The organism is Krasilnikovia sp. MM14-A1259 (genome assembly GCF_047159535.1).
GTDB lineage: Bacteria > Actinomycetota > Actinomycetes > Mycobacteriales > Micromonosporaceae > Actinoplanes.
This window is the reverse complement of record NZ_BAAGAJ010000002.1, coordinates 2862777-2920447: the sequence shown is the minus strand read 5'-3', so window position 1 is coordinate 2920447 and position 57671 is coordinate 2862777. Positions and strand designations below refer to the sequence as shown.

The following is a 57671-nucleotide window of genomic DNA, read 5'->3' as shown; positions in this document are numbered from 1 at the left end:
CGCTTCCGCATCACCCACCCGTACGGGGTCGACGACGTCGTCGCCGACGCCAAGAAGGGCGTGAACATGACCGAGGACACCGGGGCCATCCCGGGTGCCTTCGGTGCCGCCCTCAACGGCCGGGTCGGGCCGTTCCTGAAGTGGGACGGAACGAGCCCCCAGGCCCCGGCCGGCTACATCGGCAACCCCGGCATCGATCACCCGATCACCGGCAGCCCGTACAACACGAACTTCGTGCAGATCGATCAGCTTGACCCCGACACGGGGGCGTTGATCAAGCAGGTCGGCAAGACCTCGCTGTTCAGCCTCCAGGGCCGGTACGCGACGAACTCGGGCCTCGACGTCGACCAGGCCACCTACAGCCGGGCCGCGAACGGCACCGGCGCCATCGACGTGTACGCCAGCAGCGAGCCGAACCAGGTTCTGCAGATCACCGGCAACACGACGATGGGCTTCCACGACACCAAGCTGCGGGGTTCCGCGGACGGCCACTACTACGGCCGGTTCCCGCTGACCGGGACTCTGCCGGCGAACCCGACGGTCGACGTCGCCAACATCACCGACCGCCCGGCGACGCACAAGACCCGGGCCCTGGTCGACCTGGTGTCGGGCGCCTCGGCCACGTACAACGCGGACACGCAGAAGCTGACCGTGGCGGCCACCTCCAGCGACAAGAAGCTCAACCCGGCCCTGACCGCGGTCGGGTTCGGCGCGGTCACCCCGGCCGGGTTCACCGGCGTCGTGGCCCCGCCCGCCGCGATCACGATCACGTCGGCCGCGGGTGGCTCCACGACCGTTCCGGTGGTCAGCAGCGGTGCGAACTTCGTGCCGACCGCCCCGGTGGCCGCGGCGACCGCCGACACCCCGGCGCTGGTCAACCAGACCGTGCGCCTGGACGCCAGCGGTTCGGTCGGTGAGATCACCAAGTACACCTGGACGCAGACCGGCGGTGCGGCGGTCACGCTGACGAACGCGGCGACCAAGCTCGCGACGTTCGCGCCGAAGGCAGCGGGCCTGTACACGTTCCGGCTCCAGGTCGACGGCCCGGGTGGCACCAGCCAGGCGACCGTGGCGGTCACCGTGACCAACGTGACCGCGCCGAAGGCCGACGCGGGCGTCGACCAGACCGTCGTACGGGGCAAGGCGGTCACGCTGGACGGCTCGAAGTCGACGGCGGCCGAGACGTACTCGTGGGCTCAGGTGTCCGGCCCGGCGGTGACGCTGACCGGCGCATCGAGCGCCAAGCCGTCGTTCACGTTCCCGACGCAGGCCCTGCCTGCCTCGCCGGGCCCGAACGCAGGCTTCGTCTACAACAACGACCCCGTCGTGCTGGAGCTGACCATCCGCAACGCGGCCGGCATCAGCACCGACCAGGTCGTGGTCACGCCGCAGGCGGAGACGCTGTCCGGGCTCACGGTGCGCTACCGCACCGGGAACAACGAATGGCGGATCTCCGGCACGAGCAGCCTGCTCCAGGGCCAGCGTGTCGCGGTCGTGCTGGGCAGCACGCTCACCGGCCGGGTCATCGGCACGGGCACCGTGGACGCGGCCGGCGCGTTCAGCATCCGGGTGACCGGCCCGGTGCCGGCGACCAACCCGGCGCCGACGGTCAGCTTCGTCACCACGACGGGCGCCAGCCAGCTCGGCTTCGCGGTCAGCGTGACCAACTGACGGGCTGACAGAAGCACCACCTCAGCGGCGGCGGTCTCCTTCTCAGGAGGCCGCCGCCAGCTTTTCCCGCAGGTGCGCACTCGATGCGCTGGACACCTGTTCCCGGATGGCGTCGCGCACCAGCGAGCTGCGGTGCTGCACCGTACCGTCGGGTCCATCGCTGAGCAGGTGCGCGTGCATCAGGTCGTCGACCGCAGACAGCACCTCCGGCACGGGCCGGCCGGTGAGCGGGGCCAGGTCGGCAGCGCTGAGCGGGCCGAGCACCGCACACAGGCGCAGCACGTCCCAGGCGGGTTCGCGCATCCACCGGGTCCGCTGCCGGGCGATCTGCATCGCCACCGCACACGCGATCTCATGCGGGCGGTGCGCGACCGCCACCAGGGCCGGGATTCCGCCGCTGCGCTCGGCGGCCGTCGGGTCGCCCAGTTCGGCGTCGGTCAGCGGACCGAGCCGCAGCACCACCGATGTGTTCAGCGCCGCGAGCGGACGGTCGATGACCTGCGACGGGTAGCGGTAGGTCAGCACGATGCGCAACTGCGGGCAGTGGCGGCTGAGCCAGGCCAGCTCGGCGACGCCCGCGCGGTCCAGGTCGGCGGCGTCGTCCACGGCCAGGAACACGCGGTCGGGGCGATCGAAGACCGTACCGATCAGTTCCAGGTTCTCCGGTCCCAACGGCTGGTCGGGGCGGGCACCGTCGACCGCCGCGAGCACGTCGGGTCCGGCGCCGAGCTCGACCAGGGCGGCCCGCAGCCAGGCGAGGCGGAACACGCCGGCGAGCGAGCCCGCGTGCCCGATGCCGACCCGGCCGGGCGCGCGCCGGGCCAGCTCGGCCACGAACGCGGACTTGCCCGACCCGACGGGGCCGACCACATGCACGATCAGCGGCGCGGCCGGATCGAACAGCACGTCCAGCTGGTGCCGTCGGCCCAGGAACGTCCCGGGCAGCGCGGTGGTGGTGACCTGCGGCGCGGTGCGGCCGGGCCGGGCCGGGCCGGGCGGTGCCGCGGCGGGCGCAACGGTCGCCACCGGGGCGGGCTGGGTCTCGACCGGCCCGGGGAGGCGGCGGGTCAGGGCGGCGCTCTGCATCCGGATCAGTTCGGCCGACGGCGGTACGCCCAGCTCGTCGTCGAGGACCCGGCAGCACCGGTCGAAGATGCGCAGCGCCTCGTCCGGACGGTCCATGGCCACCGCCGCGGACATGGCCGCCTGGTAACCCGACTCCAGGAACGGGCTGAGCCCGATCGCCTCCTGGGCCAGCCGCAACGACCGTGCCGGATCCTCCGCCAGCGCCGCCGCGGCCAGCGCCAGCAGCGCGTTCACCGCGGCGAACTGCACCTCCGTCCGGGCGGGCTCGGCCCAGTCGGCGTACGGGTCCTCGGGGTACGGCAGCTGCCGGGCCAGCGCGAGGATCGCCGAGTGGGCGGCGAGCCGCTGCGGGCCGTCCGGCGCGAGATCGTCCAGGCTGCGGATCCGGGTCCGCAGTTCGGCCAGGTCGAGCTCGGCCCGGCTGGTGTCGAACAGGTAGCCGCTGCCGCGGGTCACGATGAACCACGACGCCGCGTTGCCCGCGGGCTGCAGCCGCCGGCGGATCATCGACACGTAGTGTTCCAGCGTGGCGACATGATTGCCGGGCAGCTCGGCGCCCCACACCGCGTCGGCCAGGGCGTCCTTCGACTGGATGCGGTCGTGCCGGGCGGTCAGCACGGCGAGCACCTGCCGGGCGCGGCGCGGCAGCTCGCCGGCGGGCAGCACCACGCCCTCGCCGTCGGTGACCATCAGTGGTCCCAGCACCGTGACCCGCATTAGTCCTGACCTCCTATGCAGGATGCAGCGATCGACCCGGGGGGCCGGATTCTGAGCCTTTCGTCACGGCCCCGGGCTGATCCTGAGGCGACCCGCAGCCGTGGCTGAGGTTCCGCTGAATATCCGTTCGGCTGCTGCGGCCGCGACGACAGGATTTCGACCGGGCCACCTCAGCGTCCGCCGCTAGCTTCTGCGCCCACCTGGTACGCGAAAACGGAGAATGCGGATGTCTGACTCAAGGCTGACCCGACGTGGTCTGCTCAAGGGCGCGCTGGCGATCGGCGGTGGCGGCCTGATCGTGGCGGCGACCGGCGGCGAGGTCATCGCCGCGTCCAGCTCGCTGGCGGCGAAGAACATGCCCACGCCGTACACGAACATGTTCCGGCGTCCGCCGGTGCTGCTGCCGTACGAGCAGGGTGTCGACGCGAAGGGCCCGTTCGCCCGGTTCGCGCTGACCCAGAAGGTCGGCACGGCCAGCATCCTGCCCGGCCTGACCACCAAGATCGCCGCGTTCAACGGCATCTTCCCCGGCCCCACCATCAGGGTGCAGCAGGGAACCCGTGCCGAGGTGCGGATCGCCAACAAGCTGACCGTCAGCCCGCTGCACGGCGGTGAGTTCAGCACGTCGACCCACCTGCACGGCTCGGCCTCGCTGCCGCAGTACGACGGCTACGCCAACGACCAGACCCGCCCGGGGTACGTGAAGTACTACCAGTACCCGAACTGGCAGCAGGCGCGCACGCTCTGGTACCACGACCACAACCACCGCACGACGGCCCAGAACGTGTTCGGCGGTCTGGCCGCGCAGTACCACATGCACGACAAGTACGAGACGGCGCAGTTGCCGCAGGGCGAGTTCGACGTGCCGATGATCGTCAGCGACATGGCGTTCAACGCGGACGGCTCGGTCGCGTTCGACCACGGTGACAACGCCGGCTTCATGGGCGACGTGATCATGGTCAACGGCGTGCCGTGGCCCAAGATGAAGGTCAAGCCCCGCGTCTACCGGTTCCGGTTCCTGGTGGCCAGCATCTCCCGTTCGTACCGGTTCGCGCTGAGCACCGGCGACCCGTTCTACGTCGTCGGTACCGACGCCGGCATGACCCCCAAGGTCAACGCGGTGTCGTCGTGGCGGCACGGCGCCGCCGAGCGCTACGAGGTGCTGATCGACTTCCGGAAGTACAAGCCCGGCCAGAAGATCGAGCTGAAGAACCTCAGCAACAAGAACAACGTCGACTTCGCCAACACCGGCAAGGTCCTGCAGTTCGAGGTCGTCGCGGACTCCGGCCCGGCCGACACGTACAAGATCCCCACGACGCTGGACCTCGGCCCGCAGCCGTTCTCGAACCGCGGCGCGATCGAGGTCAACAAGCTGACGCCGGACATGGCCAAGGCGCGCCGCAGCCTGCGCCTGCAGCGCAAGAACGGCATCTGGACCGTCAACGGCGAGACCTGGGAAGACATCGAGAAGACCAACTTCCAGCGCGTCCTGGGCAACCCGCAGCCGTACGACGTCGAGATGTGGGACCTGATCAACGAGTCGGGCGGCTGGTTCCACCCGCTGCACATCCACCTCATCGACGCCAAGATCATCGCCCGGAACACCACCTCCAACGGGCTGTCGCACGCGTGGGAGTCCGGCGGCAAGGACGTCTTCTACCTCGGTGAGAACGAGCACGTGACCGCGCTCATGCAGTTCACCACGGGCGACGGCAACGCCGGTGGCCGGTACATGACGCACTGCCACAACCTCATTCACGAGGACAACGACATGATGATCCAGTTCGCGGTGGGTGACGTGAACGTCAACGACCCGGTCGCCTCGGACCGCCCGAAGCCCGACCCTGAGGCGGCGGAGCGGCCCGCGACGTACGCCCCCGGCTACCCGCTGGGGACCTGATGGACCGCCGGAAGCGGGACAACAGCCTGCGCTGGTGCCTGGTCGTCGCGCTGATCCTGTGCGGCCTCGCCGCGATGGGCCGTTGGGGTGGCTGGCTCGCCGCCGCCCCGACGCCCGCCGCGGCGGCCGGGCCGATCAACGACGACGCCGGTGACGAGCTGGCGACCACGACGTTCGACGGCCCGATGGTGCGTCAGCGGGCGGCCATCGGGATCCTCCCGATCAAGGGCGCCGACCGTACGCAGATCGCCGCCGGGCTGAAGGCGGCGGCGAAGAAGGGCGGGTACGGCGAGCTGAGCGATGCGACGTTCGCGGTGTTCGACGCGGGGCTGCTGGAGCACATGGTGCCCGAGTTGACGCTGGTGATGCCCGAGGGCGCCTCGGTGGTGGACGCGGACCGGTTCATGCGCGACTACCAGCCCGCCACCGTCGGCTTCTACGTGGTGCAGCCGGTGCTGGTGCACGACCTGACGTTCGCGGTCGTCCCGGCTTCCGGGGTCACCCCGGCCCAGGTCCAGGCGGTCGAGGACACCGAGGGTGTGCTGGACGACTCGCTGAACCACTACGTCACCACGCTGCAGCCCTCCGGGCTGACCATCCGGTACTTCGGCGCGGTCATCAGCGACGGCCAGATCGCGACCGTACGGGAGGCCATGGGCCGGGCCGCGCACGTGCCGGCCGAGCGGGTCGCCGTCGAGGCGAGCGAGGCGGGTCTCGGCGTGGACCTGTCGCACGGGGTGCCCGACCTGCACCAGCATGCAGGTGGCCACCACTGATCGCATAGCAGGGCCTGAAGGGCCGTCCCCGATGTCGGGGGCGGCCCTTCAGCATGTCCTCAGCCGGGCGGGAGTTGGACGGGAGCCGGACCACACCGGCCCTGCCCAAGATGTACGAATTCAACGCTTTTCCCCTGACTCCCCCGGAGATGCGTCAATGAGGCTCCCCCTCCGCACCGCCATCGGTGCCCTGATCACGACCCTGGTCGCCGGTACCGCGGTGGCCACCCCGGCCGCCGCGGCGCCGATCGGTCAGGGCTTCACCATCACCCCCGCCGACCTGGCGTACATCCTCAAGCAGATCAAGATCGCTGAGGCGCACGTCGCGCACACCACCAGCGCGACCGGCCCGTGCGGCGCCCTGCTGGGAGCCGGGCCGGACCAGCTGTCCAACCCGACGCTCTCGCTGGGTCTGCGCACGGTCGACGGGACCTGCAACAACCTCACCGGCGGGCAGGAGAAGTTCGGCGCCGCCGACCAGAAGTTCCCCCGGCTCGCGAACCCGACCTTCAAGGCCGCGGAAACCGCACCGGCGGACATGTTCGGCCCGGGCAGCCCGGCGATGTCCACCACGTACGCCGACAAGCGCGCCAACAACACCGTCGTCGACTCGCAGCCCCGGCTGATCAGCAACCTGATCGCCGACCAGACCGCGAACAACCCGGCCGCCGTCGCCGCGGCCGGAAAGCCGGTCCGTTCGCAGAGCGGCGCGCAGGCGCCCGCGACCGACGGCGGCACCCTGTTCATCCCGAACGTCACCACGGACATGGGCCTGTCCGCCCCGTACAACTCGTGGTTCACGCTGTTCGGGCAGTTCTTCGACCACGGCATCGACCAGACCGTGAAGGGCGGCGGCACGGTCATCGTGCCGCTCAAGGCCGACGACCCGCTGATCGCCGGCCCGGACCGCAAGCCCGGCACCGCCGACGACCCCAAACCCGGCGACGCCAAGTACGTCCCGCCGTCCATGCGCTTCATGGTGCTCACCCGGGCCGCCAATCAGCCCGGCCCCGACGGCAAGCTCGGCACCGCCGACGACGTGCAGGACGCGGTCAACACCGACACGCCATACGTCGACCTGTCCCAGGCGTACACCTCGCACGCCGCGCACCAGGTCTTCCTGCGCGAGTACGCCAACGACCCGCAGGGCCGCCCGGTGGCCACCGGCAACCTGCTGTCCGGCCCGCTCGGCGGCATGCCCACCTGGGCGGACACCAAGCGGCAGGCGGCCGAACTGCTCGGCCTGCAGCTCACCGACGCCGACGTCACCGACGTGCCGATGATCCTCACCGACCCGTACGGAAAGTTCGTGCCCGGCCCGGCGCGCGGCCTGCCGCAGTACGTCACCCGCTCCGGCCTGATCGAGGGCGACACCGCGAACCCGGTCCGGGTGCCCGCGGACACCCTGCACTTCGACACACCGTTCCTGACCGACATCGCGCACAACGCCGACCCGAGCCCGGTCGACACCGACCACAACCCGGCCACCGCGCCGGTCGCGCCCCGCGCGGACGACGACCACACCGCCAGCGCCGACTTCGCCAAGCAGCCCGCCGGCACGTACGACGACGAGATGCTCGACGCCCACTACATCGCCGGTGACGGCCGGGCCAACGAGAACATCGGCCTCACCGCGGTGCACGACATCTTCCACTCCGAGCACAACCGGCTGGTCCGCGACATCGAGCGGGTCCTCACCGACGACGGCACCGCGCTGGCCGAGTGGCAGATCGGCGACGCGTGGAACGGTGAGCGGATCTTCCAGGCCGCCCGGTTCGTCAACGAGATGGAGTACCAGCACCTCGTCTTCGAGGAGTTCGCCCGCAAGATCCAGCCCGCGATCAACCCGTTCGCGTCCACCCAGGCGGAACTGAACCCCGCCGTGTACGCCGAGTTCGCGCACGCGGTCTACCGCTTCGGCCACTCCATGCTGGACGAGAGCATCGCCCGCAAGCACGAGGACGGCTCCGACGACTCCATGTCGCTGCTGGACGGGTTCCTCAACCCGCCCGCGTACACCAACGGCGGAACGCTGACGCCCGAGCAGGCGGCCGGCGAGATCGTCACCGGCATGTCCGGCCAGGTCGGCAACGAGCTCGACGAGTTCATGACCGACACGCTGCGCAACAACCTGCTCGGCCTGCCGATGGACCTGGCCGCGATCAACATCGCCCGGGGCCGCTCCGAGGGTGTCCCGTCGCTGAACAACCTGCGGCGGACGCTGCGCGAGAAGACCAACGACGGCCAGCTCGCCCCGTACACGAGCTGGGTCGACTTCGGTGAGCACCTCAAGCACCCCGAGTCGCTGGTGAACTTCGTCGCCGCGTACGGCCGGCACCCGAGCATCGTCGCGGCCACCACCGCCGCCGCGAAGCGGGCCGCGGCGCGCGCCATCGTCGACCCGCAGACCGGCGACACGCCTCCGGCCGACGCTGCCGCGTTCATGAACGCCACCGGCGCATGGACCACGACGACGTCCGGGCTCGACGACGTCGACCTGTGGATCGGCGGGCTCGCCGAGGTCACCAACCCGTTCGGCGGCCTGCTCGGCAGCACGTTCAACTACGTCTTCGAGCAGCAGCTCACCCGCCTGCAGGACGGCGACCGGCTGTACTACCTGGCCCGTACGCCCGGCATGAACCTGCGCGCCCAGCTGGAGGGCAACTCGTTCGCCGAGCTGATCGGGCGCACGACCACCGCGCACAGCCTGCGGGCCGACGCGTTCGCCACCGCCGACTGCACGTTCGAGCTGTCCGGCCTGGCCGGCACCCCGGCCGGGTACGACAAGGACGGCAACCTGGTCGCCGACGACCCGGCAAGCGCCTGCGACGAGCGCGCGCTGCTGATGCGGATGCCCGACGGCACCCTCAAGTACCGGGCCCGCAACACCGTCGACAAGCCCGGCATCAACGCCCAGTCCGTCTTCGCCGGAACCGACGACCGGGACCGGGTCAGCGCCGGCAACGACAACGACACCGTGTGGGGTGGCGAAGGCGACGACGTCATCGAGGGCGGCGCGGGCAACGACATCGCGCTCGGCGGCGAAGGCGACGACGTCCTCACCGACCTCGGCGGCGACGACATCAGCAAGGGCGGCCCCGGCAACGACGCCATCGACGCGGGCCCCGGCCTGGACGTCGTGCTCGGCGGCGACGGCAACGACTTCACCAACGGCGGCGCCAACACCAACGAGACCTTCGGCGGCGAGGGCGACGACATCATCAACGCCGGCGAGGGTGACGACACCGTCTGGGGCGATTCCGGCGACGACTGGGAAGAGGGCGGCAACTCGCCCGACCTGCTGCAGGGCGACAGCGGCAACCCGTTCTTCCTGGACGACGCCAACAAGCCCGGCAGCGACGTACTGATCGGTCAGGGTGGCGACGACACCTACGACATGGAGGGTGGCGACGACATCGGCGTCCAGGGCCCCGGCGTCGAGAAGTACGCGGGCGGCTCCGGCTACGACTGGTCCATCGCCTCGCGGCCCGAGCAGGGCGGCGACGACCAGCCGATGGACGCCGACCTGGCCCTGCCGATGCTGCCCCGGGGCACCCCGGTCACCGGGATCCAGGACCGCTACAACGAGGTCGAGGCGCTGTCGGGCGGCGTGCACGACGACATCCTGCGCGGCGACGACGTGACCCCCTCCGTCGGCGACGGCACCGGGTTCCTCGGGTGCGACGCCCTCGACGCTGCGGGCATCGCCCGGATCAAGAATCTCGACCAGGTCGTCACGAGCCTGCCCCTCCCGGCCGCCGCGGTGAGCAACCAGACCGGGCGCCCCTGCGACCTGCACGGCAACGTGTGGGGTGAGGGCAACATCCTGCTCGGCGGGCCCGGCAACGACACCATCGAGGGCCGCGACGGCGACGACATCATCGACGGCGACCGGTACCTCACCGTCCGGCTCAGCGTCCGCGACGCCGACGGCACGGAGATCCGCACCGCGAACAGCATGACCGAACTGCAGGCCGACGTTTTCGCCGGCAAGATCAACCCCAAGGACATCGTCCCCGTACGGGAGATCCGCACCGCCACCGACGGTGGGGTGGACACCGCGGTCTTCTCCAGCAACCGCGACCAGTACGCCATCACCCCCGTCAGCGACGCCCTGATCGTCTCCGGCCCGGACGGCACCGACACCGTTCGCAACGTCGAGAAGCTGAAGTTCGCCGACCAGACCGTCCCGGTCACCGCCGCGACCGCGGTCACCGCGGTCACCGCGTTCGCGGGAGACGCCGAGGCCACCGTCCTGTGGACCGTGCCCGTGGACTCGAGCGGGGCGATCGTCACCGGCTACCAGATCGAGGTCAACGACGGCACAACGACCCGGCTGGTCGATGCGCCCGCCACTGCCACCAACACGGTCGTCACCGGCCTCACCAGCGGCGTACCGGTGACCTTCCGGGTCCGTCCGGTCACCGCCGCCGGTGCGGGCGACTTCAGCACCGCGTCCGAGCCGGTCACCCCGGCGGCCGCACCGGACTCCCCGGTGATTCCGGTCGCCCCGGACGCGCCCGCCATCGGCACGGCCTCGGCCGGCAACGGCACCGCCGTGGTCCGATGGACCGCGCCCGCCCGCACCGGCGGCAGCGACATCCTCGGGTACGAGGTGCAGGCGCTCGACGCCGAGACCGGCATCGTCGTCGACGTCGACGTCGCCGGGCCGGACGCCACCGCGCTGACGTTCAGCAGCCTGGTGCCCGGAGCGTCGTACGTCTTCTGGGTCCGCGCGGTCAACGCCGCCGCGGCGAGTGAATTCTCCGCGACCTCCAATGTGGTCACGGTGAGCACCGGCGGCCCGGGCGCCCCGGCCGACCCCGGCACCCCGGCGGACCCGGGCACGCCGACTGCACCGCCGGTCACCCGTACCGTGCCGGGCGCGCCGACCCTCCGCCAGGTGTCGGCGGGCAACGGGCTCGCCACCGTGCGGTGGACTGCGGCGGCGCAGACCGGCGGCGCGCCGATCCTGCGCTACGAGATCCAGGTCCTCAGCGTGCGCGGCGCCCAGGTCGGCCCGATGCGGATCGCGGCACCCTCCGCGTCCGCCCTCACGGTGACCGGACTGGGCAACGGGACCGTCTACCGATTCCGGGTCCGGGCGGTCAACTCGGTCGGCGCCGGGGCCATGTCGGCCACCTCGGCCGAGGTCTCGCCGCGGGGCCTGCCCAGCGCGCCGAGGACCGTGACCGCCAAGAAGGGCGCGGCCGGTGGCAAGCTGACCGCCACGGTCCGGTGGAGCCTGCCCGCCTCGGGCGGCGGCGCGAAGATCACCCAGTTCCGGATCACCCGTCAGCGGCTGGACGCCAAGGGTCACGCGTACGGTGCGCCGATCGTGACCGTGGTGTCCGGTGCGGCCCGCGCGATGTCGTTCACCGCGACCGGAGTCCGGGCGGGCACCCGCTACCGCGTCACGGTGCAGGCCGTCAACGCGGCCGGCGCGGGCCGGGGCCGGGGAGTGACCACGACGGTCCGGTAAGGCAGAACAATACTGATCCGGCGGTGCTGTGTGGACACAGCACCGCCGGATCCGTGTTCCGGGCCCGGTCACGGCAGGGCCGTCATCCTGCCGTGACCGGGCGCCGAGCTCAGCGGTAGCGCATCACCTTCCCCACGGAGAATGTCGCCCTCGGCCGGCACCACGTCGGTCGCGGCTCTCTGATCGGTCCGCCGGGGCCGGGAGGCGAGAAGTCTGACCAAAAGAAACCTCAAGAACCCGCGGATCGAACGGGACACCAAACTCAGACCGGCACGAAGGCGCCGATCCGGGCCGCATCCTCGTCGTCGGGGCGTAACCCGGGCTGCTGAGCCCATTCTGGCCGCACCCCCGGTACCGTGCGAAGGCGTGAGCTACCAGAAGGATCCGCGGGTGGATGCGTACATCGAGGCGCTGCCCGGCTGGCAGCAGGCGATCTGCCGGGAGGTGCGCGACCTGATCCACGCCGCCGATCCGGAGGTCACCGAGACCATCAAGCGCACCGACCGGCCGTACTTCGTGCTGCAGGGCAACGTCTGCGCGCTGCTGGCCGCGCGCGACCACGTCAACGTCTTCCTGTACGACGGCGCGATCGTCCCCGACCCGGAGGGGATCATCACGGGCGGGCACGACAACAAGACCGCCCGCACCGTGGCCGTACGGCAGGACGAGCCGATCAACCGGCGGGCGTTGACGGCCATGTTCCAGCAGATCATCGCGAACAACCGGGCCGGAGGCTGGCGCAAGCTGAAGTGAGGGCCGCCCCACGGGACGGCCCTCGAATGCGGGGAGTGGTGTCAGCCGACGGGCAGGTGCCCGTTGATCAGCGCCTCGGGCGAGGCCGGGACCACGATCCTGCGGGGCCGCATGCATCTGCTGACCGTGTCAGCAGGTGGCCAGGTGTTGCGCCAGGAAACGCTCGACCGCGGCGTAGTACGTCTCCCGGTTCCGCGGCCGGGCCAGGCCGTGACCCTCGTCGGGGAACAGCAGGTACTCGTGCGGCAGACCCTTGGCCTTCAGCGCGGCGACGATCTGTTCCGCCTCGGCCTGAGGCACCCGGACGTCGTTGGCGCCCTGCACCACCAGGATCGGGATCGCGATGTCGTCCACCCGCGACAGCGGCGACCGCGCCCACAGCATGTCCCGTTCCGTGTCCGGATCACCGACGTGGGCGTGCATGAACGCGCGCAGCGGCGACCGGTACGGCGCCCCACCGGCCAGCAACGTCAGCAGGTTCGACGGCCCGCACAGGTCGATCGCGCAGGCGAACACGTCCGGGCTGAACGCCGCACCGGCCAGCGCGGCATACCCGCCGTACGAGCAGCCCATGATCGCGACGCGGGACGGGTCGACGGACCCGGCCCCGACGAGGTGGCCGACCGCGTCGAGCAGGTCGGTGTGCATGGCGGCGCCCCACTGCTTGGCACCCAGGTTGCGGAAATGCTTGCCGTAGCCGGTCGAGCCGCGGAAGTTCACCTGGATGCAGGCGTAGCCGCGGTTCGCCAGGAACTGCGCCTCCTCGTCGAACGCGAACGTGTTGCGGGCCCACGGGCCGCCGTGCACATTCACCACCGCGGGCAGGGTGCGGCGCTCGGCGCCCGGCGGCCACGTCACGTACCCGTGCACCGTGACGCCGTCGCGCGCCGCGTACGTGAACGGTTCCATCCGGGCCAGCCGGTAGCCGCCCAGCTCCGGCTGATGGTCGAAGAGGTAGCGCAGGTGGCCGGCGCTCCGGTCGTACACGTAGTAGTGCACCGGACCCGCGCCGGTCACCGCGGACACCGTCCAGCAGCGGTCGGTGCGGTCGGTGCGGTCGACGTACACCTCCGCGTCGATGCCCTGCAGGCCGAGCTCGCCGCGGATCCGGTCCATGTCCTTCGCGTGGTCCTCGTCCAGGAACACCCATTCGTCGCGGTCCTTGGCGAACAGCACCGCCTGCGGAGTACGGGTCACCGGGTCCCACTCCACCTGCTTCACGTCGAACGTGGGGTCGGCGGCGAGCAGCGTCTGCCGCCCGGTGGCCGTGTCGATCGCGGACAACCGGCTCGCGTTGGCCCCGATCGAGGAGAGCAGGTAGCAGGTGGCGCCGTCCCGGGACCAACCCGCGACGCGCGTGCCGAGCACATCCTCGTACGGGACCTCCAGCCACGGGCGCGCCTCGTCGGCCCCCAGGTCCAGGTGGATGGTGACGCCGCCGTCCGGGCGGGCCGCGACTCCGCCGCGTACCCGCAGGTCGGTGTCGATGATCCAGCTCAGGTAGCCCGGGTTCGTCGCGACGAGCGTCAGTTCGCCGGACTCGGTGTCCAGCTCGTACACGTCGTGCAGGTCCCGCCGGTCCAGATTGAGCCCGATCAGGATCGTGTGCGGATGCCATCGGTGGTGCGCCAGCACCCGGGCCTGGATGCCGTCGAACGGGGTGGCGCACCGCCGCTCGCCCGACACCAGGTCGACCAGGTGCAGCCGCCAGCTCTCGTCGCCGCCGGTGTCACACAGATAGAACAGGGTGCGGTCGTCGTGGCAGACCCCGTACGTGCGGATGCCGCGGCCCCGGTCGTCGGTCACCACGGTGGCCTCGTGCGGGCGGTCCACCGGCGCGGACCACACGTTCATGACGCCGTCGTCGGGGGCCAGGAACAGCAGGCGGGTGCCGTCCGGCGAGATCTCCGGTTTCAGGTACGCCGGGTTGCCGAACAGGGTCGCCCGCGGGATCAGCGGTACGGCATCGGATGTCACGGTTCGCTCCTCACCCGGGCCGTCGCCCGGACAACCACCAGTCGGCCAGCGCGGGATACTGGGCGATCGCCTCGTCCGTGCCCAGCAACGGCCCCGGGTCGCGCGACAGCTCGCGCAGCAGCGCCGCGTTCGCCTCGGCCCGCGCCACGCCGAGTTCGGTCCGCGTCGCGTCCGGTTCGGTCCGCGCCTCGCCGAGTTCGGTCCGCGTCGCGTCCACCGACGGCTCCGGCTCGATCAGCATCTGGGCCCGGAACATGCGCGACATCAGCAGCGGGCTGCTCAGCGTGGCCCGGGCCGCCCACTCGCGGGCCCGCTGTGCAAACGGCGACGCGGCGGGGGCCGGACCGCCCGGACGGTCGCGCACGGTCGCCATGCGCCAGGCCGGCTCCGTCTCGGCCGCCACGGCGGCCTGAATGCGGGGGAGTGCGGCCGGGTCCGCGCCGTGGCGGGCCAGCTCGCGGTCCAGCCGCAGCACGGCCAGCGCGGCGACCGACATGCCATGCGAGTAGACCGGGTTGAGCGCCACGAGCGCGTCACCGAGAACCAGGAAACCGGCCGGGATTGCCTGGCGTTCGACATACCGCCGGCGGTTCGCGGTGGACCGGTACGGCCGCACCCCGCCGAGCGGCTTGGCCGCGGCCATCAACTCCGCCACGACGGGCGAGCGCAATGCGTACGCGCACTCTGTGAAGTCCTGCTCGTGGACCGGCGGGGCGTTGCCCCGGGTACCGGTGAGCGTGACGATCCACCGTTCGTCCTCGATCGGGAACAGCGTCGCCCCGTGGCCGGCACCCCCCGGCCCGGGTCGCGGATGCACCATGACCGCCGGAACGGACGCGGCCAGATCCGGGGGCGCCCGGAACACCCGCGTGGCGTACGCGAGACCCGCGTCGACCGTCTCCTCCTGCGCCGCCGCGACCCCGAGCGCGGCCAGCCAGCGACCCGATCGGGAACGGCGGCCGGTCGCGTCCACCACGAGATCCGCCCGGATCGTCTCGGCGCGCCCGTCGGGCCGTTCGACCACGACCCCGGTGACCCGGGCGGCGTCGCCGGTCAGCGCGCGTACGCGGGTGCCTTCCCGTACGGTCACCGCGGCGTCCGCGAACGCCCGCCGCCGCACGACGTGATCCGTCAACCACCGGCTGCACGAAATCACGTCGGCGCCGGTCGGGTGGCGCCGGAACCAGCCGTCCGCGGACAGGACCAGCGCGTCGCCGGGCAGATCGCGCCGGTGCGCGCCTCGGGCGAGCAGGTCGGCCACCGTCCCCGGCAGCAGCGCCTCCAGGGCCCGGGCGCCGCCGGCCACGAGGACGTGGTTGTGGTGCGCCTGTGGCACCCCGGAGCGCTCCGCCGGCCCGTCCGGGTACGGCCCGCCACCCTCGACCAGGGTGACCTCGTCGACGTGCCGGGCCAGCACGGCGGCGGCCAGCACGCCTGCGAACCCGCCACCGAGAACGACCGCCGTGCTCATGCTGAGCCTCCTTGGGCATGCCCTCCTGGCCCTTGCTGCGCTGCGGTGCAGTCGGTCATGCTGAGCCTCCTGGGCATGCCCTCCTGGCCCTTGCTGCGCTGCGGTGCAGTCGGTCATGCTGAGCCTCCTGGGCATGCCCTCCTGGCCCTTGCTGCGCCGCGGTGCAGTCGGTCATGCTGAGCCTCCTGGGCATGCCCTCCTGGCCCTTGCTGCGCCGCGGTGCAGTCGGTCATGCCGCGGCGGCGGGTTCGCCTTCGGCGAGCAGGCCGCTGCCGACCATCGAGTCGATGAACGTGTCCACCTCGGACCGGATGCGGGCACCCATCGCCGCGTTGCCGCCGGCGAACATCAGCGCCAGCTTGTCCTTGACCGGCTCCCGCTCCTGGTCGCTCTCCACCAGCACCCAGATCTTGGCGGCGCTGCCGTTGAGCGTACGGAACTCGCCCGACTCCGTGTGGTAGAGGGAGATCCCCTCCGCGGTCTCGTGCCAGATCACCGAATCACTGATGTGCAGGGACACCGCCCGACCTCCTCTGTACCGGCATGATGGGAATGAGTTCCCCGACCGCGACGGCGGGCCGGGGGGTGCGTACATAGGTCTTCCACTGGTCGAACACGGCGTGCACCTCGCCCGTGGCAACCATGCGGGGGACGGTCATCTCCTGGTCGCCCGCGGCCAGTTCGGCGCGGGTGACCCCGGTCTCCTGCCACAGCTGGGTGACGACGCCGTGCCGCAGGATCCGGCACAGGTGGCGGCTGTTGCGCTTCAGGTCACCGGATTCGGACATGTGCGCGGCCCGGCACCCGCCGCCGCAGTTGGACTTGATGTAGCACCGGGCGCAGTCGGCGTGGAAGTCGCCGCCGTACACCGTGCTGCGCCGCATGTCGCTCAGCACCGGGCTGGCGAAGACCTCGGCCAGCTTCTGGCGGCGGACGTTGCCCGCGTAGTGCTGGCGGCCGGTGACGAGCTTGCACGGGTACACGTCGCCGAGCGAGTTGATGTAGATCTCGTTGCCGCCCATGCCGCAGTTGCCCTTGACCGAGCAGGGGCTCACCGGGCGCGGGCCGTCCGGCTTGAGCTGCGCGGCGACCGGCGAGGTCCACACGAGCTGCTGTACCCGCAGGTGGTCCTGCCAGCCGAAGTCGTACTGGTCGTCGACGCCACGGCCCAGGTCGTTGTGGTTCATCAGGCGCACGCTGTGCACCTCGATGCCGTCCAGGAAGGATGCGAAGCTCTCCAGCTCGTCCACGTTGTCCGAGGTGACGATGTGGTTGATGGCCGGTTTCACGCCCTCGGCGTTGAGCAGCTGCAGCGCCTTGTACGTCTTGTCGAACGCACCCTTGCCGCGCGTACGGTCGTGGGTCTCGGCGGTGCCGCCGTCGACGCTGATGGTGACCGCGTTGAACAGCTCGGCGAACCGCTTCGCGATGGCCGGCGTGCGGATCATCGTCGCGTTCGTGATGATGTTGGCCTTCATGCCGCAGCGCTTGGCGTGCTCGACGATCGAGAACAGGTCCTTGCGCAGCATCGGCTCACCGCCGGTGAACACGATCGTCGACGTGCCGAATTCGGCGAGCTGGGTGACCAGGTCCATCGACTCGGCCGTGTTCATCTCGCCCGGCAGGCACTTCTCCGACGAGGCGTAGCAGTACGGGCAGCGCAGGTTGCAGCCGTCCGTGATCGCGTAGTACGCGATGGTCAGCGGCGGCTCGCCGACCTTCACGGTCGGCCGGTTGCCGTTGAAGTAGACCACCCAGTGGAGGATGAGTTTGGCCAGTGCCCGCTCGGTCTCCGCGGTCTCCTCCAGCGGCGCCGGCGACCCGCCGGCCAGGGCCTGCAGGACCCGGAACTCGCGCGGCGTGAGCACGCACCGGGCCCCGACCTCCGGGTTGACGACGAGGTGGTCGTCGCCGTGCACGAAGTACGTCAGGTCGTTCGGCACCTCGAACAACGAGCGGTTGCGCACCAGGTTCCCGCGCATGGATCCTCCCCTGTTTGGCCCGCCGCGGGTGCGGCCCGACCGGATCGCCGGGCCGCACCCGCGACGGTGAACCGATCAGTTCTGGGCGTGGCCGGAACCGGACCAGGCGCCGCACGCGCACAGCATCGCGGCGTCGAAGCCCTCCTGGGTGGCCTCGGGCTTCGCCCACTCCTGCGAGTGCGCCACCACGTCCGGCAGAACGGCCATGAGGCGGTTCTTCGTCGAGATGAGCACCTCGGTCTCTTCCTGCGTCAGGCTGCCGTAGAACTCCTCCAGCTCGGGGGTCATCGGACCGCCGAGAATGCCGGCCTGGCGCAGCGCGGACGCCGAGTCGAAAGCCATGTCTTCCTCCTGGAAATTGTTGCCGGAATGGTTCACCGGATGTGTCGAGAGTGGCCGTTGCGAACCGCCCCGCACAACCCCACAAATGTGGGGTCGGATTGACTTATCAATACACGCCGGAGCACCATTCGTCCGAATGGGACGAATGGCTTTCCGGTACGGGAAAAGGAGATCAGGAAGGAGTGGAAATGAGCACACGAATAGCGGTGCCACCCAGGGGCGGCGTCACCTCGATGAGATCGAACCCGCTCGCGGCCAGCACGGTACGGAATTCGGTACGGCTGCGTTCCCGTCCACCGGTGTAGACCAGCATGGCGATGTCGCTGAGCACCACACCGGCCGCGTCGGGGGCGCCGAGCGATTCCGGCAGCACCGGTTCGACCACCAGCAGCCGCCCGTCCGGCGCGATCGACTCGCGGCAGTTGCGCAGCAGGCGCACGCAGCGTTCGTCGTCCCAGTCGTGCAGTATGCCCTTGACCAGCATCACGTCGCCGCCCGGCACCGCGGCGAAGAAATCCCCGGTCGCGACCGACCACCGCTGCGGCGAGGCGGCCCGCTCCAGCGTCGCCTCCGCGCCCGCCGCCCCCTCGGCGGTGTCGACCAGGATCCCGTGCACGTGCGGCGCCGCCGTCAGCACCGCGGCCAGCAGAGCGCCGTTGCCGCCGCCGACGTCGACGACCGTACGGGCGCCGCTGAAGTCGTACGCACCGGCCACCGCGGCCGCGATGCCGCCGGTGCCCTCCCGCATCGCGGTGTGGAACGCCGCGGCCAGGTCGGGATGCTGGGCGAGGTGATCGAACAACGGCATGCCGTGGACCTGGTCGAACGCAGCCTGGCCACTACGGACACCGTCGGCCAGCGCGCCCCAGGCCTGCCAGGCGGCCGGATGGCCGTACAGCAGGACGCTGGCGCGCATCGACCGGGGATGGTCGGCGCACAGCGGCCGTCCCAGGTCGGCGAGCGCGACCTGGTCGTCCGGGCCCTCGTCCAGGACGCCGAGCACCACCAGCGCCCGGACCAGCCGGGTCAGCGTGGCCGCGTCGCAGTGCAGCGCGTCGGCCAGCTTCTCCACCGGCATCGGCGCGTCCGCCAGCGCGTCCGGCAGGCCCAGCCGGACCGCCGCGTGCACGATCTGGGCGGGGGCGTAGCCGAACGCCAGCCGGGCCAGGCTCGGGTAGCTCATCGCCGCACCGTCCGGACCGGCAGGTGACGCACGCCGTGCAGGAACAGCTCCGGGGTCCACGGCAGCTGCTCCGGGTCGGCCGCCAGCTCCAGGTGGGGCAGGCGGCGCAGCAGCGTACCGACCGCGGCGCGCGCCTGGAGCCGGGCCAGCGCGGCACCGAGGCAGAAGTGGATGCCGTGCCCGAAACCGAGATGCCGGTTCGGGCTGCGGCCGATGTCGAACACGTCCGGGTCGGTGAACACCGCCGGGTCCCGGTTTGCGGCCAGCAGCACCGGGATCACCGTGTCGCCCTGCGGGATCACTGTGCCGCCGATCGTCACGTCGGCCAGCGCGTACAGCGGGCGGGCGTGGCCGACCGGGCCGTTGAACCGCATGACCTCCTCGATCGCGGAGTCGATCAGCTCCGGACGGGCGCGCAGCCGGGCCAGCTGGTCCGGGTGACGCAGCAGTTCCAGCACCGCGTTGCCGATCAGGTTGACCGTGGTCTCGTCGCCGGCCAGCAGCAACTGGAAGACGCTGGAGATCAACTCGTGGTGGCTGAGCTCGCCCGCCTGCCGGGCGCTCAGCAGCCGGGTCAGCAGGTCGTCGCCCGGATGCGCCCACCGGAACGCGAGCTGCTCCTGCACGTACCCGATGAACTCGGTGCCGGCCCGGCGGACCTGCACCGGGTCGCGGCTGCGCAGCATGTCGTCGCTCCACCGGCGCAGCCGGGCGTGGTCGTCGATGCCGAAACCGACCAGTTCCGCGACCACCAGTACGGGCAGCGGCAGCGCCAGCCGCTCGATCACGTCGACCGTGCCGTCGTCCGCCAGGCCGGTGACCAGGTCGTCGACGACCTGCTCGATCCGGTGCTCGATCGCCGCCACGGTACGGGCGCCGAACGCGGGCGCGATCAGGCGGCGCAGCCGGGTGTGGTCCGGCGGGTCGAGGTTGAACACGTTGCGCCGCACCATCGCCAGCGGATCGGACTCCCACCGGCGGTGGAGGGCGGCGAGGTGTTCCGGCAGCCGGTCGAGCTGCCGTCCGAGCGCCGGGTCGTGCAGCGCGCGCTGCACGTCGGCATAGCGGGTCAGATACCAGTACGCCCGGCCGCTCGGCGCGTGCACGAGCCGATGGACCGGTGCCTGCTCCCGCATCCGGTGCAGCACCGGATACGGGTCGCTGCGATGCTCCGCCGCGTTCGGGTCGAACACCTCCGGGGCGGCGACCGCGCTCATCGGGCCGCCCCCGCGGGCGTGCGTCCACGCTGGACGTCGTACGCGAAGAACCGCCGCACGGTTGCTCCCAGTTCCTCCGGCCCGGCGAAACCGCGCCGGCCCATCTCGATCTCCGGTGACGTGCCCTGCTTCGGCCAGTGGCGCTGGAACATCCGGGCGCACAGCGCCGGCGGGGGCACCGCGGTGCGGTACCGGGCCTGCTCCGCCGCCTCGTCGGCGTCCGCGACCAGCTCGGTGAACCGTTGCCAGCTCTCCGACTGCCGCAGGTCGGCCACGACGGCCGCGCGCCAGTCCACCGACTGCCACACCGGCCACACCCGGACCATCACCAGCCGCACCTGCGCGGCCGGGGTGCGCCCGGCGCGCTCCCCGGCGGTGAGCCAGGCCGCCAGAGCATCCGGCAGTGTGGCGTCCGTGGCGACGCCGAGCCGGGTCCGCGCGTACGCCGCCGCGTCGACATCCTGGTCCCGTGCCAGATCGTCCAGCAGCCCGGACAGGACGCGCTCGTGCCGCAGCGGGTACTCCGGGTCGAACAGCCGCGCGGCGTCCAGCACGTCGAGGTCGGACATCCAGCGGCCGGGGGCGTACTCGTGCCGGGACCGCCGGGTCAGCGCCTCGTGGTCGCTGAGCCCGGTGAACACCACCGCGTCGGCCGCGGACCGCTCCGCGCCGGTGGTCCCGGCCGCCTCCAGCGCCGCCAGCGCGTCACGCCGCTTCAGGTCCGCGTCTCCCGCCACGATCGCCCGCTCCAGGGCGGGCAGCTCGGCCCGGTCCGCGTCGTCCAGCAGCGCGCCGATCTCGGCCCAGGTCCGCGACGTGAACGGCAGAGACTTCGCCGCCTCGACGATGCGCGGCGACAGCCCGGCCGCGCGGCACGCGTACCGCAGGTTGACCAGCGCCACGGTCTGCGCCGGGTAGCCCATCGCGGCAGGCCCGTGCAGCACGCCCACCTCGTCGTCGCCGTCGATCTCGCCGCCGGCGTACATCCCGTACACCTCGCCGACCCCGCGCATCCCGTACGGGGCCAGCTCCGCCGCTCGCAGCGCACCCATGCTGGCCGCGCCGATCACGTCGACGCCGCCGTCGATCAGCCGCAGGATCTCCTTGTGGCCGACGGACCGCCGCTCCCGGAAGAAGCCGTCGATGACGACCGCGACGTCGCCCGGCCGCCACCGCTCGGCCAGCAGGTCACCGCGGGCCGCGGGCGGCCGGACGTGCGCCTGCGGCAGCACCGCCCGGACCTCGTCCGCGGAGACGGTCGGCCCCGTGTACACGACCACCGATGAACTCATCACAACACCTCCGGGCAGATGCGCGCGCCGGGCGCCACCACCTTGACCACGGGTACGCCGATGTCGTCCCGGGTCAGGTCGGCCACCAGCGGGCAGTGGGCGAACGCGGCCGTGGCCCGGTCCGTCACGTACGCCAGATCGTCGGCCAGGCTCGACGTGTCGACCGGGAGCGGCAGCACGTCCGCGAGATCGCTGACCGGGCCGGACGGTTCCTTGCGGCGTCGTACGCCGCCGTCGTCGATGTCGCTCTGCAGGTCGTCGCGGGCGCCCGCCACATAACTGAGCCGGGTCTGCGCCGCCTCGGTGATCGCCCGGGTCAGGGCGATCTCCGGGTCGAGGTGGCAGCCGAAGCCGTACATCGCGGCGGGATAGTCGTCGCAGGACAGCCACGCGAGAAACACCGGCAGGCCGGTACCCGACGGCAGCAGCCGGACCTCCATGGCCACCCCGGCACGCTCGATCGCGGTGCACAGGTCGTCCGCCACGCCGCCGCTGCGCGGGTCCACCCGTACGCCCCGGTCGCCGCCCTGCACGGACGCGGTCACGGCGTCGCGCTCGATCACCTCGTACAGGCCGTGCAACACCGCCTCGACCCGGGTGTTGCCGCTGGCCAGTCCGTTGGTGGAGGAGAAGAACACCGGCGGCTGCCAGTCCGTCGGCGCCTCCAGGGAGAGCCGGACGACGTCGCGGGGCAGCAGGGTCGGCGTACCGTCGCCCAACGACCGGCCGGGCACCCAGGCCAGCGGCAGCGCGTCGTGCAGCAGGCTCGGCGCGGACCGCGCCAGCGCGGCCACGTCGTAGCCCAGCCGATCGGCCAGCTCGGCCGGGGTGCCGGTGACCGCCGGCGGCATCGGCTGCTCCACGTGCCAGATCTCGACGGATTCCAGCATCGCGGACAGCCGGGCGAGCTCGGCGGTGACCCCCTTGCCCTGCGAGACCGCCAGCGTCCGCGACAACGGCCGGATCGCCTGGTACGTGGGGATCCCGATGGTGTCGAGGCGGGTGATGTCCGCGACCCGGGTGACCCCGACGCGCTGCGCGGCGCGCCGGGCCATCTCCAGGGTGGCCTCCGGCGGCTGCGCCCGGGTCGTGCCGGGCAGCCGGACCTTGGCCCGGTCGTCGCCCGTGGCGAGCCACGCCCCGGGCGCGTCGATGGTCTGCATGCGCGTCCCCTCAGACGTCGCGGGTGCGGCGCAGCAGGGCCCGCCCGGCGACCACGTTGGCGGCGACCGCGACCGCGGCCAGGACAGTGAGGCTCGGCCAGGCCGTGCCGAAGCCGAAGATGGCCACGTCGCGCATGCCCTTGACCGCGTACGTCACCGGGTTCACCACGGACACCCACTGCAGGACGGTCGGCAACTGCTGGGTGGTGGACAGCGACGGCGCGGCGAACACCAGCACCGGCACGGACACGCTGGTGATCACCATGAACGTCCGGTAGTCGCGGATCAGGATCGCCGCGGCCAGGTACAGGCCGTTGAACGCCACGGACGCCAGCACCAGCGCCACGATCAGGCCCAGCCAGTGCGACAGTGCGAACGGGTACCGGAACAGCAGTACCGCCACGACCAGGGCGAGCACGCTCTGCGCGAGCACCAGCGACACCCCGGCCAGCAGCTTGCCGAGCAGGAACCGGGAGCGGCGCAGCGGCCACGACCACAACTGGGTCGACACCCCGCTCATCTCCTCCTGGAACAACGCCATCCCGGTGGTGCCGGACGCGCTGACCACGCTCATGGCCAGCACCATCGGCAGCAGGAACACCGCGAACGGCAGCCGGGTGCCCCGGTACGTGATGTCCCCGACGACGTTGCCCAGCGACGTGTTCACCAGCAGCAGGTACACCAGGGTCGGGGTGAGCCCGAGGATCAGGTTGACCCGGTTGCGGGCCAGCAGCGCGTACTCGCGGTAGAACACCGCGGACAGGTCGGCGGTGCGGCCGGCCGCGGCCGGCGGCTTGTTGGTGAAGGCGAGCTCCGTCACGGTCATCCCCTGCTCTCGGTGCTCTTGCTGCTTCCGGGGCCCTCGCTGCGCTCGGTCATGCGCAGGAACACCTGCTCCAGGGAGTCCGTCACGGTGGCGATCCCGGAGATCGCGGCGCCCGCGTCCGCGCAGTGCCGCGTCAGCGGGGCCAGCACGTCGTGGGCGGCGGCGCCGTCGATGCGTACGTCGTTGTCCTGCACCGTCGCCGCGAAGCCGGCGGTCTCCGCCCACTCGGCGACGACCTTGCCGGCGACCGCGTCGTCCACGCTCACCACGAGATGCGTGCCGCCGAACTCGCGAATCAGCTCCCGCGGGTGCGCGAAACGCAGCACCCGGCCGCGGTCGATGACCAGGATGCGCTGGCAGTTGCGTTCCAGCTCGTCGATGTGATGGCTGGTCCACAGCACGGTCACGTCGAGGTCGTCGCGCAGCCACCGCACGAACCGCTCGACCTGATGCCGCCCCGCGACGTCGAGGCCCGCGGACGGCTCGTCGAGAATCAGCAGCTTGGGGATCGTCAGCAGGGCGCGGACCATCTGCAGGCGCTGCCGCTGTCCGCCGGAGAGCTGGAAGACGAGCTGCGGCAACGCCTTGGTGAGGCCGAGATACTCGGCGACCTCCAGCGCCCACGGCCGCACGTCGCGCCACGACAGGCCCCGGAACCGGGCGGCGATCTGCAGATTGTCCAATCCGGACAGCATCTCGTCGTACGGGCCGGACTGGTGCATGGCGCCGATGCCGGTCTTGGCGCCCACCGGGTCGCTGACCGGGTCCGCCCCGAACACGCGCAGGTGGCCCGTGGTGGGGGCGGTGACCCCGCAGATCATCTTGATCAGAGTCGTCTTGCCCGCACCGTTGGGTCCCAGCAGGCCGACGGTCTCACCCTGCCCGATCTCGAACGAGATGCCGTCCACCGCCGGTACCTCGCTGCGTCGATAGCGCTTGGTGAGCTCGACGGCGGTCACCACATCACGCGACACGATCCCTCCCTCCGTTGCGCTGCTGGCCTTTCCGGTTCTGGACGGTAGGGGAGAAGCGCGGCGCCGACGCTGCCCGCCGATTCAAGCTGCCGCGAAACTGCCGCTTATCTGCCATCCGGCCGCCCGGCGGCTGTCTAGCATTTCCGCCATGCCAATGCCGGGGAACCTGTGCCGCGACGGCGAACCCGCCGTGGTGCTGGTGTCCGGCGCGGGTGGGCACGAGCTCGCGGTCGTGCACGAGACGCTCACCCACGCACTGCGTACGCCCGCGGTGCTGATCACCAGAGCCGACCTGCCGGAGATCTCCGCATCCCTGGACGTCGACAATGGACTGCTGTGGGTGGATGAGCGTCGTGTGCGGCCCGCAGTCGTGTGGGTTCGGCACGCCGGGGCGGCCACGATGGCGACCCACGGTCCGCTGAGCGCGGTGTCCGCGGCCGGCTGGTCCGATCTGCTCGCCCAGTTGACCGCTGCGGCATCCGTGGCGCTGCCCGGCGCGGCCCCGGCCGGCCCGGGACAGCTGACCGGCGCGCGGCAGCTGGGCGTGGCGGTTCCGCGTACGGAGATCACTACGGACATGCCCGCCGCCGCCCGGCGGATCGGCACCCCGCGGGTGGTGGTGAAGATCCCCGACTTCCGCCTCGCGGAGCCGGATCCGCGGCGCTGGCCCGCGCTGGTGCCGAGGGTGGTCGATGCCGCCGCGGTCCCCGGCGGATCCGGCGCCCCGGTGGTGGTGCAGGAGTATGTGCCACACGCCCGGGAACTGCGCGTCTACCACCTCGACGGCGCACTGTGCGCGTTCGAGGTGACCAAACCCGACCCCGGCGCCGCGTGGACCGATCCGGCGACCGTGACCGTGTCCCGGGTCGACTGCCCCGCCGCCGCCGCGGCGGCCGTACGCGCACTGTGCACCGCCTGGAACCTGCGGTACGGCGCGTTCGACCTGCTCGTACGCCCCGACGGCGAACCGGTGTTCCTGGAGGCCAATCCGGACGGCGACTGGCTCTGGTACGAGCAGCGGGCCGGCTGGCACGGGGTGTCGTTCATGGCCGCCGTCATGGTGCGCGAGTTGTTCGTCCGAACCACGTCGAGGGGGAGCTCACGATGCTGACGTCGAAGGTTGAGCGCGTCTCGGAGCGGGAGATGCGGCTGATGGCCATGCTCGCCCGCGGCCACACCACCGACCGCGCCGCCCGGGAACTGCGGCTGAGCCGGCACACCGTGGGCGAGGAGATCAGCGCCCTGCTCGGCCGGTTCAACTGCCGCAACCGGGCGGAGCTGGTCGCCTACTGCTACGTCCACCAACTCCTGCCCGTCGGCATCTGGCCTCCGCCGATCGCCGCTGCGTCCATCCGTCCGAATCCCGAACTGTCCCTGGTAGGTGAGTGAAATGCACGATTCCCTGGCAGCCCTGCGCGCGGCCGGTCTCCCGGTCGAGCACCTGAGCGACGCGCAACGCGATGTGCTGGCGGCGCTGACCGAGCACGAGACGGCCGTCCTCGTCGCGGTGCAACACCGGCTCAACGAGGTCGAGCCCGAGGTCGTGGCCCACAACCTCAAGCTGCTCTGACCCCGCGCCGGTGAGTCGCAGGCTGGTGGTCGTCCTCTTCCTCGACCTGGTGGGCTGGACCGGGCTCGGGGAGGACGTCGACCCGGAGCCACTGCAGCTGCTGCTGGAGCAGTACTACGAGCTCAGCTCGGCCGCGGTGGAGGAGCACGGTGGCACCGTGGAGAAGTTCATCGGGGACGCCGTGATGGCCGTGTTCGGCGCGGACCGTTCCGGGGAGGACGACGCGGTGCGCGCGCTGCGCGCCGCAGCCCGGATCCGCGCCGAGGTGGGTGGTCTGGCCCGCCCCGGCACCGGCACGCAGGCGTTGCGGATCCACTGCGGGGTGGCGGCGGGCGAGGCCCTGGTCACCCGGTCGTCGCGGGCGGGACTGCGGGTCGTCGGCGACGTGGTGAACGTGGCGGCACGGCTGCAGTCCGCGGCCGCTGCGGGCGAGATCCTGGTCAACGACGTCGCGGGGGATCTGGCCGCAGCACACTGGACGTTGCAGCCGCTGACGCCACTGCCGCTGAAGGGCAAGGCGGAGCCGGTCACGGCGTTGCGTGTGATCGGACCAGCCGCGACGGGCCGGGCCGCGGACTCCTCGCCGATGGTCGACCGCGAGGCGGAACGCGGGCGGCTGATCGCGGCGTACCGCAGCGTGCAATGCGACCGGCGTGGACGCACGGTGGTGGTGCTCGGGCCCCCGGGTATCGGCAAGTCGCGGCTGGTACGGGCGGCGGTCGGCGAGTTCCGGCCGCAGCCGGTGGCGGTGGTCGGGGCCTGCCCGTCGTACGCCCCGCCGGAGAACGCGGTCGCCCTCACGGAGGTGCTGGACGCGCTGACCGGCCGGGCGGGACCGGCCCGCGACCTGGTACGCGCGGACGCGCGCATCGCCGCGGCGCTCGCCGCACTGCGGGGTGCCGGACGTGGTGCTCGGGACGACCCCGGCCCCGGGCCCGGGGTGGAGGAGGTGTCCTGGGCGGCCCGCGAACTGCTCACCGCGGCGGCCTCGGCGGGACCGGTGGTGGTCGTGTGGGACGGACTGCAGTGGTCCGGCCCGTCTTTGCTGCGGCTCGTCGGTGAGCTGGCGGAGAGCGTACGGGATCTGCCGGTGCTGACGATCTGCGTGGCCCGCCCCGAGCCGGCCGGGCGGGCGGCGTGGTTGCGGGCGCTGCCGCGCTGCGACGTCCTCGACGTCGGCGCGCTCGGCCCCGCGGACAGCGCCGAGCTGGCCGGGCTGCTGGTCGCCGCCGCGCCCGCCGCCGAGGTTCAGGCTCACGGCCTCGACCTAGTGGAACGCGTCACCCGGCACAGCGCGGGCAACCCGCTGTTCATCCGGCTCATGGTGGAGTCGGGCCGCCCGGCCACCGAGGTGCCGCCGACCATCACGGCGATGGTGGGCGCGATGATCGACCGGCTGCCCGCGGCGGCGCGGCGGCTGCTGGGCGCGGCGTCGGTGATCGGTTCCACGTTCACCCTGGATCAGGTCGCGGCGCTCGGTGAACCGGTGCCCGGGGAGGCGGTGGAGACCCTGTCGGCCGGTGGTTTGATCCGGGCGTCGGCCCGTCCCGGCGAGTTCTGTTTCGTGCAGCAGCCCGTGCACGAGGTGGCGTACGGGCGACTGGACAAGCAGCGCCGGCTCGACCGGCACCGGCGTCTGGCGGAGGCAGGCCTCAGCCCCGGCTTTCACGGCGAGGCCGCGGTACGCCTGCTCCGCGAGCTGCGCCCGGGTGATCCGGAACTGGTGACGTTGTCGAGGCGGGCGGGCCGGGCGCTGCTGGCGGAGGGCACTGCCGCACTGCGTCAACGCGACCTTCCGGCGGCGACCGGCCTGCTGCACCGCGCCCTGTCGCTGGCGGTCGCGGGCGCCGACCGCGGCACCGATCTGGACGAGGCCGGCGACGACGCCGCGGTCGCGGCGATCCGGCTCAGTGACGCGCTGCTGCTCGCGGGCGACACCCGGCGGGCCGCGACGGTGGTCGCCGACATCATCGGGAACGGCGACGCGGATGGCCTGGACCGCCCGGCGTGCCTGGTGCAACAGCATCTGCTCGCGGTCCGCGCCGGCCGGCCGGCCGCCGTGCCACCCGACCGGATCCGGCGCGGGCTGGCCGCGGTGGCGGGGGACCGGCTCGCCCGCTGCCGCATGGCGCAGCTGCGCATGCTGATCCATCTGGGCCGCGGCCGGTTCGCCGCCGCCCAGCGGGCTGCCCTGGTCGCCCTGGCGCATGCGCGCACGCTGGGCGACGAGTACGAACAGGACCGGCTTCTCGTGGCGCTGTGCGAGATCCGGCAGTGGTCGCCGACCCCGCTGGCCGAGCAACTGGCCGGTGGTGCGGAGCTGGCCCGACGGTTCGCGGCCGACCGGTTCCTGCTGGTGCCGGTGCTGGCCGCCCGGGCCCGCTGCCTGGCGCTGATCGGCGACGAGGCCGGTGCGCGGGCCGCGCTGGCGCAGGCAAGGGAGGCGGTGGAGCAGTTGCAGCTCACCATGGGTGGCGTCCTGATCGATCAGGCGGCCGGGCTGGTGTGTGCGCTGTCCGGCGACCATACCGCCGCGGAGCGGCATTTCCGCCGCGCGGCCGGGGTGCTGGACCGGGCCGACCACGGGCCGGGGGCGCTGACCCTGCGGGTCCAGGCGGCTCGCGAGCGGGCGGGGCGGGACCCGGCCGGTGCGGCGGCAGAGGTTGCGGCGCTGCTGGCCCGCGGCTCCGAGATGGACGTACGCGGGCTCCTGCTGTGCCTGTCCGCCTCGATCCGGCTGGACGTGGGCGGACCGGACCTGCCGGATCCCCGCCTCGACGAGGTGACCGCGCTGCTGGCCCGTACGGACGATCCGTGCCTGCGGGGTGACGTGCACGCCGACCTCGCCCACGCGTGCGCGGGCCGTGGAGATCGGGCCGCGGCCAGGGCCTCGGCCGACGCCGCGATCGGCTGTTACGCGCAGGTCGGCGCAACCGCGCCGATGGAGGCGGTGACGGCATGCCGGTGACCACCGGCGCGGCGCCGGAGGCTGCGGACCGGCCGGCCGTCCCGCCGTGGCGCCGTGACCGGCCGCGCCACGCCCCAGGGCTGCCCGCCTGGGGCATGCCGGTTGGCGGGCCGGACGAGGACTCGCTGCCCGCCGATCTGATCGGCGGTGTCGACGCGGACTGGGCGTGGGGCGGTGCGGACGGCGCCGGTGTCCGGGTGTGTGTGCTCGACAGCGGCGTGGACGCCGACCATCCGCTGGTCGGGCCGGTCGACGGGGCCTGGCAGGTGGTGAGCGAGGAGGGCCGCGCCCCGCGGGTACGCGAGTGCGAGCCCCGGGACGCCTCCGGGCACGGCACCGCGTGCGCGGGAATCGTGCGCGGCATCGCCCCCGGAGTGTCACTGAGCTCGGTGAAGGTGCTGACCGAGGGCCGTTCCGGCAGCGCGGCAGCGCTGATCGCGGGGCTCGCGTTCGCGGTCGAGGAGGGTTTCGATGTGATCAACATGAGCCTGTCGACCGCCCGGCTGGAGTTCCGCAACCGGCTGGCGGAGCTGTGTGACCGCGCGTACTTCCGGCGGTGCGCCCTGGTCGTGGCCGCGCACAATCTGCCGATCGAGAGCTTTCCCTGGAACTTCGCCTCGGTGATCTCGGTGGCGAGCCACGCCGAGCCCGATCCGATGCGTTACTACTACAACGCGTCGCCGCCGGTCGAGTTCTGCGCCCGGGGGGTACGGGTGCCGGTGGCCAGCCCGGGCGGCGGCACCACCCGCAACACGGGGAACAGCTTCGCGGCCCCGCACATCGCGGGGATCGCTGCGCTGACGCTGAGCAAGCACCCGTGGCTCACGCCGTTCCAGCTCAAGAGCGTGCTGTACCAGTGCGCGGCGAACGTATCGATGCGACGGAATGAAGGTGGAGTCCTTGTCTCATCCCACACTGAGCGGAGTCACTGAGAATCAACTGCTGCAGTCCGTGGTCACGGTGGCGCAGCATGTGTACGGGGCGGCGGCGTCGTCGGTCTTCATGGTGTGCCCGGACACCGGCGAGCTGGTGTTCGCCGCGGTATCCGGCGCGGGCCAGCAGGAGCTGGTCGGACGGCGTTTCCCGCCGGGTACCGGGATCGCGGGCTGGGTGTCGATGAGCTGTCAGACGCTCATCGCGGACAAGGTGGCCGAGACGGATCTGTTCGCCCGCGACGCCGCGAGTTCCACCGGCTACCTGCCCGCCAGCATCATGGCCGCTCCGCTCGTCGCCGAGGGCGAGTGCATCGGCGTGCTGGAGGTACTGGACCGGCATTCCGCGGCCGAGCCCGCCCGGGAACTCGACGACCTGGAGCTGCTGAATCTGCTCGCCACCCAGGCCGCCCTCAGCCTTGCCCTGGTGCGGCGCCGCAGCCAGCCGCTGGCCGCGCCGCCGCTGGGAAACATCCTGGCGCGACTGTCCGAGCTGGCCGCCACGGACACCCAGGATCCGCTGGCGGTGGCGATGCTGGCGATGTCGGTGAACCTCATGGAACGGTCGAGTCCGGCGGCTTCGCTGGCAGGCTGATCGATGTCTTGACACCTGTGTACGACATCCAAGAGAATTTGGATGTCCAGTCGGGATGCGATGTTGACGGGGGCGGGCATGAGCCGACAGAGCCGACGCGAACGGGATCCGCGTTGACCGCGCTGGCGTTGTCCGCGGCGCTGGGGCGCCCGGCCGCCGGGGCGCGGCCGGGCGGTGGCGAGGCGGACCGCCCGTTCCCGGAATTGTTGCGACACCACCGCATCCGGGCCGGCCTGACCCAGCGGGCCCTCGCCGACCTCTCCACGGTCAGCCCGCGGGCGATCCGCGACCTGGAGGCCGGTCGTGCCAACGCCCGGACCCAGACCATCCACCTGCTCGCGGACGGTCTGCGGCTGCACGGCATGATGCGCGAGCTGTTCGTCCGGGCCAGCCTGAGCCGACGGCGCACCAGCCCGTTCGACGACGGCGCGGTCATGGCGGCGCCCCGGCCGGTCGACGCGCTGCTCGGCCGTGACGTCGAGCTCGGCGCTCTGGTGGATGTCCTGGCGTCGGGACGCCGGCGCACGGTCGCGTTGTCCGGCCTCGCCGGGGTGGGCAAGACCCGGCTGGCCGCCGACATCGCGGCCCGGCTGAGCGCCCGGCACGGGTGGCCGGTGCTCTGGGCCGGCCGGGACCCGCGGGCCGCCGACGCCGGCACCGCCGGTCCGCTGGCCCGGTCGCTGCGCGCGCTGGTCGAGGCCGATAATCCGGATGTCGCTCCGATCCGCCAGCTTCTGGGCCGCCACGAGGCCGTGCTGGTCGTCGACGGGGTCGCCCGGGCGCAGACCTCCCGCGCGGTCGAGGACCTGCTCGCGTACTGTCCCGGGCTGCGGGTGGTCGGCACCGCGCGGACACCGGTACGCCTGGCCGGCGTACCCGCCACCGTCGTCGCACCGCTGCCGACGCCCCCGCCGGGCTGGCCGACGGGGTCGGCCCTCGACGACCTCACGGACGTGCCGTCGGTGCGGCTGCTGGTCGACCGGCTCGCCGAGGTCCGGCCCGGGTTCGTGCTCACCCGGGCAGACGCGGGCGCCGCCGCCGAGATCTGCCGCCGGCTGGACGGCCTGCCCCTGGCCCTGGAGATCGTGGCCGGCCGGGGCCGGGTGCTCGCGCTGCGCCAGCTTGCCGACCTGCCGACCGCGGATCTGCTCGACCTGACGCTGCCGGCCCGCGCCGGCGAAGCCCCCGGCACCCTCGGCGGCCTGCTCCGCGCGGGACTCGACGCCCTGCAGCCCGGGCACCGGGCGCTGCTGGCGGCGCTGGCCCGGCGCCCCCGGCCGTGGACCGTGACGGACGCGGCCGCCGTGCTGCGCCGCTCGCCGGAGGAACTGCTCGACGACCTCGACGTCCTCATCGGACACGGCCTGCTGCTGGTGGTGCACGGGGCGAGCGCCACGGAGCTGCGCGTCCCGCATCTCGTGCGTGGCCTGCTGTGCCCCGCGGATCAGTCGGGCTGGGCTCCGGCCGCCGGATGAGCCTCATGCAACGGGACACAACCGGCGTCGGCGGCGTACAGGTCCAGGCGCTCGCGGACGTTGTCGCGCAGCGGGGGACAGGGTGGCGCGCCCTCGCGCCACAGTTTCGGGCAGGCGCCGCCGCAGACCGGCAGGATCGCGCACCCGCGGCACGGGGTCTCACCCGCCGCCACCGTGTCGTACCAGTCGTCGAACGCGCCGACCGGGCGCAGTGCATCCGCGTCCAGTGTGGAGATCGAACCCAGGTCCTGCCCGGTGTGGCCGGGCACCAGTGGCTGCTCGGTGCAGCTGTAGACCCGCCCGTCCGCGCCGACCACCTCGCTGTGCCGGGTCGTGGCGGCACAGACCACCTGTCGCGGCCCGGACGGCAACAGCGAGAACCGCAGCCCGTGCCGCCGGTACGCGCGGAACCAGGCCAGCTCGGCCGCCGCCATCTCCCGGCGCGCCACGGCCACGGCGGAGACGTCGTTGCCCCACGAATGCACCGGCGCGGGATAGCACGCCACGCGGTCGTGGGCCAGGCCCGCGGCGGCCAGCTCGGCGGCGAACGGCTCGGCCAGCCCGGCATTGTGGAGGCCCACATTGGTCCGGACGATGAACCGTAGGTCGACGAGCTCGCTGTCGGCGAGCGCCGCCGCGACCGTCGCGAGGATGCGATGAAAGGAACCGCCGCCACGCTTGAGTGGCCGGCTCGCGTCGTGCGCCTCGGCCGGTCCGTCCAGGGTGATCTCGATCAGGCCCACCCGGCACTGCTGATGCAGCGTATGCAGCTTGCGCGCGTCCAGCAGCACGCCGTTGGTCACCAGCTTGGCCGCATACCGGACACCGGCCGCGTCCGCGCTGGCCACGAAGCTGCGCGACAGGTCACGCAGGACGGCGAACGCCATCAGCGGCTCACCGCCGAACCAGCGCACGTTGAGGGCGTCGTACCGCCCGGAGTGGGCGGCGCGGTCGATCCGGGCCGCCAGGGCCGCGCGGTGCACCCCGGACACCGTGCGGCGTTCGTGTTGCTGACCGCAGTACCCGCACCCCATGTTGCAGTAGGCGCTGGGCATCACGATGGTGTTGCGGACCCGGTGGTCGCGGGCCGCGGCGCGGCTGGCCGCCAGCGTCTCGGCCGCCTCGTCCCGGTCCGCGTCCACCAGCAGGCCCACGGCGGCGAGTTGCTGCTCGCGGACCGGGTCGACCTGCTCGGCGATCGTGCCGTCCGGCCCCGCCTGGACCGGCGGCTGCGAGGTGTCCAGGCGGGCGGCGGTGGCCGGATCGGCCAGGAAGACCCGTCCGGTCGCGGTGTGCAGCACGGGCCGCACGACACGGCCGGACGGGTGACGGAACTCGGTGCGCCCGACGACGGCGTACCGGCTGGGTCGCAGCGGCACGAGGCTCAGAGCAGGTCCGCGTGGCAGCCGCCGTCGACGCCGCCGCCCAGACGGATGAGATCCGGGTTGAGCTGGACCTTGGAGATCTCCTCGAGGAAGACGTGGGCGTCGTGGTGCAGGGTGCTCGCCGTCGTGGCGAGGTGGGTCACGGCCTGCTCGGCGACCTGGGCCGCGTGCATGAGAAGGAAGGAATCGAAGACCATGTGTCACCCCTGAATATAGGTCGGTGCGGATGGCCCGACCGACGTCCAAAGTTTCCCAGACGATGTAACAGAGTCAAGTGTCAGACTTGCGTCCGGCATCGTAGGTCAGCAGGGCGACGTAATATCACTGTGGAAGTTCCAGGTCGAAAGGGATGCGCAGCGCATGGCCCCAGCTCGGATGGTCCAGGACGTCGAGACGCTCAAGGCACTCGCCGATCCTGCCCGGCTGGCCATCGTCGAGCTGATGATGGACGACTACGCCCGCGCCTGGACGGCCAAGGAGCTCGCCGGGGCCATCGACATGCCCCCGAAGAAGATCTACTACCACCTCGGGCTGCTGGAGCAGCGCGGCCTGCTGGAGGTGCGCGCCACCCAGGTGGTGAACGGCATCATCGAGAAGCACTACGGGGCGGCGCAGAAGAGCATCACGTTCCAGCGCGGCGGCCGTCCGGTCGCCGCCGAGTCCGGCTCCACGCCCGACCCCGGAGTCCCGGCGGCCGACATGGGCCAGCTGGTGACCACGCTCTTCGACGAGGTACACACGAACATCCAGGCCGGCCTGCGCTCCGGCGCCGCGGTGATGGACCGCCAGGCGCCGGATTCCCAGCGGGTCGTGGTCAGCTACACCACCGCACGGATGGCGCCGGATCGGGCCGGGGAGTTCCGCGCCGCGCTGCTTGATCTGGTGGAGCGATTTCGCGCCGCCAGTGTCCCGGGCGCACCCTCGTTCGAGCTGCTCATCGCGATCCACCCGCGGGATGCCGCCGCCTCCACCGAGGGCCGGAAACGACGGATCGAGGGGTCGTCCGACCAGGACTGATTCTCGGGACGCAGCACCGCTCAGTTGATCTTTGGGTGGGCTTTGGGTCCGCTCCGGAGCTACAGGTACATCGCGCGCAGGTGCGGATCGACGGTCTCGTCCGGGCCGCCGGCGATCGCGTCGAGGACACCGCGCAATGCATCCATCGCCGGTGCCCCGTGGTCGCGGGTGAGGCGCCGCTCGTAGCGCTGGTGGAAGCGGCGCGCCGTGGCGAGCGCCGTCGTGCCGCGGTCGGTCAGCTCCAGGCGCTGGGCGCGGCGGTCATTCGGGTCCGGGGTACGGCGGACGTATCCGCGACGCTGCATGTCGTCGACGATCTGCGCGGCGGCCTGCTTGGTCACCTCCAGCCGGCCGGCGAGCTCGCTGATGCTCATCGGGTGGGTGCCCAGTGCCCGGAATACGAACCCGTCGGAGCGCCCGAGATCGTCGAAGCCCTGTTCCGCCAGATGGCCGCGCAGGTCACGGACGAATTTCTGGTACGCGAGCGCGAGCAGGATGCCGAAGTCGGGTTGCGCCGGAGTCGCCATGACCTCATGATAGACAAGTCAGCTTGGACAAGCTGGCTTGTCTGATGGAGGAATCATGCACATCATCCGTGCCGCCCAGGCCCAGCGGTTCGAGGTGCCCGGGGTCGAGTTCACCGCGCTGGCGGCGCCGAGCCGCGGCTCGGCCGACATCTGCACCTGGCTCATCACCGTGGCATCGGGCCTGCGGTCACCCGAGTCGCACACGCTCGACCAGGACGAGGTCTTCATGGTCCTTTCCGGCGCCGTCCAGCTTGGGCCGGACGCCGAAACCCTCGGCCCCGGGGACGCGGCCGTAGTACCGGCAGGCACCCCGATCCAGATCTGCAACCCGGGCGACGAACCGGCCCGGGTGTATGTGGCGATCCGCGCCGGGTTCGACGCCCGGGCCGCCGACGGCACCTCGATCGGCACCCCGCCCTGGGCGAAGTAGCCCGCCAGGCGCGCCCGGACGGGCACGGGTGCGGCGGCGTCTCCGGCCGCCGCGCCCACGCGTACCCTCGGCACCATGCGCGAGGCACGGACCGGGAGGCGGAGCGGTGGCTGACGCCGACGACGTCCGCCGCCTGGCACTGGCCCTGCCGCACGTCGTGGAGATCGACAGTGACGGCTTCGACTTCCGGGTCGGCAACAAGGGATTCGTCTGGTCGTACCCCGAGCGCCGGCCGGGCCGGCCCCGCGTGTTGCGCACCGACATCGCGGTGCTGTTCGTGGGCGACGAGGCCGAAAAGCAGGCGCTGCTGCTGGGCGAACCGGACCGCTTCTTCACCACCCCGGGCTACGACGGCCTGCCCCTGGTCATGCTGCGCCTGGGCCGGGTGAGCGCCGCCCGCCTGCGCGAGCTGGTGACCGACGCGTGGCGGATGCGGGCGCCGGAGGAGTTGCTCACCGACGTGCAGGAGGACTGCACGTGACCGGCCCGGACGACCGGCCCGCCCGGGTCGACGACGTGCACGAGCTCGCCCTGGCCATGCCGTACGTCACCGTCGTGGACGGGAGCACCGGCAATCCGGTCTATCAGGTCGGCGGCAAGTCGTTCATCTTCTTCCGCAATCCGCGGCCGGACGCGGTCGACCCGGACACCGGGGAACGCTACCCGGACGTGATCGTCTTCTGGGTCGAGTCCGAGGCGGACAAGCAGGCACTGATTCAGGACCCGGTCTCGCCGTTCTTCACCACCAGCCACTTCGACGGCCATCGGTCCGTACTGATCCGTGCCGGGCGCATCGGTGAGCTGACCCGGCAGGAACTGGCCGAGGTCGTCGCGGACGCGTGGCTGTCGCGGGCCTCGGCCCGCCGCGCGGCGGCGTGGCTCGCCGAATTCCGGGCGCAGTAGCCGTCACCCCGCGGCCACGGCGTCGCCCACCTCCACGATGCGCTCGGCCAGACCGTCCACGTCGGCCTCGCTGTGCCGCACGCCGATGAAACACGGCCGGATCGCGAACCGCCCGTCCACCACGGTGCTCGTCGGCAGGTGGCCGGTGGTGCGCCACAGGCGGCGCAGCAGCTCCTCGTTGAGGCGGTCCAGTTCCGGGTCCGGGACCGGGCGGGCCGGTCGATACCGTACGCACGCCACCGACAGTTCCGGCTCGGTCAGCGCCTCCAGCCGGGGATGGCGGTGGGCCAGCTCGGTGAGGCGGCGGGCGTATCCGATGTGCCGCCGGACCCGGTCGTGCAGGCCCTCGCGGCCGATCTCCCGCAGCACCGCCCAGACCAGTACGCCCCGCGGGGGAGCGGACAGCTCCACGCCCATGTCGTCGTAGTGCACGCCGAACTCCTCGAACGGCGAGGCCGCCGGGCCCCGGCCGGGCATCGCCAGGTACGCCGCCGGGGTCTGCGTGAAGCACCGGTGCAGCAGGAGCGGGTCCCGCACGTACGTCGCGGCGCAGCCGACGCCGGTGGCCAGCCACTTGTGCGGGTCGACGATCCACGACTGGGCGCGGCGCATCCCGTCGAAGCGTGCCGCCATCTCGCCGAGCCCGGCCGCGGGCAGGCCGTACGCCCCGTCGACGTGCAGCCAGGTGTCGTGGCGTGCGGCGATGTCGGCGAGCGTATCGAGCGGGTCGATCGCCCCGGTGTTCGTGGTGCCGGCCACCCCGACCACCGCCACCGGCACCGCCCCGCCGGCCACATCCGCCTCGATCATCGCGGTGAGCACATCCGTACGGATCCGCTGGTGCGCGTCGACCGGCACGGACCGGACCCCGTCGCGGCCGAGCCCCAGCACGGCGGCGGACCGCTGGACCGTGTGGTGCGCCTCGGCGCTGGCGTAGATCCGGGCGGGCATGCCGGGCGGCAGGCCGTCCCGGCCGACGTCGATGCCGTGCCGCTCGAAGGCGTACTGCCGGGCCGCCCCGAGCGCCAGGAGGTTGGCCACCGACCCGCCGCTGCTGTACACCCCGGCGACCTGGTCGTCGAGCCCGCACAGCTGGGCCAGCCAGCGCAGCGAGACGTCTTCCAGCAGGTTGAACGCGCTCACCGCGTACCGCTGCGGGCTGGCCAGTGCGGCCGCGAACTGCGCCACGGCCGGGACGGTCGGCGGGCCGGTGGTGATGAAGCCGGTGAACCGGGGCGCGCCGATCGGCAGCCCGTTCGCGACAACCTGGTCGGCCAGCTCGGCGAGGGTCGCATCCGCCCCGGCGCCCTTCTCCGGCAGATCGACGTCGAGCGCCGCCCGCCAGGCGTCCCGGCGGCGGGCGGGCGCGGCGACGTCGGTGAACTCCAGCCAGCGTTCCAGCGCCGGGAGGACGGCGAGCGCGGCCGCGGTGAGATGCCCGGTTTGTGCAGCATCGGTGCCCATGTGGCGAGCATGCCACCGTCGTCGCCGCCGGGGACGTGTGCCGCGGCACGTGCCCTCGGAATTGCTTCAGCCGCGTACGGAGCGGGCCGATCGGACCGTAAACGGCGGGGGGTGGACTGGTGGACGGCCATGTGATGAGCGCCGCCGAGCTGGCGGCTGCGCTCGTGGCGCTGGAGGACCAGATCGTCCTCAACATCGAGGCGTGCCACGCCGCCGCGGTCGACCTCGAACGGCACGCCGCTGCGCTCGGCGACGAGGGCCTGCTCGTCCGCGCCCGCCTGTGCGCCGCAGGCATGCTGCTGCGCACCGGTGACATCGGTACGGCCGCACGGCAGATCCACGCCATCCACGAGTGGGCGGTCGTCCACGGGGACCGCCGGCTGCAGGCGCGCACCCACATGGCATGCGGCAACGTGCAGCGGCTGGCCGGTGACTCGGCGAAGCTGCTGGAACACTCGCTGAGCGCGGTCGAGCTGCTCGACGAGACCGCCAGCGCGTACATGCAGGTGGCGCACCGGCTCAGGCTCGCCGAGGCGCTGGCCCTCAACGGGACGGTCGACGCGGCCCGCCCCCGGTTCCGGCAGGCCGAAAAGCTGGCCCAGGAGCTGGAGCAGTGGGAGCTGCTCACGGTCGTACTGAACAACTGGGCCTACATCGAATACACCGCCGGTGAGTTCCCCCGCGCCGAGCAGGTCGCCGCGCGGCTCATGGCGCATGCGACGGCGCGTGGCTTCGAGCTCGACCCGACCGCCCTGGACACCATCGGCGGGATCCAGATCGAGAACGGCCAGTACGCCGAGGCCGAGCAGACCATGCGGTTGTGCATCGCGCGCTACCACGCCGGGTACAGCGACGACGCCGACGACATGGCCGAGTACCTGCTGACCCTGGCCCGGGCCCTGCGCGGGCAGGGGGAGCTGGACCGGGTTCAGCAGGCCCTGGACTCCTCGCGCGCGCTGTGCACCCAGCGGGAACTGCACGAGGTCATGGTCCGGGTGCACCAGGAGCAGGCCGAGCTGTACGCCGCCCGCGGCGACTATCTGGCGGCGTTCGCCGAGCAGAAGGTGTTCTTCGCGGCCCGCGAGAACCTGCGCTCGCGGGAGCGGGAAGCGCAGGCGCAGACCCGGCAGGTGATGTTCGAGACCGCGGAGGCCCGTGAGGAGGCGGAGCGGTTCCGGGAGCAGGCCCGGCGTGACCCGCTGACCGGCCTGCGCAACCGCCGCTACACCGACGAGGAACTGCCGCCCCTGATCACGAACGATCCGGATCTGGTCGTCGCGATCGCCGACGTCGACCACTTCAAGCGGATCAACGACACGTTGTCGCACGACACCGGCGACCAGGTGCTGGTGCAGATCGCCAAGCTGCTGGAGACCGGGCTCGCCGCGACCGCCCCGGACGGGTTCGTGGCCCGTCTGGGCGGCGAGGAGTTCGTCCTCGTCCTGCCCGCCACCCAGGTGTCCGCCGCGGTCACGGCGCTCGACGGGATCCGGGAGGCCGTCGGCGGCTTCGGCTGGCACGACATCACCGGGGACCTGCCGGTGACGATCAGCATCGGGGTGGCCGCGGCGAACGAGAGCACGCCGCGCAGCCAGTCCGCGGCGCTGTCCGCCGCGGACCGCAACCTGTACGCCGCCAAGCGCACCGGACGCAACCGGGTCGTCGCGGGCACCCCGCCCGAGCGGCGTCCCCGCGCGTACCGCGACCGCGACCCGGTCTGAGCCCACCCCCGAACCCGGGCGCGGATCTGGCCGGCCGCAAGCGGCCGGCCAGATTGCGTACGGTCCTACGGGTTACCGTCGAGGACCGGCGGCGGCTTGCCGACGTACACGGCGGCCGCCTTCTCACCGAGCACCGCGACGTCGAGCGTGCAGGCGTCGATCCAGGGATCCCGGACCTCGGCCTGGCGGCAGATCGACATTCCCCGTTCGCGGATCTTCGGTTCGAGGTCGCGGGCGAAGAACGGCTTCCCCGGGTTGCTCTCCTCGGCCTCCTTGCCGCACGGCGCGAGCAGCGAATCGGCAGGGCTGACGCGCCAGCTGTCGCCGTAGCGGTGGTACAGGTCCTCGAAGGACAGCGGGACCTCGAAGATCTGTCCGTCACTGGCTTCGAGCAGGTGGACGTCGTTGTCCGGGTTGCCGAGCAGACCGCGCACCCGCGTCGGCCACGTGCCCACACCGACCGCCACGTCCATGTAGTCGGGGGCGCGGTGCGGTGTCACCCGGATGCTGTTGCCGCTCGGGTCGGTCACCACGTACGCCCCGCCCGCGAGCGTCACGTCGACCCCGGACGGCAGGGACAGCGGCTTACCCTCGCCGAGCTGGACGTTGCGCCCGTCGATCACGAGCCGGGGCCCGCCGCACACGGCCACCGTGGTGCCGCCCATCCGGGTGGCGACCGCCTGGTTGACCGACGCGTCCGGCCAGGTCGGCGCGCCGGACACGTGCCGCGCCTGCACCTCGAAGTCCTTGCCCACCTGCGCCAGCTCGAAGTCGCCGACCGCCTGGAAGTCGTACGACAGGCCGGCCACGGTGTGCGCGTGGACGTCGCCGATGGTCGTCGCGGCCGCGCAGTTCGTGGCGGCGCCGCCGACGGTGTCCTCGATGAACCGTACGGCCGGGCCGGGCGGGGTCATGGCGGGAGCCGGGGTGCCGAAGCTCAGGTTGTTCATCTCCGCGGTGAAACCGGTGGCCACGCACAGCGGGGCGGCCCGGCCACCGTAGATGGTTCTGGTCCGTACGGTCAGGGCCGCGCCGGTGTTGAACGTGGCCGTGCCGCCGCCGGAGCTGTTGCCGCCGTTGCCGAACACGTTGAACTCCGCGGTGTTCCAGCCGGCCGCCGCGTTGACCGCGTTGTCGCCGACCCGGGTGTACGCGGTGCTCCCGTCGAACAGCGTGACGCTGTCGCTGCTCGCACTGACCTGACCGGACAGGCTCAGCGCGCCCAGGTTGGTGATCGGCTGGTTGGGCACCCCGACCGCCCCGCCGGTGTTGTTCTTCCAGCAGTAGACGTCCGTGTCACCCGCGAACGAGAACGTGTGCCAGCCGACCCCGGCCGGGCACGGCGCGTTGTACTGCAGCAGCCAGTACTGGATGAACGCCGCTCCGGACGAGCCGTCGTTGGCGTACACGAACTGCTGCCAGCCCTGGCATCCCGGGTTCGGCGAACCGGCGCAGGCCGTGCTGGCGAAGAAGTTCGTGTTGAGCTGCAGTGTGTACGCGTTGGCGATGGACGGCCCGGAGTTGCCGATCGGCCCGCTTTCGCTGGTCACGTTGACGACACTGTCGAACGAGCCGATCGCGGTGGAGATGAACCCGGTCGGCACCTGCGCCGCGATGTCGCTGCCGTTGCCGACCACCAGGGGTCGCGGCCCGCGGTGGGGCGGCTGCGGAATATCCGGTGCGCTCGCGCACCGCACCGCCCGCCAGCTCGTCCGCGGAAACTGGGCGGTGAAACACCCGCGCGCCGGCCGGGGGGTCTGGGCGATCGTGTTCTGCCAGTCCCGCTGGCTCGGTTGTGCGGGTTGCGCCGCGCCGGCGCTCGACCAGGACGCGGACACCAAGATGGTCACCAGCGCCATGGCGCCGAACGCCATGGCCTTCTTCCTGCGGATGCGGCTGCCTGATCTCATGGCCTCTCCTCACGAGCCGTGGAACAACGCCCGGGGCGGACCGATCAAGCACACGGCGATCACTGCTTCCGAAACAATGCCGGCGCTGCTTCCGTTTCGCCGTCGGCCGGGCCGGACAGCTGCCGTCAGTCCGGCTGCGTCAGATAGCCGAACCGGCGCATGAGCCGGCGGACCGTCGCCTCCCGCTGGGCCTGCCCGAGCCGCCCGTAGAGGCGCAGCGCTTCGCCGAAGTTCCGCTGGGCCTCGTCGAACCGCTCCTGCGCGTGGAAATCGGCGCCGATGCACCTGTGGGTGAGGGCCAGGATGTGCTCGTTGCTGGTGTCCACGGCGATCGCCATCGCCTCCTGGTGATAGCGGATCGCGGTCTCGACACCCAGCTCGAAGGTGGCCGAGCCGAGGTTGTTGAGGAAGATGGCCTCGGCCGCACGGTCGCCGAGCGCGCGGCTGAGCTGCACACCCCGCTCGGTCAGATCCCGGACACGGGCGAAATCGCGGCGGCGGAACGCGGCGACGCTGTGCGCCTCCAGCGTCCGCATCGTGCCGACGTCGTCCGCCTCCGCCGCGGCCAGCGCGTACGCCTGGTCGAACGTCTCCTCCGCCGGCCCGTGGCGACCGGCCTCGGCCAGCGCCTTGGCGATCACACTCAGCATGATCACCCGGCGTTGGGCGGTCGGCGCCAGCGGCAGAGCCTGCCGGTAGAACCCGACCGCCTCGGCGAAGTCGCCCTGGTTGAAGCTGGCGTTACCGCGCTTGCTCAGCAACAGGTGCAGCGCCTCGCCGTCCGGGGAGTCCCGCAGCACCTCGAGGGCCGTGTCGAGCAGCCGCAGCAGCGCCAGCGTGTGCCCGTGGGTGTCGAGATAACCGGACGCGGCGAGCGTGCGCACGATCGCGACGAAATCCTCGACCGCGTCGTGCCGGGCCCGGTCGGCGGCCGCCACCACGTTGTCGAGGTCGCGGGCGATCACCTCGTGGTCCGCGGCGTACGCCGACACGAAGTCGCGCACCGCGCGGATCGCCGACCCGGTGCCGTCCCCGGCGGGGCGCAGCACCGTACGGGCGTAGCTCACGGTCAGGTCGTGGATGACGTACACACCGGCGGAGCGTTTCGCGAAGCTCACGTCGACCAGCGCGTTGAGGGCGGCGCGCGCCCGGCCGAGTCCGGCACCCAGGCAGCAGGCCAGCAACTCGGGCGTGACCGTGCCGCTGAACAACGCACCGACCGCGGCGAGCGCCGCCCGGCCGTCGGCGTGCGGCAGCGCGCCGATCGTCGTGTCCAGCAGCCGCCGGCCGCTCTCGCGCCCCGGTGCGGCGAACCCGGCGGGCATCTCCAGGTCGTGCGGGGACCCGTCGACGTCGCGGCGCAACTCGCCCGGCGTCAGGCCGTACTGGCGCAGGCGGTGCCCCGCGATCTCGATCAGGTACGGGTGATTGCGCAGGTCGCCGCAGAGCGCCGCGGCGTCGGGACGGGTCGCATATCCGTCGTCGTGCGCGTGGTGGGCGAGCAGCCGGACCGCCTCGGCCGGGTCCAGCCCGTCCACCTCCACCTGGTGATCGACGCCCAGCTTCAGCCGGGACGTGACCAGGACCGCGACCCCGGCCGGCATCGCCCGCAGGATCGTGTGCAGGGCCGCCGCGTTCCCCACGTCGTCGAGGACGCACAGGCGGACCGCGGCTTCGGACAGGTGCCGCCCGATCGAGAGCAGACGGACGTCGCCGCCCGGCGGCACCGGCTCCGCACCGGCGCCCAGCGCCGCCTCCAGGCAACTGGCCAGCCGGTCCAGCACCACGTCGGCGTCGGCGTTGCCGAGTCGCATCCACACGTACGGGCCGCGGCCCGCGTCGACGTACCGGTCGGCGATCGTCGCCGCGATCGCGGTCTTTCCGGCGCCACCCAGCCCGTGCAGCAGGACCCGGGCGCCGGTGTCGAGCCAGGCGGTCACCGTGGTGATGAGGTGCTGGCGCCCCACCATCAGCTCCGGCCGGTTCAGCCGGTTCGCCGCGGTGTCGAACAGGATGACGTCCAGTCGCGTCGTACCGTCGTCGGCGGACGCGGCCGTCCAGCCGGGGGAGGGCCGCGGCCCTGGCGGCGCGGCCGGGGCCGGCAGACCGGCGCGCCGGTCGTTGCGGACGGTCGCCGCCGCACGCCGCAGCCGCTCCGCATGCGCCGGATCGCCGCCCAGGTAGCCGACGACGGCCGCGAGCCGTTCCGGCCCGATCGGGCGGGCGCCGGTGAAGAAAGCCGACACGGTGCCCGCGGCCAGGCCGACCGCCTTGCCGATGCGGGCCATGGACGGCTGGCCGTGCGCGCGGTGCAACTCGTCCAGGCACTCCAGCAGCGCGCGTTCCGGACCGTCGGCCGGCCACCGGTGCTTGCTGAATCCGGCCAATGCTCCTCCCGCAGCCTCGTGCCCACGGCTCATGCAACCGCACTCACGGGGCGCTGGGCACATTCTTGTCGGGCTGCCGATTCTCAGCAATGCGTCCGCAACCCCTCAGCAGTTCCGCATCACCTGTGGCCCGGACCGGCGCGGACGCCGCACGCTGGCGGCATGCCGGACTCCAGGAGGACACGATGACCATCGCTGCCTGTGCACCCGTCGCGCCGGGCCGAGCCACCTCGACCGGGCTGCGGCTTTCCGGGTTCGGGGTCTTCCGGGCCGACGTCGACGGCGTCGCGGCCCTGCTGCCACCGATCAGCCGGACCATGCTCGCCCGCCTGGTGCTGGCCCGCGGTGCCCTGGTCTACGCCGACGACCTGTACCGCGACTCGTGGCCCGACCCGGCACCGGTGATCCGCCGGGAGCAGCGGGTCGGGGTGCACAAACGCATCGCCGAGCTGCGCCGGTTCCTCGTGCCCGGCGGCGACACCGGCACGACCATGCTGCTGACCGAGCGGTCCGCCCGCACCGGCTACCGGCTGCTGCTCGACGACGACCGGGTCGATCTGCACGTGTTCACCGATCTGGTGTTCCGGGCGGCCGCCGTCCGGGACGCGGTCGCGGTGGATCTGCTGACCCGGGCGCTGGCGATGTGGACCGAACGGCCGCTGCTCGGGCTGCCGGACCGGGCGTTCGTCGCCGACCGTGTGTGCTGGCTGACGAACCTGCGGGACCGGGCCTGCCGGGAACTCGCCGCCACGTGTGCCGCCCTGGGCCGGCCCCGGGACGCGCTGGCCGCCCTGGACCGGTTGCAGGCCGGCCACCCCGACGACGGCGGGCTGCGGGACCTGACCGACCGGCTGCGCGGCGATCGATAACCCGTCACATCCATTGCGCTCGGTCGCTGTTCGTACGAGTCTGCTGACAGCCGACGCTCGCCTCGCCGGAGGTTCCCATGAGACGCCCGTACGCGATCCTGCTCGCCCTTCTCGTCGTGATCGGACCGGCACTCGCCGGTGGTACGACGGACCGGGCGGCAGCGGCGCCGGGTGCCCGGCCGGGCAACGTCGCGGTCCTGGTGGTGGACGACTTCGGGCTGGGCAAGGATCCTCAGACCACACCGGGCGCGAAGGACGAGAACTGCACCGTCGGCACCAACGACGTCGGCTCCAACGGCGCCGGTGACGACCTGCCGGTGTCCACGTACGCCCACGGCGAGCTGGTGTACCGGGTGCTCGCGGACGCGCTCACCGCCGACCTGGGCAGTGCCCCGATCTCGTCGACGACCATCCCGCGGCCCGCGCCCGGCCCGCCCATCGAGACGACGACGGAGTGGAAATACCCCGTCAAGGGTGCGGCGTATGCCGTGCGGCTCGTCGCCGTGCACACCGACAAGTACCGGACGGCCGACATCCTCGACGGGATCCGGGACCGGATCACGGCGTTGCGGCACGACGGGTTCGAGCGTTTCGTGCTCAACCTGAGTTTCGTGGTCATCCCCTGTGACGTCGTCGGGTGGCTCACCGACCCGGATCTCGACACGCTGCTGAAGACGTACGACGCCATGATCGACAGTGATGCGTCCCTGAAGGCCGGCCTGATGGGCTACCTGAACGCCTCCGGTGAACTCGACCCGGCACTGGTGCGCGGCGGCGACTTCACCGCGACGCTGCTGCGCGACGACAGTCTCGGGGCGCTGCGGCCGTACCTGGCCGGGGCGTATTACCAAACCATCGACGTCACCCACTTCAACGGCAAGGAACGTCCACTGTCGACCGTGTACGACGATCCCGGCTGGAACGGTTTCCGCAGCCAGCTCGTCGAGCCCGGGGCGTCCGGCGCCACCCTGAAGGTCATCCCGGTCGGCGCGGCCGGCAACGGCGTGAAGTACGTCGACCCCAAGGCGGACCCCGCCCGGGCCCACGACCCCGCGAACCTCATCCGCAAGGGGCTGCCGTTCCCGTTCGCGCCGGCCCTGTGGGACTTCGTGGTCAGCGCCGGCGCGGACGCCCCCGAGGACGTGGCCGCGCGCCTCAACTCGGGCGAGCTCGCGCTCGACGCCACCGGCCCGGGGCTCGTGCCCGGCAGTTTCGGCACTTCGTTCGCGGCACCGCGGCTCAGCGCCCTGGAGGCGAGGTACCTCGCGCAGACCGGCTCCGTGGTGTGCGGCGGCACCCCACCACTGGGGTACGTGGACCTGAGCGGCGCCGGAACGCTCGACCTGTCCGTGGACTCGCCGTGGAAGAACCAGCCGCGGGCGGCGTGGCCCGGCATCTGCCGCACGTTCCCGGTCTAGGGGACGTCCTCAGGCCGGGAGCTCGTCCGGGTGACGGGTGGTTTCGCCGGTGCGCGACTCCGGGAGCGCCCAGCTCCGGGGGCCGCGCCGGCGATCCCGGGCGGGCTGGCTGCGCCACGCGGCACGGCGTCGCTTGTGCGCGTACAGCTCGGCGTCGGCGTGCGCGTACAGGGCGTCGAAATCCGCTCCGTGTGCGCCCAGGGTGGCCGTACCGATGCAGGCCGCGGTGCGCTCGCCCAGCGCCGACCGCAGCCGGTCCGCGGCCTCGGCCGCGCCGGCCTCGCCGGCCGAGGTGAGCAGCACCACGAACTCGTCACCGCCGAGCCGGCCCACCACGTCGGTGGGCCGCACATTGCCGCGCAGCGTGATCGCGACCCAGCGCAGCAGCGCGTCACCGGCCGCGTGGCCCTGCCTGTCGTTGACCTCCTTGAACCGGTCCAGGTCAAGAAGCAGCAGGGAGACGCCGGAGTGCGCCATCTCGGCGGCGAACCGTTGCTCGAAACCGCGCCTGTTGAGGATGCCGGTCAACGCGTCGAGCCGCGACAGCTCGGTCAGCCGCCGCCGCTGCCGGCCCGCCTCGGCGCCCTGCGACCCGCAGGCGAACGTCAGCGCGATCGTGCCGCCCAGATGGACGGCGACGTGCCACGGGTCGGCGGCGCCCACGAACGTCGCCACCGCCAGGTAGCAGCCGCTGATGAGGCCGAGCAGCGGCACCCCGACCCGGGGCGGGGTGCTCAGCGCGATGAGCGGCATCGGCGCCAGCAGCCCGACGGCCAGCGTGCTGGTCGCCCCGCCGTCGAGCGCGACGATGCCGGTGGACAGCACGAACTCCACCAGGCCGTAGCACGCCATCCACAGGCGCAGCGCGGACGAGCGGCTGAGCCGTTCGGCGCCGGCGAGGACCGCGGCCCCCAGTAGCCAGCCGACCGCCAGCAGCACACCCATCCCGACGCGGTGCGGGTGCCCTCCCGCGAACAGGACGACGTAGCCCAGCCCGACCGCGCAGACGGAAACCCCGAGCCAGCCGCCGTCCGCCACCGAACGGCGGCGCCGCTCCCGCCCGGTCACCGCCAGGGTCGTGCGCTGCTCGACGGTGACGCGGGCCCGCGGCGTGGTGTCGCGCGACGACGATTCGGGCTGCCGGGCGATCTTGTCGGCGTAGACGCGTTCGTCGGCCAGCTGCCGCAGCCCCGCCAGCGTGTCCGCGTCGGCGGGGTAGGAGGCGTACCCGAGGCTGGTGGGGGACACCGGGTCCAGCTCCGCGCGTAGCCGGTCCATCACGGCCCGGGCGTCGTCGGATTCCGCGCCGACCAGCACCGCGGCGAACTCGTCACCGCCGACCCGGCCGACCGCGTCGCGGACGCGAACCCCGCTCGCCAGGGTGCGCCCGGTCCACGCCAGCAGCTCGTCGCCGGCGCGGTGGCCGTACCGGTCGTTGACCTCCTTGAACCGGTCCAGGTCGGCCAGGAGCAGGCTGACCGGCTCGCCCCGGCGGGCCGCGGCGGCGAACTCGGCGTTCAGCCGCTCGTCGAAACCGCGACGGTTGAGGCAACCCGTGAGCGCGTCGCTCCGCGTCACCTCGGCGAGCCGCCGCCGCAATGAGGCCAGCGCCGACGTGTGCCGCATCGCGAGATACGCCACCCCGCCGTATGTGAACGTGAAGACCCACGCGAACCCGGGCGGCGCGGCGCCGCCGGCCATCGCCACGGTGGCGTACGCCGCGACGCACAGCACCGCCATCGGCGCGAACAGCCGCTGCGGCAGCACCACCGCGAAGAAGACCAGCGAGTACAGCTCCAGTGCCCCGAGCGGGCTGGTCACGCCGCCGTCGAGCAGGGCGAGACCGGACGTACCGGCGAGGGTCACGATGGCGCTGGCGAGCTGGATCGGCACCCGCAGGCGGGAGCGCGCCACCAGCGGGGCGGTCGCCCAGCCGAGCAGGCCGAGGGCGGCCATGCCCACCGCGACCGCCATCATGGGCTGGCGATGGGGTCCGTTCGGCGTACCGAGGGCGTAGATCATCGCCGCGGCGGGCGTGAGCAAGGTGCGTAGGGCACTCGCCCTGATTCTGCCCTGGCGCGGCGAGGCGGTGCCCCTCCACGCCGAGGGCAACATGGTCGCGGACCTCTTTCAGTCGGGGTGCCCAAGACATCGGCCGCCCGAGCGCGGATCTGAGGTACGCCTGAAAACCTCAGACCAACGGCCGGACGGCCGAAGAAGCACCCGTGGCGCCGAGTTCTTCCCGATCCTCCGACGGCTGGACGTACCTCGCGATCGTCGCCGTCCTGATCGCGGGGTTCCCCGCGCTGCCCGTGCTCGGGCGGGACCTGGACTACGTCCTGGTGTCGCTGGTCGCGCTCCCGCCGGTGATCTGGGGCCTGCGGCGGGCCAAGGACGGCAACCGCGGCCCGTGGTGGTTCCTGGCCAGTGCGTTCAGTGTCTACCTCGTCATGAACGTGACCTGGTTCCTGAGCGGTCACGGCCCCATGGACGGCTCGACGTACCTTGCGGTGTCGCATCTCATCGGGGTGCTGGGCAAGGTTCTCATGCTGGGCGGAGCGGTGAACGTCGTCGCCCGCCGCGGCCGCGCCGACCTCGGCGGCATCATCGACACCACCATCATCTCGATGACCCTCGGCCTGCTGCTGTGGGACTGGGTGCTGCTGCCGCACATGACCGCCACGGGCAAGGGTCTCGATGCGATGGGCCCCATGTGCATCTCGGTGTTCGTGCTCACCGGCGTCCTGGGAGCCCTCATCCGCCTGCTGCAGACGGCCGGTCAACGCATCCCGGCGCTGTGGCTGCTGACCACGGCCATCGCCCTGGTCCTCACTGCCACGGTCAGTGCCGAGTTGTTCGACGTCCCGGCGACCGGTCCCCGCCCGCCGTGGACCGACATGATGTTCATGGCCGCGTTCGCCGCCGTCGGCGGCGTCGGCCTGACCCGCTCGTCCGATCTGCTGGTGGAACCCGGCCCGGCACCGCGGGACGAGCTGACGTCAGGCCGGCTGGCGTTCCTCGGTCTGGCGCTCGCCTCGATCCCGGTCGTGGGCGGCCTGCACCAGATCGTCGGCGAGAGGGTCGACGGGCTCCTGCTGGCCCTCGGTGGCGCGGCAGTGGTCCCGCTGGTGATGGTGCGAGTCGGCCGGCTGTCGGCCCAACGGGCGCGCGCCGAGCAGGCATTGATGCACCAGGCCACCCACGACGCGCTCACCGGCCTGCCGAACCGACGCGAGTTCGTCCTGCAACTGAACGCGGCGCTCGACGACCGCGTCCGCAGCCGGCCCACCGTCCTGTTCTGCGACCTCGACGGGTTCAAGGCCGTCAACGACCGGCTCGGGCACGCCGCGGGCGACGCCCTCCTCGTCGAGGTCGCCGCCCGGCTGCGCAGTGCCGTCCGCGGGACGGATCTGGTGAGCCGGTTCGGCGGGGACGAGTTCGTCGTACTCTGCCGCGACGGCGGGGCCCCCGACGACATGTCGGCCATTCCCCGGATCGGCGCGGAACTCTCCCGGCCCATCGTGATCGCGGGCGAGGCGGTGCGGGTGGGCACCAGCATCGGCGCCGGCATGGCTGAGCCCGGCGACGACGCGGAGACGCTGATCAACCGCGCCGACAGTGCGATGTACGAGGCCAAGGAGCGCCGTCGTACCCGCCCGGCGACGCCCGCGCCCGTTCACTGAAGCAGCCGAGTGATGGCCTGACCGGCTTCGTCTGCTGCTTCTTCGGGCGCGACGTCAACAACTGGCGCGGCGCAGCACCAGCAGCTGAGCGCGCCGCCGGGGCGGCTCCGCCGCCAGGAACAACTCGGCCTCCAGCAACAGGTTGTCAGCAGCCCGCTCGCCGAGCTCGGCGCGCAGTGCCGCCGCGTTCTCGGGGTACGACAGGAACAGTCGCCGCCAGAAACCGTCGTGCTCGGTGTTGTCCAGGAGCAGCTCCAGGTCGAAACCGGCTTTCCCCGCCATCGTCGGCCAATCGTCGGCGTCCGCCGGCTGTTCCCGTACGCTCAGCACGAATCGTCCGCCGGGCGCCACGATCCGGCCGGCCTCCCGCAGCGCCGCCTGCCGGTCCCGGCTGAACGGCAACGCGTCGACGCTGACCAGCCCGTCGGCGTACCGGTCGGGAAGGCCGGTCTGCTCGAAGCTCCCCAGATGGAACTCAGCCCGGCCGGGGGCGACGAAATCGCCGGCCCGCTGCGCCGCGATCTCGACCGCTGCGGCGCTGACGTCGACGCCGGTGAGCCGGGCCGACAACGCCCTCGCCAGCCAGAGGCCCGGCCCGCCGCGACCGCAGCCGAGGTCGACGAGCCGCGCGCCGGGACGCAGACGCAACGCCGACACGGCGTGCCCCAGCAGCCACCAGGAGCACGAGCTGGTGGGCTCCACGCCGGTCGGATACTCATCGCCCATCGCGCGCGCCCACAGCTCGTGCAGCAGTGGGCTGTTCTGCGCCGCACGGTGCATCGCGTCGTAGTCGTCGGGCGCCGTGCCGACCGTCCTGGTCTCTGTCATGGGAGCCATTCTGATGGATGAATGCGCCGACCCCTCAAGCAGGCAGTACGTCGTCCACAGCGGACGCTCCGGGAACGTGGTGCACCGCCGTCACGGACGTTCTCGGCAGAGGCCCGTAGACGTGCGGGAACACGTCGCCCCGGCGGGGTGCCTCCTCCCACCGCACAGTCTCGCCGAGTGTCTCGGTCTCGACGGCGACCACCACGAGCGTCGGCTCCTGGCCGAACACCCGCGCCGCGGTGTCCGCGACCTGCTCCCGGGTGGACAGGTGGATGAACCCGTCGCGGCGGTCATGCGGCGAGCCGTCGAAGCGTCCAGCGGCCTCGAACTCGGCCCACTCGGAGGGCCGCAGGATCTTGTAGATCAACATCCGACCACGGTCGCAGACGTGCCACGGTCGCAACGACGCGACCCCCGCGCCAACGCGTCAGACCTCGTGGGCGAAGATCGGCTTGCCGTCGAGGCTGACGCCGTTCTTCACCCGGCGATACTCCGCCAGATCCGCGTCGGTACGCCGCTCGTGGGCGCGGATGAGCAGGTCACGGTCACCCTCGTAGGACATGAGTGGTACCGCGTAGCCGCAGGAGTCGCTGATCCGCTCGACCTCGACGTCGATCACCGACCGTACGCCGTGCGTGTCCGGCGCCGAGCGGAACAAGTGCCGCAGCTCGGTGTGTTCCGGCGAGGTCACCGGCACCGCGCGGCCCCGGCCGTGGAGCCGGACGATGTTCGGCGGTCCCTCGAAGGCGCAGAACATCAGGGTGATCCGTCCGTTCTCGGTCAGGTGGGCGATCGTCTCCGCGCCGCTGCCGTGATAGTCCAGATACGCGACCCGGTGCTCACCCAGCACCTCGAACGTGCCGGCCATCCCCTTGGGCGACACGTTGACGTGTCCGCCCGGTCCGTTCGGCGCGGTGGCTACGAAGAACATCGGCTGCGCCTCGATGAACGCGCGCAGCCGCCCGTCGATTCGTTCGTGCACCTTCATAGGACTGATCCTGCCTCCCGGACGCAAGGCATCCGAGGGGCAGGGTCGGTCAGACCTGGCCGGCCTTCTCCAGCGCGGCGCAGCAGGTGTCGACGAGCAGGCGCGTCACGACGTACGGATCGACGTTCGCGTTGGGACGGCGGTCCTCGATGTAGCCCTTGCGGTCCTTCTCGACCTGCCACGGGATGCGGACCGATGCACCGCGGTCCGAGACGCCGTAGGAGTACTCGTTCCACGGGGCGGTCTCGTGCAGGCCGGTCAGGCGGTCGTCGATGCCCGCACCGTAGTTCTTGACGTGGTCCATCGGCTTGGAGCCCTCACCGAGTGCCTCGCACGCCGTGATGATCGCTTCGTACCCCTCGCGCATCGCCCTGGTGGAGAAGTTGGTGTGCGCGCCGGCGCCGTTCCAGTCGCCCTTGACCGGCTTGGGGTTGAGGGTGGCGGAGACGTTGAAGTCCTCGGCGGTGCGGTAGAGCAGCCAGCGGGCCACCCAGAGCTGGTCGGCGACCTCCAGCGGGGCGAGCGGGCCGACCTGGAACTCCCACTGGCCCGGCATGACCTCGGCGTTGATGCCGGAGATGCCCAGGCCCGCCTTGAGACAGTTGTCCAGGTGCGCCTCGACGATGTCGCGGCCGAAGATCTCGTCTGCGCCGACGCCGCAGTAGTAGCCGCCCTGCGGGGCCGGGAAGCCACCCGCGGGGAAGCCGAGCGGGCGCACGCCGTCGAAGAACGTGTACTCCTGCTCAATGCCGAAGATCGGCTCCTGCTCGGCGAACCTCTCCGCGATCTCGGCCAGGGCGGCGCGCGTGTTCGACTCGTGCGGCGTCATGTCGATGTTGAGGACCTCGCACAGCACGAGGATGTCGTCACCGCCACGGATCGGGTCGGGGCAGGTGAAGACCGGCTTGAGTACGCGGTCGGAGGAGTGCCCCACGGCCTGGTTGGTGGAGGACCCGTCGAAGCCCCAGATCGGCAGCTCGGCGCCCTTCGCGCGGTCCTCCAGGATCTTCGTCTTGGAACGGAGCTTCGCGGTCGGCTCGGTGCCGTCGATCCAGATGTACTCTGCCTTGAAGCTCACGATCCACATCCTTCGGGTGTTTCCAGACAGCGGCACTGGGGACGCCGCGGTGACAACGGGGAGCCTGTCGGCGGGCGGTTTCCCGGCCGTTGCTCATTTATTAACCCGGTGTTACCTGGGTGTGTCCGGCGTCACCGCGGGCGCGGACCGGCCGGGTCGACGGGCGGCACCCGCTCGAAGGCGACGCCGGTCACCTCGGCCGCCACATCGACGAAGTCGGTGCCGCACGTCGCCGCTCGCCAGGGCGGGCGAGAAATCAGGACAGAACCTGCCAGAACGTCACAAGCTGAAGCGTACGCCGGAAGCGTGACGCTCCGCAGCGCCGCCGCCTGCCGGGAGGCGGCCGTGAGACCGTTCGGGGAAGCGGACCCTACGAGCGGGGAGATCCGATGGTCACGGTCCCGGCGGGCAGCACGCTCGTGCTGCGGTGCCCGGGTGAGCAGCCAGTCACGTTGATCACGCTGGCCGAGGTCAGTGCGGCGTTCGTGGCCGAGCTGCCGCCGATCCCGGTGCTCAGCCCCGACGGCACCCGCCGCTTCGGCATCCTCGAACTGGTCAGCAGCGCCGGCGTCACCTGGGTCGAGGCGGAACTGCGCGACGGCCTCCTCACCCGTACCGGCGACCCACCCACCGATGTGGTCCAGCGACGCGGCGCCCCGCGGCGCCCCGGCGCGTACGCCGCGACCGGCACCGTCGAGCTCGACACCGAACCGGGCCGCCGGCTGGTTGCCGTGTCCGGCCAGGTCGAGGACGTCTCCACCAGCGGCCTGCTGCTGCGTGCCACGCCCGCCGACAGCGTCCACCTGCCGCCCGGCATCGTGCGAACGCTGCTGCACGTCAGCATGCCGTGGGGCGACATGACGGCAACGGTTGCGACCGTCGACCAGCGGGCCGACCAGTTGCGTGGTACGTACGAATGGATGGATCCGGCCGACGAGGAAGCCCTGCGCGCCTTCTGCGCGGCGCGCTGAACACGTCCGCCTCATCCGCGTCCCGCCGGCCTGGTCCCACGATGCGGTCGGAGGCGCCCTGGTCGGGCCCGAATCCTTCACCGGCGATCTCCACGTCCGATCTGTCGGGGCATGCTGTGGATGTCGGTGCGGCCAACCTGGCGACGCTGGACCGGCATGGCTTTCGTCGCGGTGGTCGCCATGACCGGAACCGCCACCTCGTGGGTCGCCCAGGGCACCGACGATCACCGCAATGCGGCCCACCTCATGGACCGCTACAGCAGCGACCTCAGCCGGGCGATCAGCACAGAGATCCAACGGTACGGCGAGATGCTCACCGACGTGGCTGTCGCCGTCGGGGCCCAGCCGGACCTCACCGCCGCCGACTTCACCTGGATCACCAATACGGTCAGTAACCGCCGGTTGCCCGGCGCCACCTCGCTCGACCTGGTCGTGGCCACCGGCGACACCGGGATGGCAGACCTTCAGACCGACTGGCGGCGGCGCGGCGCGCGCAACCTGACACTGCAACCGTCCGCCCCCGGCGGCCAGCACGCATTCACGGTCCTCAGACGCTCGTTCGACGGCCGGCAGCGGCCCACCGGCACGGACCTGTACTCAGCTCCCGAGGCGGCGCAGGCGCTGCGGGACTCCCAAGCCGTCGGCGGCTTCGCCGTCAGCCGCGCGTACGTGCTGGTGCTCGATCATGCGCTGCCGGTCGCGCAACAGCAGATCTCGTTCCGCCTCGCGGTGCCGGTGTACCGGCCCGGCAACGTGTTCGGCGGCTGGCTCACGATGGGCGTGCACGGCACCGACCTGCTGAATGCGGCACTCCAGGCGCAGGCCCACGGCGCGATCGCCGCCGACCTCCTGGAGACCAACGGCGCCGTGGTGCAGACGGTCGCCTCCGCCTCCGCCGGCCGAGCCCGGGCCTCCTCCCGGTCGCTGGACCGGATCACCCATATCACCATGGGCGCCCGCACCTGGACCCTCAAGGCGTACCCGACCGACGCGCTTCTCCGCGATGTCCGGCAGGGCATCGCGGGCACCACGTACCGGGTGGCGATGACGATCACCGCGCTGCTCACCCTGATCGTCGGTCTGCTGGCGAGCGCGCGGAACCGGGCGATGGGCAAGGTCGACGCCGCGACCGCCGCCCTGCGCGACGACATCGAACGCCGCGAGCAGGTCGAGACACGGCTGCGCGAACGCGAACTGGAACTGCAACGAATGGTGCTGCGGGACCCGCTGACCGGCCTCGCCAACCGGGCCGGGCTGGACGCCGGCCTCGCCGAACTCGTGGGCCGCGACACGCAGATCGCGTTGCTGCTCATCGACCTGGACGGATTCAAACTGGTCAACGACGTACACGGCCATGCCGCCGGTGACCTGATGCTGACCGAGTTCGCCCGGATCCTGCATTGCTGCGTACGTACCGGCGACGTGGTGGCCCGCTTCGGCGGCGACGAGTTCGTCGTGCTGCTCACCGACGTACCCGACGAGGCCGGCGCGGTCGCCATCGCCGAGCGCATCCTGGCCTGCGCGGCCGCGACACCTGTACGCATGGGTGAAAACACCCTCGCGATCCGGGCCAGCATCGGCGTCGCCACCGGTCGCGTCGGCGACACCCCGCAGGAACTGCTGCGCCGCGCCGACACCGCCATGTACCAGGCCAAGCACCTGGGTAAACACGGCATCCAGGTGCACCACGCATCCCTGACGAACCGGCACGCGGCACAGTCCCCGCTGACCGACGACCTGACCGGCGCGCTCGAACGCGGCGAACTGCACGTGCTCTACCAACCGCTGGTCAACCTCGCGGACAGGCGCCCGATCGGCGTCGAGGCGCTGGTCCGCTGGCAGCACCCGCGACTGGGCATCATCTCGCCTGCCGAGTTCATTCCGATCGCCGAACGCACCGGCTCCATCGCGGAGATCGGCCTGTTCGTGCTGGAGACGGCATGCCGCCAGATCGTGTCGTGGGACGGCCGCTACGTCAGCGTCAACCTGTCGCCGCGCCAATTGCAGGAGCCGACGTTGGTGCATGACGTGCTGGACGTACTGGCACGCACCGGGCTGGAGCCGCACCGTCTGGTCCTGGAAATCACCGAGTCGGCGCTGGTCGACGACAGCACCGGGATCGCCATGCTGCGCGAGTTCCGCGAACACGGCATTCGCGTGGCGATCGACGACTTCGGCACGGGCTACTCGTCACTGCACTACCTGACCCGGCTGCCGGTGGACATTCTCAAGATCGACCGCAGTTTCGTCGCGGAGCTGAACGGCACACCCGAAGGCTCGGGGATTGCCGAGGCGATCCTGCGGCTCAGCCAGGTACTGCACCTGACCACGATCGCCGAGGGCGTCGAGACGGCGTCTCAGGCGGCGGAGCTTCAGCTGATGGGCTGCGGCATCGGCCAGGGCTACCTGTTCGCCAAGCCCATGCCCGCCGCGGAACTGAACGACATGGCCTGGGCCCGAACCGGCGGCGGTGTTGTCCTGTGAAAATCGCTCTCCGGTCGGCGGCGCAGGGTGATAAACAGCGGCGGTGAAGAAGACTCTCGAGTTCCCCGAGCTGCTGCGCCTGATCGACGAACGGTCGACTGCCTTCCACACCGTGGTGGCGTCCGCACCCAGCCTCGACGTGCCGGTGCCGTCCTGCCCCGGGTGGACGCTGTTCGATCTGGCGCAGCACGTGGGCGTGGGCCGCCGCAAAGCGGCCGCCATCGTCGCCGCGGGGCCCGCCGACGCTCCACCGGACAAATCGGCTTGGGACGACGGTACGGGTGCACCTCGGGAACGCGAGGCCCTGCTGGCCTGGTTGACCGAGTCCATCGATCTGCTGGCGAGCACGCTGCGCGAGGCCGGACCGGAGCGCGGTTGTTGGACCTGGTGGGGCGACTCACAGTCGCCGCAGACCTCCGGTGGCGTCGCCCGGCACCAGGTTCAGGAGGTCGCAATGCACACGTACGATGCTCAGCTCACCCTGGGTGCACCGCAGCCGCTGCCGGACGAGGTCGCCTTCGACGGTGTCGAGGAGTTCCTGTTCACCTGTTGCGCGACGGACGTCGCGTGGCCGCACGAACCCGCCGCCGTCGCTTACCACGCCGCCGAGGGTCGCTCCTTGCACCTTCGCCTCTCACCCGAGGGCGCACAGGCCGTCCACGTCCGCACGCCCGATGCCGGCGTGGACCAGGACCCGCCCGACGGCTCGGTCTGGGGCACGGCCAGCGATCTGGTCCTGCTCTTCTACGGACGCATCCCGCTGGATTCGCTGAAAGTGGACGGCGACCGCCGCATCTTCGAGCAGCTCATCGCCTGGGACCCAAGTGCGTGACGGGCTTCAGCCACGCACCTGACCCGAGCCCCTGACCTCCGTCGACACGTCGGCGGTCCGGGGTGTGCGGCGACCCGCTACGGTCGAGCCGTGGCGATGGTGAGACTTGAACCGATGACCGAAGAGCAGTTCCTCGCGTACCGGCAGCGGGCCGAAGTGGACTATGCACAGAACATTGCCGATTCCGGGTCGATGCCTCTACCGGAAGCGCAACGGCAGGCACGCGACGATCTCGAGCGACTGTTGCCGGACGGCTTGCACACCGCCGGTCATCGCCTGTGGACGGCCTTCGACGGGCACGAAGAGGTCGGCATGGTGTGGCTGTATGTGGAGCAGAAGTCGGACGGGTTGCACGCCTTCGGGTACGACTTCGCGGTCGGCGAGCCCCTACGCCGTCGCGGTTATGGTCGGGCGATCATGCTGG

At 71.9% G+C, this 57671-nt stretch carries 47 protein-coding genes (2 of these 47 cut by a window edge); 24 read left to right on the top strand and 23 right to left on the bottom strand.

Annotated features, from left to right (window positions below):
- A protein-coding gene (locus ACMCNK_RS12835; RefSeq protein ID WP_412736633.1) for a PKD domain-containing protein crosses the window boundary here: on the top strand, positions 1–1671 show its 3' portion. 456 nt of this gene lie to the left of the window's left edge; only the last 1671 of its 2127 coding nucleotides appear in the window; its start codon lies off the left edge, out of view; the stop codon is at positions 1669–1671.
- A gap of 42 nt (positions 1672–1713) precedes the next feature.
- Here the strand turns inward: ACMCNK_RS12835 and ACMCNK_RS12830 are convergent, their stop codons facing one another.
- Complete coding sequence (locus tag ACMCNK_RS12830; RefSeq protein WP_412736632.1) at positions 1714–3474, bottom strand: BTAD domain-containing putative transcriptional regulator; 1761 nt, start codon at positions 3472–3474, stop codon at positions 1714–1716.
- Between the two features lie 226 nt (positions 3475–3700).
- Between ACMCNK_RS12830 and ACMCNK_RS12825 the strand changes: the two genes are divergently transcribed.
- The 4 genes from ACMCNK_RS12825 to ACMCNK_RS12810 all read left to right on the top strand — a co-directional run bounded on the left by ACMCNK_RS12825 (position 3701) and on the right by ACMCNK_RS12810 (position 12385).
- Positions 3701–5374: a multicopper oxidase family protein gene (locus tag ACMCNK_RS12825; RefSeq protein ID WP_412736631.1), complete on the top strand. Its 1674-nt coding sequence runs from the start codon at positions 3701–3703 to the stop codon at positions 5372–5374.
- The gene (locus tag ACMCNK_RS12820) at positions 5374–6150 is read left to right on the top strand and encodes a hypothetical protein (RefSeq protein WP_412736630.1); all 777 of its coding nucleotides are present in this window, start codon (positions 5374–5376) and stop codon (positions 6148–6150) included. The genes ACMCNK_RS12825 and ACMCNK_RS12820 overlap by 1 nt, the downstream gene beginning before the upstream one ends.
- Before the next feature lie 157 nt (positions 6151–6307).
- Positions 6308–11632, top strand: coding sequence for a peroxidase family protein (locus tag ACMCNK_RS12815; protein WP_412736629.1), 5325 nt, complete (start codon positions 6308–6310; stop codon positions 11630–11632).
- 366 nt (positions 11633–11998) lie between these two features.
- A complete protein-coding gene (locus ACMCNK_RS12810) occupies positions 11999–12385 on the top strand; it encodes a DUF1801 domain-containing protein (RefSeq protein WP_412736628.1) in 387 nt (128 codons plus the stop codon).
- Positions 12386–12514: 129 nt separating this feature from the next.
- On the opposite strand, the gene ACMCNK_RS12805 is transcribed toward ACMCNK_RS12810, so the two are convergent.
- The 11 genes from ACMCNK_RS12805 to ACMCNK_RS12755 all read right to left on the bottom strand — a co-directional run bounded on the left by ACMCNK_RS12805 (position 12515) and on the right by ACMCNK_RS12755 (position 24812).
- Positions 12515–14362 (bottom strand): prolyl oligopeptidase family serine peptidase, encoded by a 1848-nt coding sequence (locus ACMCNK_RS12805; protein WP_412736627.1) that lies wholly within the window; start codon positions 14360–14362, stop codon positions 12515–12517.
- Positions 14363–14372: 10 nt separating this feature from the next.
- Entirely contained in the window at positions 14373–15833 is a 1461-nt protein-coding gene (locus tag ACMCNK_RS12800) for an NAD(P)/FAD-dependent oxidoreductase (protein ID WP_412736626.1), read from the bottom strand.
- Positions 15834–16062: 229 nt separating this feature from the next.
- Positions 16063–16353, bottom strand: a complete 291-nt coding sequence (locus ACMCNK_RS12795; RefSeq protein WP_412736625.1) for a PqqD family protein — start codon at positions 16351–16353, stop codon at positions 16063–16065.
- Positions 16334–17815, bottom strand: coding sequence for a StsB family radical SAM/SPASM domain sactipeptide maturase (gene stsB, locus ACMCNK_RS12790; protein WP_412736624.1), 1482 nt, complete (start codon positions 17813–17815; stop codon positions 16334–16336). The genes ACMCNK_RS12795 and stsB overlap by 20 nt, the downstream gene beginning before the upstream one ends.
- Before the next feature lie 75 nt (positions 17816–17890).
- Positions 17891–18157, bottom strand: coding sequence for a StsA-related sactipeptide RiPP (locus tag ACMCNK_RS12785; RefSeq protein WP_412736623.1), 267 nt, complete (start codon positions 18155–18157; stop codon positions 17891–17893).
- Positions 18158–18329: 172 nt separating this feature from the next.
- Positions 18330–19340, bottom strand: coding sequence for a methyltransferase (locus ACMCNK_RS12780; RefSeq protein ID WP_412736622.1), 1011 nt, complete (start codon positions 19338–19340; stop codon positions 18330–18332).
- A complete protein-coding gene (locus ACMCNK_RS12775; RefSeq protein WP_412736621.1) occupies positions 19337–20557 on the bottom strand; it encodes a cytochrome P450 family protein in 1221 nt (406 codons plus the stop codon). The genes ACMCNK_RS12780 and ACMCNK_RS12775 overlap by 4 nt, the downstream gene beginning before the upstream one ends.
- Positions 20554–21849, bottom strand: coding sequence for a TfuA-like protein (locus tag ACMCNK_RS12770; protein WP_412736620.1), 1296 nt, complete (start codon positions 21847–21849; stop codon positions 20554–20556). Before ACMCNK_RS12770 ends, ACMCNK_RS12775 begins: the two co-directional genes overlap by 4 nt.
- Positions 21849–23012, bottom strand: coding sequence for a YcaO-like family protein (locus ACMCNK_RS12765; protein ID WP_412736619.1), 1164 nt, complete (start codon positions 23010–23012; stop codon positions 21849–21851). Before ACMCNK_RS12765 ends, ACMCNK_RS12770 begins: the two co-directional genes overlap by 1 nt.
- Before the next feature lie 10 nt (positions 23013–23022).
- Positions 23023–23832: an ABC transporter permease gene (locus ACMCNK_RS12760; RefSeq protein WP_412736618.1), complete on the bottom strand. Its 810-nt coding sequence runs from the start codon at positions 23830–23832 to the stop codon at positions 23023–23025.
- Between the two features lie 2 nt (positions 23833–23834).
- Positions 23835–24812, bottom strand: a complete 978-nt coding sequence (locus ACMCNK_RS12755; protein WP_412736617.1) for an ABC transporter ATP-binding protein — start codon at positions 24810–24812, stop codon at positions 23835–23837.
- A 148-nt stretch (positions 24813–24960) separates the two neighbouring features.
- On the opposite strand from ACMCNK_RS12755, the gene ACMCNK_RS12750 reads away from it, so the two are divergent.
- The 7 genes from ACMCNK_RS12750 to ACMCNK_RS12720 all read left to right on the top strand — a co-directional run bounded on the left by ACMCNK_RS12750 (position 24961) and on the right by ACMCNK_RS12720 (position 32352).
- Positions 24961–25923 (top strand): hypothetical protein, encoded by a 963-nt coding sequence (locus ACMCNK_RS12750; RefSeq protein ID WP_412736616.1) that lies wholly within the window; start codon positions 24961–24963, stop codon positions 25921–25923.
- Entirely contained in the window at positions 25917–26201 is a 285-nt protein-coding gene (locus ACMCNK_RS12745) for a response regulator transcription factor (RefSeq protein ID WP_412736615.1), read from the top strand. Before ACMCNK_RS12750 ends, ACMCNK_RS12745 begins: the two co-directional genes overlap by 7 nt.
- A gap of 1 nt (position 26202) precedes the next feature.
- Complete coding sequence (locus ACMCNK_RS12740) at positions 26203–26382, top strand: aroma-sacti cluster domain-containing protein (RefSeq protein WP_412736614.1); 180 nt, start codon at positions 26203–26205, stop codon at positions 26380–26382.
- 10 nt (positions 26383–26392) lie between these two features.
- Entirely contained in the window at positions 26393–29350 is a 2958-nt protein-coding gene (locus ACMCNK_RS12735; RefSeq protein ID WP_412736613.1) for an AAA family ATPase, read from the top strand.
- Complete coding sequence (locus ACMCNK_RS12730; protein WP_412736612.1) at positions 29341–30282, top strand: S8 family serine peptidase; 942 nt, start codon at positions 29341–29343, stop codon at positions 30280–30282. Before ACMCNK_RS12735 ends, ACMCNK_RS12730 begins: the two co-directional genes overlap by 10 nt.
- Positions 30242–30877 (top strand): GAF domain-containing protein, encoded by a 636-nt coding sequence (locus ACMCNK_RS12725; RefSeq protein ID WP_412736611.1) that lies wholly within the window; start codon positions 30242–30244, stop codon positions 30875–30877. The genes ACMCNK_RS12730 and ACMCNK_RS12725 overlap by 41 nt, the downstream gene beginning before the upstream one ends.
- Positions 30878–30990: 113 nt before the next feature.
- Positions 30991–32352, top strand: coding sequence for a helix-turn-helix domain-containing protein (locus tag ACMCNK_RS12720; RefSeq protein WP_412736610.1), 1362 nt, complete (start codon positions 30991–30993; stop codon positions 32350–32352).
- On the opposite strand, the gene ACMCNK_RS12715 is transcribed toward ACMCNK_RS12720, so the two are convergent.
- The gene (locus tag ACMCNK_RS12715) at positions 32322–33731 is read right to left on the bottom strand and encodes a radical SAM protein (protein WP_412736609.1); all 1410 of its coding nucleotides are present in this window, start codon (positions 33729–33731) and stop codon (positions 32322–32324) included. The genes ACMCNK_RS12720 and ACMCNK_RS12715 overlap by 31 nt on opposite strands.
- 5 nt (positions 33732–33736) lie before the next feature.
- Positions 33737–33934 (bottom strand): hypothetical protein, encoded by a 198-nt coding sequence (locus ACMCNK_RS12710; RefSeq protein ID WP_412736608.1) that lies wholly within the window; start codon positions 33932–33934, stop codon positions 33737–33739.
- Positions 33935–34097: 163 nt separating this feature from the next.
- Here ACMCNK_RS12710 and ACMCNK_RS12705 point away from each other — a divergent pair, with 163 nt between their 5' ends.
- Positions 34098–34754, top strand: coding sequence for a helix-turn-helix domain-containing protein (locus ACMCNK_RS12705; RefSeq protein ID WP_412736607.1), 657 nt, complete (start codon positions 34098–34100; stop codon positions 34752–34754).
- Positions 34755–34813: 59 nt separating this feature from the next.
- On the opposite strand, the gene ACMCNK_RS12700 is transcribed toward ACMCNK_RS12705, so the two are convergent.
- Complete coding sequence (locus ACMCNK_RS12700) at positions 34814–35281, bottom strand: MarR family winged helix-turn-helix transcriptional regulator (RefSeq protein ID WP_412736606.1); 468 nt, start codon at positions 35279–35281, stop codon at positions 34814–34816.
- Between the two features lie 55 nt (positions 35282–35336).
- Between ACMCNK_RS12700 and ACMCNK_RS12695 the strand changes: the two genes are divergently transcribed.
- The 3 genes from ACMCNK_RS12695 to ACMCNK_RS12685 all read left to right on the top strand — a co-directional run bounded on the left by ACMCNK_RS12695 (position 35337) and on the right by ACMCNK_RS12685 (position 36614).
- Positions 35337–35711, top strand: a complete 375-nt coding sequence (locus tag ACMCNK_RS12695; RefSeq protein ID WP_412736605.1) for a cupin domain-containing protein — start codon at positions 35337–35339, stop codon at positions 35709–35711.
- A 106-nt stretch (positions 35712–35817) separates the two neighbouring features.
- On the top strand, positions 35818–36192 hold the full coding sequence (locus tag ACMCNK_RS12690) for an MmcQ/YjbR family DNA-binding protein (RefSeq protein ID WP_412736604.1): 375 nt from the start codon (positions 35818–35820) through the stop codon (positions 36190–36192).
- Positions 36189–36614, top strand: coding sequence for a hypothetical protein (locus ACMCNK_RS12685; protein ID WP_412736603.1), 426 nt, complete (start codon positions 36189–36191; stop codon positions 36612–36614). Before ACMCNK_RS12690 ends, ACMCNK_RS12685 begins: the two co-directional genes overlap by 4 nt.
- 3 nt (positions 36615–36617) lie before the next feature.
- Here ACMCNK_RS12685 and ACMCNK_RS12680 read toward each other — a convergent pair whose 3' ends face one another.
- Positions 36618–38078, bottom strand: a complete 1461-nt coding sequence (locus tag ACMCNK_RS12680) for a pyridoxal phosphate-dependent decarboxylase family protein (protein WP_412736602.1) — start codon at positions 38076–38078, stop codon at positions 36618–36620.
- Positions 38079–38197: 119 nt separating this feature from the next.
- Between ACMCNK_RS12680 and ACMCNK_RS12675 the strand changes: the two genes are divergently transcribed.
- Positions 38198–39799 (top strand): diguanylate cyclase, encoded by a 1602-nt coding sequence (locus tag ACMCNK_RS12675; protein ID WP_412736601.1) that lies wholly within the window; start codon positions 38198–38200, stop codon positions 39797–39799.
- A gap of 65 nt (positions 39800–39864) precedes the next feature.
- On the opposite strand, the gene ACMCNK_RS12670 is transcribed toward ACMCNK_RS12675, so the two are convergent.
- Positions 39865–41709, bottom strand: a complete 1845-nt coding sequence (locus ACMCNK_RS12670) for a hypothetical protein (RefSeq protein ID WP_412736600.1) — start codon at positions 41707–41709, stop codon at positions 39865–39867.
- Positions 41710–41834: 125 nt separating this feature from the next.
- A complete protein-coding gene (locus ACMCNK_RS12665; protein ID WP_412736599.1) occupies positions 41835–44096 on the bottom strand; it encodes a hypothetical protein in 2262 nt (753 codons plus the stop codon).
- A gap of 185 nt (positions 44097–44281) precedes the next feature.
- Between ACMCNK_RS12665 and ACMCNK_RS12660 the strand changes: the two genes are divergently transcribed.
- A complete protein-coding gene (locus ACMCNK_RS12660) occupies positions 44282–44965 on the top strand; it encodes an AfsR/SARP family transcriptional regulator (protein ID WP_412736598.1) in 684 nt (227 codons plus the stop codon).
- Between the two features lie 77 nt (positions 44966–45042).
- Positions 45043–46383 (top strand): hypothetical protein, encoded by a 1341-nt coding sequence (locus ACMCNK_RS12655; RefSeq protein ID WP_412736597.1) that lies wholly within the window; start codon positions 45043–45045, stop codon positions 46381–46383.
- Between the two features lie 9 nt (positions 46384–46392).
- Here ACMCNK_RS12655 and ACMCNK_RS12650 read toward each other — a convergent pair whose 3' ends face one another.
- Positions 46393–48426, bottom strand: a complete 2034-nt coding sequence (locus ACMCNK_RS12650) for a diguanylate cyclase (RefSeq protein ID WP_412736596.1) — start codon at positions 48424–48426, stop codon at positions 46393–46395.
- Positions 48427–48608: 182 nt separating this feature from the next.
- Here ACMCNK_RS12650 and ACMCNK_RS12645 point away from each other — a divergent pair, with 182 nt between their 5' ends.
- Positions 48609–50066 carry a diguanylate cyclase domain-containing protein gene (locus ACMCNK_RS12645; protein WP_412736595.1) on the top strand — a complete coding sequence of 486 codons (1458 nt, stop codon included), beginning with the start codon at positions 48609–48611 and terminating at the stop codon, positions 50064–50066.
- Between the two features lie 54 nt (positions 50067–50120).
- Here the strand turns inward: ACMCNK_RS12645 and ACMCNK_RS12640 are convergent, their stop codons facing one another.
- The 4 genes from ACMCNK_RS12640 to glnII are packed head-to-tail and all read right to left on the bottom strand — an operon-like array spanning position 50121 to position 52960.
- On the bottom strand, positions 50121–50894 hold the full coding sequence (locus tag ACMCNK_RS12640) for a class I SAM-dependent methyltransferase (RefSeq protein WP_412736594.1): 774 nt from the start codon (positions 50892–50894) through the stop codon (positions 50121–50123).
- 34 nt (positions 50895–50928) lie between these two features.
- On the bottom strand, positions 50929–51264 hold the full coding sequence (locus ACMCNK_RS12635) for a DUF952 domain-containing protein (RefSeq protein WP_412736593.1): 336 nt from the start codon (positions 51262–51264) through the stop codon (positions 50929–50931).
- A gap of 57 nt (positions 51265–51321) precedes the next feature.
- Positions 51322–51882, bottom strand: a complete 561-nt coding sequence (locus tag ACMCNK_RS12630; RefSeq protein WP_412736592.1) for a pyridoxamine 5'-phosphate oxidase family protein — start codon at positions 51880–51882, stop codon at positions 51322–51324.
- A 49-nt stretch (positions 51883–51931) separates the two neighbouring features.
- Positions 51932–52960: a glutamine synthetase gene (gene glnII / locus ACMCNK_RS12625; protein WP_412736591.1), complete on the bottom strand. Its 1029-nt coding sequence runs from the start codon at positions 52958–52960 to the stop codon at positions 51932–51934.
- A gap of 389 nt (positions 52961–53349) precedes the next feature.
- On the opposite strand from glnII, the gene ACMCNK_RS12620 reads away from it, so the two are divergent.
- From ACMCNK_RS12620 to ACMCNK_RS12605, 4 genes are all read left to right on the top strand, one after another.
- Positions 53350–53931, top strand: a complete 582-nt coding sequence (locus ACMCNK_RS12620) for a PilZ domain-containing protein (RefSeq protein WP_412736590.1) — start codon at positions 53350–53352, stop codon at positions 53929–53931.
- A 156-nt stretch (positions 53932–54087) separates the two neighbouring features.
- Positions 54088–56415, top strand: a complete 2328-nt coding sequence (locus ACMCNK_RS12615; protein ID WP_412736589.1) for a putative bifunctional diguanylate cyclase/phosphodiesterase — start codon at positions 54088–54090, stop codon at positions 56413–56415.
- A gap of 43 nt (positions 56416–56458) precedes the next feature.
- Positions 56459–57247: a maleylpyruvate isomerase N-terminal domain-containing protein gene (locus ACMCNK_RS12610; RefSeq protein ID WP_412736588.1), complete on the top strand. Its 789-nt coding sequence runs from the start codon at positions 56459–56461 to the stop codon at positions 57245–57247.
- A gap of 114 nt (positions 57248–57361) precedes the next feature.
- On the top strand, positions 57362–57671 hold the 5' portion of the coding sequence (locus ACMCNK_RS12605) for a GNAT family N-acetyltransferase (protein WP_412736587.1). The gene runs 137 nt beyond the window's last position; 310 of the gene's 447 nt are visible here — the first part of the coding sequence; the start codon lies at positions 57362–57364; the stop codon falls past the right edge of the window.

Coding starts and splice junctions, on each gene's coding strand:
- ACMCNK_RS12635 (WP_412736593.1), bottom strand. CDS start 51,264: ATGTTGATCTACAAGATCCTGCGGCCCTCCGAGTGGGCCGAGTTCGAG.
- ACMCNK_RS12640 (WP_412736594.1), bottom strand. CDS start 50,894: ATGACAGAGACCAGGACGGTCGGCACGGCGCCCGACGACTACGACGCG.
- ACMCNK_RS12740 (WP_412736614.1), top strand. CDS start 26,203: ATGCACGATTCCCTGGCAGCCCTGCGCGCGGCCGGTCTCCCGGTCGAG.
- ACMCNK_RS12670 (WP_412736600.1), bottom strand. CDS start 41,709: ATGAGATCAGGCAGCCGCATCCGCAGGAAGAAGGCCATGGCGTTCGGC.
- ACMCNK_RS12750 (WP_412736616.1), top strand. CDS start 24,961: ATGCCAATGCCGGGGAACCTGTGCCGCGACGGCGAACCCGCCGTGGTG.
- ACMCNK_RS12830 (WP_412736632.1), bottom strand. CDS start 3,474: ATGCGGGTCACGGTGCTGGGACCACTGATGGTCACCGACGGCGAGGGC.
- ACMCNK_RS12630 (WP_412736592.1), bottom strand. CDS start 51,882: ATGAAGGTGCACGAACGAATCGACGGGCGGCTGCGCGCGTTCATCGAG.
- ACMCNK_RS12695 (WP_412736605.1), top strand. CDS start 35,337: ATGCACATCATCCGTGCCGCCCAGGCCCAGCGGTTCGAGGTGCCCGGG.
- ACMCNK_RS12780 (WP_412736622.1), bottom strand. CDS start 19,340: ATGAGCTACCCGAGCCTGGCCCGGCTGGCGTTCGGCTACGCCCCCGCC.
- ACMCNK_RS12705 (WP_412736607.1), top strand. CDS start 34,098: ATGGCCCCAGCTCGGATGGTCCAGGACGTCGAGACGCTCAAGGCACTC.
- ACMCNK_RS12820 (WP_412736630.1), top strand. CDS start 5,374: ATGGACCGCCGGAAGCGGGACAACAGCCTGCGCTGGTGCCTGGTCGTC.
- ACMCNK_RS12815 (WP_412736629.1), top strand. CDS start 6,308: ATGAGGCTCCCCCTCCGCACCGCCATCGGTGCCCTGATCACGACCCTG.
- ACMCNK_RS12785 (WP_412736623.1), bottom strand. CDS start 18,157: ATGGCTTTCGACTCGGCGTCCGCGCTGCGCCAGGCCGGCATTCTCGGC.
- ACMCNK_RS12615 (WP_412736589.1), top strand. CDS start 54,088: ATGGCTTTCGTCGCGGTGGTCGCCATGACCGGAACCGCCACCTCGTGG.
- ACMCNK_RS12700 (WP_412736606.1), bottom strand. CDS start 35,281: ATGGCGACTCCGGCGCAACCCGACTTCGGCATCCTGCTCGCGCTCGCG.
- ACMCNK_RS12660 (WP_412736598.1), top strand. CDS start 44,282: ATGACCATCGCTGCCTGTGCACCCGTCGCGCCGGGCCGAGCCACCTCG.
- ACMCNK_RS12775 (WP_412736621.1), bottom strand. CDS start 20,557: ATGAGCGCGGTCGCCGCCCCGGAGGTGTTCGACCCGAACGCGGCGGAG.
- ACMCNK_RS12770 (WP_412736620.1), bottom strand. CDS start 21,849: ATGAGTTCATCGGTGGTCGTGTACACGGGGCCGACCGTCTCCGCGGAC.
- ACMCNK_RS12800 (WP_412736626.1), bottom strand. CDS start 15,833: ATGAGCACGGCGGTCGTTCTCGGTGGCGGGTTCGCAGGCGTGCTGGCC.
- ACMCNK_RS12655 (WP_412736597.1), top strand. CDS start 45,043: ATGAGACGCCCGTACGCGATCCTGCTCGCCCTTCTCGTCGTGATCGGA.
- ACMCNK_RS12765 (WP_412736619.1), bottom strand. CDS start 23,012: ATGCAGACCATCGACGCGCCCGGGGCGTGGCTCGCCACGGGCGACGAC.
- ACMCNK_RS12745 (WP_412736615.1), top strand. CDS start 25,917: ATGCTGACGTCGAAGGTTGAGCGCGTCTCGGAGCGGGAGATGCGGCTG.
- stsB (WP_412736624.1), bottom strand. CDS start 17,815: ATGCGCGGGAACCTGGTGCGCAACCGCTCGTTGTTCGAGGTGCCGAAC.
- ACMCNK_RS12730 (WP_412736612.1), top strand. CDS start 29,341: ATGCCGGTGACCACCGGCGCGGCGCCGGAGGCTGCGGACCGGCCGGCC.
- ACMCNK_RS12710 (WP_412736608.1), bottom strand. CDS start 33,934: ATGGTCTTCGATTCCTTCCTTCTCATGCACGCGGCCCAGGTCGCCGAG.
- ACMCNK_RS12825 (WP_412736631.1), top strand. CDS start 3,701: ATGTCTGACTCAAGGCTGACCCGACGTGGTCTGCTCAAGGGCGCGCTG.
- ACMCNK_RS12680 (WP_412736602.1), bottom strand. CDS start 38,078: ATGGGCACCGATGCTGCACAAACCGGGCATCTCACCGCGGCCGCGCTC.
- ACMCNK_RS12620 (WP_412736590.1), top strand. CDS start 53,350: ATGGTCACGGTCCCGGCGGGCAGCACGCTCGTGCTGCGGTGCCCGGGT.